Annotated in this window: 26 protein-coding genes and 1 pseudogene; 8 read left to right on the top strand and 19 right to left on the bottom strand. The window is 69.4% G+C overall.

The window, feature by feature from the left end; genetic code table 11:
* The first annotated feature begins 165 nt into the window (after positions 1–165).
* Positions 166–3,135: a hypothetical protein gene (locus AC07AB_RS38810; RefSeq protein ID WP_478577084.1), complete on the top strand. Its 2,970-nt coding sequence runs from the start codon at positions 166–168 to the stop codon at positions 3,133–3,135.
* Positions 3,136–3,177: 42 nt separating this feature from the next.
* On the opposite strand, the gene AC07AB_RS38805 is transcribed toward AC07AB_RS38810, so the two are convergent.
* Positions 3,178–3,345 carry a hypothetical protein gene (locus AC07AB_RS38805; protein WP_478577082.1) on the bottom strand — a complete coding sequence of 56 codons (168 nt, stop codon included), beginning with the start codon at positions 3,343–3,345 and terminating at the stop codon, positions 3,178–3,180.
* A 257-nt stretch (positions 3,346–3,602) separates the two neighbouring features.
* Between AC07AB_RS38805 and AC07AB_RS38800 the strand changes: the two genes are divergently transcribed.
* The gene (locus AC07AB_RS38800) at positions 3,603–3,815 is read left to right on the top strand and encodes a hypothetical protein (RefSeq protein WP_478577081.1); all 213 of its coding nucleotides are present in this window, start codon (positions 3,603–3,605) and stop codon (positions 3,813–3,815) included.
* A 783-nt stretch (positions 3,816–4,598) separates the two neighbouring features.
* Here the strand turns inward: AC07AB_RS38800 and AC07AB_RS38795 are convergent.
* Together AC07AB_RS38795 and AC07AB_RS38790 are read right to left on the bottom strand one after the other, a co-directional pair.
* Positions 4,599–5,888, bottom strand: a complete 1,290-nt coding sequence (locus AC07AB_RS38795; protein ID WP_478577078.1) for a hypothetical protein — start codon at positions 5,886–5,888, stop codon at positions 4,599–4,601.
* Between the two features lie 39 nt (positions 5,889–5,927).
* Positions 5,928–6,791, bottom strand: a complete 864-nt coding sequence (locus tag AC07AB_RS38790) for a hypothetical protein (protein ID WP_478577076.1) — start codon at positions 6,789–6,791, stop codon at positions 5,928–5,930.
* A gap of 549 nt (positions 6,792–7,340) precedes the next feature.
* Here AC07AB_RS38790 and AC07AB_RS38785 point away from each other — a divergent pair.
* Positions 7,341–8,414 (top strand): hypothetical protein, encoded by a 1,074-nt coding sequence (locus AC07AB_RS38785; protein WP_478577073.1) that lies wholly within the window; start codon positions 7,341–7,343, stop codon positions 8,412–8,414.
* A 201-nt stretch (positions 8,415–8,615) separates the two neighbouring features.
* Here AC07AB_RS38785 and AC07AB_RS38780 read toward each other — a convergent pair whose 3' ends face one another.
* Entirely contained in the window at positions 8,616–9,176 is a 561-nt protein-coding gene (locus AC07AB_RS38780) for a DEAD/DEAH box helicase family protein (protein ID WP_478577071.1), read from the bottom strand.
* A gap of 657 nt (positions 9,177–9,833) precedes the next feature.
* Between AC07AB_RS38780 and AC07AB_RS38775 the strand changes: the two genes are divergently transcribed.
* From AC07AB_RS38775 to AC07AB_RS38760, 4 genes are read left to right on the top strand one after another with little or no spacing between them, the layout of a single operon-like run.
* Entirely contained in the window at positions 9,834–11,471 is a 1,638-nt protein-coding gene (locus tag AC07AB_RS38775) for a hypothetical protein (protein ID WP_478577068.1), read from the top strand.
* Complete coding sequence (locus AC07AB_RS38770; RefSeq protein WP_478577066.1) at positions 11,468–12,214, top strand: hypothetical protein; 747 nt, start codon at positions 11,468–11,470, stop codon at positions 12,212–12,214. The genes AC07AB_RS38775 and AC07AB_RS38770 overlap by 4 nt, the downstream gene beginning before the upstream one ends.
* A gap of 3 nt (positions 12,215–12,217) precedes the next feature.
* Positions 12,218–16,795 (top strand): hypothetical protein, encoded by a 4,578-nt coding sequence (locus tag AC07AB_RS38765; RefSeq protein ID WP_478577064.1) that lies wholly within the window; start codon positions 12,218–12,220, stop codon positions 16,793–16,795.
* Positions 16,792–17,934, top strand: a complete 1,143-nt coding sequence (locus AC07AB_RS38760; protein ID WP_478577062.1) for a hypothetical protein — start codon at positions 16,792–16,794, stop codon at positions 17,932–17,934. Before AC07AB_RS38765 ends, AC07AB_RS38760 begins: the two co-directional genes overlap by 4 nt.
* 41 nt (positions 17,935–17,975) lie before the next feature.
* Here AC07AB_RS38760 and AC07AB_RS38755 read toward each other — a convergent pair whose 3' ends face one another.
* From AC07AB_RS38755 to AC07AB_RS38695, 13 genes and pseudogenes are all read right to left on the bottom strand, one after another.
* Positions 17,976–18,551 carry a transcriptional regulator gene (locus AC07AB_RS38755; protein WP_478577061.1) on the bottom strand — a complete coding sequence of 192 codons (576 nt, stop codon included), beginning with the start codon at positions 18,549–18,551 and terminating at the stop codon, positions 17,976–17,978.
* Entirely contained in the window at positions 18,551–20,131 is a 1,581-nt protein-coding gene (locus tag AC07AB_RS38750) for a helix-turn-helix domain-containing protein (protein ID WP_478577058.1), read from the bottom strand. The genes AC07AB_RS38755 and AC07AB_RS38750 overlap by 1 nt, the downstream gene beginning before the upstream one ends.
* 14 nt (positions 20,132–20,145) lie before the next feature.
* Positions 20,146–20,478: a hypothetical protein gene (locus AC07AB_RS38745; protein WP_478577056.1), complete on the bottom strand. Its 333-nt coding sequence runs from the start codon at positions 20,476–20,478 to the stop codon at positions 20,146–20,148.
* 807 nt (positions 20,479–21,285) lie between these two features.
* Positions 21,286–23,130 carry an asparagine synthase (glutamine-hydrolyzing) gene (gene asnB, locus AC07AB_RS38740; RefSeq protein WP_478577053.1) on the bottom strand — a complete coding sequence of 615 codons (1,845 nt, stop codon included), beginning with the start codon at positions 23,128–23,130 and terminating at the stop codon, positions 21,286–21,288.
* Positions 23,131–23,280: 150 nt separating this feature from the next.
* Positions 23,281–24,504 carry an ATP-binding cassette domain-containing protein gene (locus AC07AB_RS38735; protein WP_478577051.1) on the bottom strand — a complete coding sequence of 408 codons (1,224 nt, stop codon included), beginning with the start codon at positions 24,502–24,504 and terminating at the stop codon, positions 23,281–23,283.
* 64 nt (positions 24,505–24,568) lie between these two features.
* Positions 24,569–25,036: pseudogene (locus AC07AB_RS38730) on the bottom strand (MptD family putative ECF transporter S component); the annotation flags it as partial.
* A gap of 106 nt (positions 25,037–25,142) precedes the next feature.
* On the bottom strand, positions 25,143–25,943 hold the full coding sequence (locus AC07AB_RS38725) for a thioesterase II family protein (RefSeq protein WP_478577050.1): 801 nt from the start codon (positions 25,941–25,943) through the stop codon (positions 25,143–25,145).
* A 6-nt stretch (positions 25,944–25,949) separates the two neighbouring features.
* Positions 25,950–27,665 (bottom strand): ABC transporter ATP-binding protein, encoded by a 1,716-nt coding sequence (locus AC07AB_RS38720; protein WP_478577047.1) that lies wholly within the window; start codon positions 27,663–27,665, stop codon positions 25,950–25,952.
* Positions 27,662–29,422 carry an ABC transporter ATP-binding protein gene (locus AC07AB_RS38715; RefSeq protein WP_478577044.1) on the bottom strand — a complete coding sequence of 587 codons (1,761 nt, stop codon included), beginning with the start codon at positions 29,420–29,422 and terminating at the stop codon, positions 27,662–27,664. Before AC07AB_RS38715 ends, AC07AB_RS38720 begins: the two co-directional genes overlap by 4 nt.
* 112 nt (positions 29,423–29,534) lie before the next feature.
* Positions 29,535–30,698: a Gfo/Idh/MocA family oxidoreductase gene (locus tag AC07AB_RS38710; RefSeq protein WP_478577043.1), complete on the bottom strand. Its 1,164-nt coding sequence runs from the start codon at positions 30,696–30,698 to the stop codon at positions 29,535–29,537.
* Positions 30,695–34,768: a non-ribosomal peptide synthetase gene (locus tag AC07AB_RS38705; RefSeq protein WP_478577041.1), complete on the bottom strand. Its 4,074-nt coding sequence runs from the start codon at positions 34,766–34,768 to the stop codon at positions 30,695–30,697. Before AC07AB_RS38705 ends, AC07AB_RS38710 begins: the two co-directional genes overlap by 4 nt.
* The gene (locus AC07AB_RS38700) at positions 34,765–39,414 is read right to left on the bottom strand and encodes a non-ribosomal peptide synthetase (RefSeq protein ID WP_478577039.1); all 4,650 of its coding nucleotides are present in this window, start codon (positions 39,412–39,414) and stop codon (positions 34,765–34,767) included. Before AC07AB_RS38700 ends, AC07AB_RS38705 begins: the two co-directional genes overlap by 4 nt.
* A 73-nt stretch (positions 39,415–39,487) precedes the next feature.
* Complete coding sequence (locus AC07AB_RS38695) at positions 39,488–41,269, bottom strand: non-ribosomal peptide synthetase (protein WP_478577037.1); 1,782 nt, start codon at positions 41,267–41,269, stop codon at positions 39,488–39,490.
* A 335-nt stretch (positions 41,270–41,604) separates the two neighbouring features.
* Between AC07AB_RS38695 and AC07AB_RS38690 the strand changes: the two genes are divergently transcribed.
* Positions 41,605–42,318, top strand: a complete 714-nt coding sequence (locus AC07AB_RS38690) for a tryptophan 2,3-dioxygenase family protein (RefSeq protein WP_478577034.1) — start codon at positions 41,605–41,607, stop codon at positions 42,316–42,318.
* Here the strand turns inward: AC07AB_RS38690 and AC07AB_RS38685 are convergent.
* Entirely contained in the window at positions 42,315–42,815 is a 501-nt protein-coding gene (locus tag AC07AB_RS38685) for a helix-turn-helix domain-containing protein (protein ID WP_478577031.1), read from the bottom strand. The genes AC07AB_RS38690 and AC07AB_RS38685 overlap by 4 nt on opposite strands.
* Positions 42,816–42,866: 51 nt before the next feature.
* Entirely contained in the window at positions 42,867–43,085 is a 219-nt protein-coding gene (locus tag AC07AB_RS38680) for an MbtH family protein (protein WP_478577029.1), read from the bottom strand.
* Positions 43,086–43,648 lie beyond the last annotated feature (563 nt).

Here is a 43,648-nt window from a genome sequence, read left to right as displayed (position 1 = left end):
TCTCGGAGCTCCTCCATTCTTTTCCGCGGGAACCCCACACACCCCCCCCCACCCCCCCCCAAAAACCCCCCCCCCCCCCCCCCGCCCACTCCCCCCCCCCCCCCCCCCCCCCCCCCCGCCGTTGTGAAGGCCTGGCGCACCCACGACCAGGTGCCGGACAGGACTATGGACGAGCTTGCTGGTGCGTTGGACGCGCTGGAGAAAGAGGAGGCCAGTCCTGGTGTGCAGCGCATCCGCCAGATCGGGCACTTGGTGCAGGAGCTGACGCGCCAGGAGATGGGCCTGGCCGAGGTAGAGGCGGTGCGCAACTCCTGGACCCGGTTTTATCGGGACACCTCGGGTGTCCTGCACGGTTCGGGCGCCACACCGGAGAACTCCCGGGAGCGGTTCGAGGGAGTGGTGGCCTCCTTCGAGCAGCTCTTTCTGGGGCTGCCGGAGCGTGCCGAGCGGCTGCGGCAGCTGGCGCGCAGCGAGCAGCCGTCGCGGGCGGATGCTGCTGAGGTCGCGTCCATGTCGGATCCGCGCGCCGGCGAATACTTCTTCCGTGCGGCGGTCAGCCGGTGCTGGCTCGACCTGCTGCCGCTGGAGCGGCTCCTGCCGGAGACGTCCCGCTGGCCGGCTTTGCCGTATCTTCAGCGTCTGCTGGACGCCGACGCCTCGCCTGTATGTGCGTGGGTGCAGCAGCATCTTGGTGCGATCGACGCGCGCGGTGGTGGTGCGACGGGTATGGCGGTGGGCTTGGTGGCCCGGGCGGGCATGCTGGCGGGCACGCTGCTGCAGCAGATCGCGCAGACGCACCAGGACCGGCATGTGCTGTTGCGCATCAGTTTCTGGGCCCATGACGTTCCGGTGCCCGACCGCAGCAGGCAGTGGGTCGTGGTCGTCGAGGCGGTGCTGCGCACGAAGTCCTTCGGTGCGGACGAGTCCTGGGAGGCGGCACGGTTGGCGCACGCGTTGGCGGAGACGGCCCACCCGGCGGGCCGTCTGCGCCCGGCCGGTGACCGTTTGGGGACGGTCGTCCGGTCGGCGCTGGCATCGGTGCTTGCAGCCCCTTTGGCGGAGGCTGATGCGTGGCAGATCAGTCTGGTCAATGATCTGCGGGAGGTTTCCCTCGCTGATCCCCCGCACGACGTGCTGTTCGCTCTGGCTCGTGCAGTGCTTGATCTGGCCCGCCAGGATGCACGTGTGGGTGTCCCGCTGTCCGAGCGGTGGCGGGTGCTGGACAACAAGCTCCCAGCGGGCGCCGCGTCCGACCGGCTGCGCGCGGTCGTTCTCCTGGAGAGCTACGACGACGACCGGAACGATACGGCGTCGTCCGCTGCCTGGTGGGAGCAGGCTCTGCCTCTGGCGGGCCGGCTGGCGGCTGCCGGGTCCCCGCGCGCGGATGTCGCGGACTTCCTCGCCCTGCTCGAGGATTCCTGCCCCGACGAGCGCCGGGCCGTTCTGCACGAGGTGCTGGTCCAGGGTCTGGGAGAGGCGCCTTCCCCGGCGAGAGTTGCCCGCTGGAGGGCGGCTTACGAGAAGGCGTCCGAGCGGCTGCCACCTTCCTGGGGCACCGTCTGGGAGTTGTCTTCGGTCCTGTCTCCACAGGTGCTGCAGTCGTGGCGGCCGCTGCTGGACACTCTCATCTCGGTGACGGGGCGGGCCGCCCCCGCTCGTCCCGCTCCTCTCCTGCAGATCATGACGTCGAGGGGCGAGAGCCACGGCGGCCTGTCCGTGGATGTCTTCGCTGCTCGGGCGGCACAGGACGGGCCCGCCGCCGCGGTCGGCCGGCTCGTCGCCGCGCCCGTCCCGCGCACCGATGTCGACGCCGAGGGGGCTCGCGCCGGTCTGCTCAGTGACCTGGTGTCCCAGGATCCGCCGCTGTGGGCGCGCGAACCGGAGGCTGTGATCGCGGCTGCGGCCGGTGCCCCGGCCGTGCTGGCTGCCTATCTCAACTCCCTGCACCGGGCCGCCCGGGAAGAGAAGCTCGCCGACGGTGAGCTCGCACGCATCGCTCTGGCGGCCTTCGCCGCCCGCCCGGCAGACGAACAACAGGGCCCGGGCACGGAGCAGTTGCGGCGGGTGATCTGCAACGTGCTGCACCGGGCGTGGGAGAGCGATCTACTGCTGGACTGCGCATCTGAAGAGCAAACCGGCGCGGTCGTATGGATGACGGGACTGGTCACCGCGTGGACACAACCTCGGACCGACACTCAGCAGCCGCTGCTTGCGGCCATCGACCAGCCGGGCGGGGCCCTGCTGTCGCTGGTCGCCCGGGCGGTCAAACAGGCTCATCGCACCGGCCGGCCCCTGGCAGACCCGGTCCGCACACTGCTGAACCGGCTGCTGGAGGACGAGCCGGACGACCAGGCCCTGGCATTGATCGGCTTCTGCCTCGGCCAACTGGCACAAGTAGACGCGGCATGGGCCGAGGAACACGCCGAAGCGCTGTTCGCCCTTGATGCCACGTGGCGGCCGGCCATGACCTGGCTGCGGAACGGACACCCGCACACCGGCGTCCTGGCACGCCTGGACCGTGCAGCCCTGTTGCGGACGGCGGCTGCCCCGGACGGCATCCCCGCCATCGACAAGATCATCCTGTCGTTCCTCGACGGCTCCGACACCCTGGGCCCGGCACCCGCGCTCCTGACGGACCTCGGCGCGCAGGACGGCGGCCCCCGAGCCGTGTCCGAGCTGTTGTCCCGGCTCGCCGGAGCATTGCGCCACTGCGAAGAAGCAAGCCCGTGGCCAGAGCGCGCCGCAGCGCTGTGGCGCAGCGCCCTCACGGCGCAGCTGACACCCGCGGCCCTCACCGGTGCGGGACGGTTCGCGTACGCCGACCGTCTCGACGACGACACCTGGCTGGAGCTGGCCGCGCGCACCGTGGCTGTACAGCCGGAGCTCGAGATGCCCTACCGGATTGCCGAACGCGCGGGCCGCCACCCCGATTCCGCTGATGCACTGCGTATCGTCGCAGCACTGCTCGGCACGCCCGCGGACCAGTTCCGACGGCGGGAGGTGGAGGGGCATGCGGCGCAGCTCTTCGCTCGGAGTACGGCGGAAGGCACAGCCGAACATGAACAACTGCGGATCGCTCTGATCAATGCCGGCGCGATCGAAGCTGCCTACAAGGAGACCCCGACCGGTCCATGACGGCCCGCGGCGCGGGCGGCCTGCGTCTGCGACCCGTTCGGATCAGACGTGTGTGTCGCGCGGCGGGTGCGGGGCCGGGAGCTCCCACCTTTTGGCGTTGTACTGGGCTGCGTTGTGGGGGCTGCGGCCGGACGGGATGAGGGTGCGCACCGTCGTGCAGTCCGGGGTGAGGGTCAAGGTGACCTTCTGCCCGGTGACGGTGGTGATCACGGCCGACTGTCACGGTGCCCTTGGTGGGGGCGCACAGCAGCTTGTCGACGACCTTCCGCAGGGCCTGGAAGCGCTCTTGTACGGAAACGGAGCGGAAGAACAGCGAGTTGAGGGCATCGGAGTGGAAGACCGTGCCGGGGCGGCGCGCGACACGTCGGATGCTTTCCTGCGCGGATAGGGCGACGGGCCTCTGGCGTGGGCAGGGGGCGGCCGTCCCAGTCGTAGACGCGGCCGGCGGGCAGCACAGGCCAGGTGATGTGAGCTGGCAGCCCGGCCTGGCGGCGGGCCCGGGCCGCCGCCTCCTGCGCAGCCATCCGCTGCAGGTGAGCCTCTTGACGCTGCCGCTGATCGGCCTGACGGGCCTTCTTCAAGGCCTGCTGCTCCTGCTCTCGTTGAAGACGCAGCGTGCGGCTCTGGCGCAGGTCCTCGGTGGGCACGTGCTCGCGACCGAACCAGGGCAGGTCCGGTGAATCCGATCACGACCTTGTCGGCGGCATCGACGAGGAAGGTGTATGCATCGTCGCCGTCGGCCTTGGGGCTGCGGGCGCGCACCGCCGTGGTGCCGACTTCACGGGAGATGCGGCCGACCTGCAGGAAGCGGGTCAGCAAGAGGCGGATCTCTTTGTCCGCCGTGTCCTCGGAGAGGATGTAGGCGGACATGTAGCGGCGCCGGGCGGCCTGGGTGATCCGCACGGTCCGGGCCAACTCGGTTGCTGTTTCAGGGGAGAAGACCTCGCCGGCCTCCCAATGGACGCGTTGCATGAGCCGAGGGTAGCGAGTCTCGGGCGTCACCAGTCCGGACGGAAATGTCCATGCTTCGATCGTGTCGGCGTCCCTGCTGCGGCACCGGGGCGGCAGTCAGCCGCTGGGCATGCGGCGAGACACCAATTGCTGGAGGGAGGCAAATTCGCACGACCGCCGTGCTACACGCGCCTGCCGAGGGCCGCTTGCGTTCATTCCCGCTGGCCGTCGATGGCGCAGCTTCAGGATGGACCTGTCTTTCAGAGAACATCCACACTGCACAGTGTCCTTCACGTGGCTCACGTTGACCGCAGTCCCACTGTTTTCATCGGTCACTGTTCCTTGTGCGGTGGCCGCTCACGCGCCCGAGGTGTCGTGCCGGTGAGCCGTCATTGCTTACTACTCGGCATCCCGTCCTGCCATCTTGGCCGGGGCCGCATCCAGGCGGCTCTTCAATCTCTTTCAGAGGATGAGGGGCGGCAGCAGGGACTGCACGATGGTGTGGGGCGTGGTCATGCCCGCTTGGGCTCGTACGGGCTCCAGCCGTGCAGATAGGGGCGTAGGTTCTCAGCGGTGGCCTCCGGTGGTTCTGGGAGGCCCGGGCTTTGGAGAGTTGGATCGATTTGGTCGGCGTAGGCGCGGGCCCAGTCGATCCAGGCGATGGTTGCGTGCGCCGTGTCCGCGTCGGTGTTCTGTGGGTGTTCGAGGGCGTCGCAGTAGGCGCGGACGGCCGTGGCTTCCTGCCACGCCTGGACCTGGCCGCGCAGGATCTTTGTGCGGTGGTCTTCTGTCAGGTCGGTGCGTGCCTGCCGCATGGCGGACAGCCAGCGTTGCCGTGTCTCCTCCTCCTTGCGCTGGCGGGCCAGGCGGCGTTCGGATTCGGTGTGCGCGCGGTGGGTGATCTCGCGGAACAGGTTCGGGAGTCTGTCTTCCAGGCGCCAGCGTTTGCGGTCTCCCCAGTGCGAGCGGCGGCCCGGGTGCGCGTAGGTGTGCTCGAGGCTGAGGTCGAGTTGATGAGAAGGGTGCACGGTTCGCTCGGTCACGCGCTGCCAGGAGTATTTCAGTCCGCTGGGGTCGGGAGCCTCGTGGGAGCCTTCGTGGAAGAAGAGCGGGAAGGTGCTGTCGGCGATGGTGATCACGAGGCTGGCCCGGGAGTCCGATGCGGGCATGCTGAGCGTGTAGCCGTTGTCTTCTGCGGCATGGCACAGGGCGTGCAGGATGCGGCGGGCGCGCGGCTGGCAGTCGGGGCAGACCGGGGTGGGGGCCTGGGCGGCCGCGGGGTGCAGGTGGGGCGATGGCAGGGTGTCGGGGACCGGGATGGCGTCCGGGGGTGTTGAGGGTGGGGGCGGGGGCCCGGGGTGCAGGGTGATGACCAGGTCGCCTTTGTCTCGGCCGGTGTGTCGCAGGTGGTGGTCTTCGGGGACCAGGTGGTCGGCGCGGGCGGTGTGCAGGATGCGGCGCCAGCGAGCACGATCCTTGGGGCCGGGGGCTTTGATGTGCACGGTGCCGTCGCCCTGCTGGAGCTTGGTGATCAGTTCGGCGGCTTCAGTCTTCGTTGACGATGCCGGGGCTGTCGTGCCCGGAGCGCGGGCGCAGTCGAGTTGAGCGAGGTACTGGCGGCCGGCGTCGGTGGGGGCCGCGCTCCAGCGGCCGCCGGCCCGTGGCGTGGTGACCAGTCCGCGGCTGCGGAGCGCGTAGACCGTGGTGGCGAGGTGGGAGTCGCCGGAGGTGACCGGTGCCTCGCCGACGCAGACGCGGCGCAGCACGGCGAGTTGGCGCGCGTTCAGCTTGGTGGCGGCCACGAATCCGTTCCTGTCGGTGATGCCGGTGAAGCGGTTGGATCAGTCGCTGTGTTGAGCTTGGCGTAGCGCGTCGAGCGGGATGCCCAGGTCGCGTTCGAAGCGGTCTGCGGCTTTGGTCTGTCCGCTCTGGCGCAGGCAGTCGATGGCCTGCTCCATGAGTTTGCCGATGCGGAGCACTTCGTCGCGCAGTGCCTTCAGTTCCTCGAAGGCCTCGACGGCGTCGGCGCCGCACCACCGGCGCAGCAGGTCGCGGCCAGGTTTGAAAGTACGGTCGGTCTCAGCGCAGATCTCGGGGTTGATGTGGGTGCCCGGGTTCTTGCCGCGGCCGGGGTAGTAGTGACCGTGGATGGCCTCGTAGCGGGCCTGGCGTTCTTGTTTGTCCAGGATGGGGACGAGGTGGTCGACCCGTACTGCGGCCAGGCGGGAGGCCACTTGCACGGTGGTGGGCCAGGGCGCGACCAGGGCACCGTCGTCGTCGGTGAAGGCCCGCGGGTCGCTATGAAAGAAATCGACGGGGACGCCGAGGAGCGCGGCCAGCGCGGGCACATCATCGACGTAAAGCAGGCCCCGTTCCCGGGAGTTGAAGCCGAACGACATCACCTCGCCCGCCAAGTGCTCGTCGAACAGGAGGGTGACGGCCTGCAGGGCGGGGTCATCGTCGTCCGGGCTGTCCTTGATCAGCTCGTTCCACCGCTCCTCGCGCGCCAGCCAGGCATCCTTGTCCTGCCACAGCACGCGCAGCCGGGCAGAGGGCACCCATTCCTCGCGCCCTTCGGCCTCCTCGTCGACGAACCGCACCCTGATGCGCAGCGGGCGCTGCGTGCCGACCTTCACGACCTCGACCTCGTCGACCCGGCCGTGATGCGGCGCCACCCGGTACGCCCACCGCTCCCCCGCCTCCATATGACACCCCTAGTTGCCCGTTGCCCGTATCGTGCTTGTCTCCCTGCGCGAAGACGGCAGACCGCGACGAAACGGCTGCCTCCGAAGTCCCACTGTCGGGCCGCTCCTCTTCGCTGGAACCGTCACCAAGGTGCCACCTTGGCACGGCTGCCGTCTGCCGCTCCCCGCGAGCCGCACCACTGGGCAAGGACGTTCTTACCCGCTCCCTCATCGACGACATCCTCACAGCCTGGTCACTGCCCACCACACCGTGAACTGCCCCACCCACGGCAACAGATACACCCCCATCGCCCCAACCAGCAGATGAAACAGAGCCTCAACAGCAGCCTCGTACATACCTGGACAGCGACCTCGGCCAAGATCTTGTGCATCCCACACAGGCCATCGCATCAGGAACTAGGCTGCCGGGCTGGACCTTGTGTTGCCGAAAGCAGCAGTTGGGCCGCGCAGTCGGCAGGTTCCTCGGGTGCCGGCCGGCAGGGACAGATGCGCTCATGACGGAGCGTCGCCGCGTCCACGGTGCCCGACCGCTTGTGTGAGGAGTTCTGCGTGACATGGGCCTTGGCCGCAGCAATCGGAGTCACCGTGTGGACGGTGTCACTGTACCTGCTGATCATGACGTCCACGTCCCAAAGCCGCGGGCGGCGTTCACGGCTCGAGAAGCTGCTCTGGTCACGGGCCGAACAGGGGGCCAGAACCAGTCTGCCCATTCTGCAACGCAGGGTGGAGAGCAGTTCCGAGGCCACATTGCCCCAAGACCACACCACCTGGGTGTTCCTGCAGCGCGAAGACGTATTGCACCGGGCCTCCCACCGTGCTTTCGCCATCAAGATCGTCGTCCACCTCGTGTGCACCGGAGTGGCCAGCAGTGTGCTGTTCCCCGCCACGCTCTCGCTGGTCAGCTCACCCTGGGGAGGCATTCTGGCCGCGAGTGCCGTTCTTGCCCCGATAGCGATTTCCGGTATGGCCATCTGGCTCGTCGTCACTCTGGGAATGGCCCGTTGGACTACGGAGCTTGTAACGGCAACCGGCCGACGTGCCTACGAAACACTGATCGAGCCCCTGCCTGACTTCAGCAGGGGCACCGCTCCACAGTTTCCGGCACCGGACGAGGAGACGCCGTACCACGCCGCGCACACTCCCTCAGTCAGAGCGCTGGAGAGCTTCGCCCGGGCTCTGGAGGCTTACGCTTTGAACCGCGCGCTGCCTGACGGCCGCACCCCCATGCCGCAGGTCGTGGCCCACTTCTGTGCCGCCGCCGTGCTGGTCCGCGAGGTAGCTGCAGGTGTTGAGCTCGACCGCGTGAACGGCTGGCGCCGTGCTGTACACGAGGTCGAGCGGCTCCTCATGACACTCGCCTCCGGCCGCCTGGCCCAGCTCGCCGATCCGCTCCCCCACACTCAGGACATCCTGCAGGAGCACCAGAAGCGGACCGCTTGGATGCGGCAGGCGCCACGCCTGCTGGCCTACACCGTCTGCCTTGGCGGCATCGTGTACGCGGCAGCGTCCTCGGCCGTTGGTGTAGCCGTCGCCTCAGCCATCGTCACGGCCGCCCTGACTGCCTGGGACCGGCTCTTGTGGGCCCCTGGACACGGTTCCGGACCCGGCAGCCGTCCACAGTGAACGTGAACGTCCGGCCGCCGTCCATGACTTGGTCTGGGCTGGGGCATCGGTTCTGCCAGCGCAGACCCCGCACTCGCCGTAACGGTCTGCACGAGAATGACATGGGCGTTCGTCACTCGTGTCAGTACCGGATCGGCACCAGATGTCAGCGCCGATCACCAGGTCACCAGACTTGCGCCACTGACACCCAAATGACGATGTTCAACTGACACTTTCCTGCTGCAGACCACAGCTCCCTGCAGTGCGGTGCGCCTCATCCACGATCAGCAGATCGAAGATCGGTGCCGGAGCGCGGGTGTGCTGGGTCTGCTCGACCTTCGGAAGCGAGTCGAGCGTGACGAAGACGGTGGTGTGCTTGTGCTGGGCCAGCCAAGTTGCCAGAAATTCTGGGTTGTTGGTGCTGTGGACCGCCGCGCCTGCTAGGACGGGGTGCTTGGTCGCTTTCAGGGACGAGACCGCCATCATCGGCTCCAGTCGCCCGTCCCTGCGTGCGGCCTGAGCCCACTGCGCGATCAGGTCCAGACTCGGCACCGCAACGAGCAGATGACGGGTGTGCAGGGTCTCGGCGGTGCGCAGAGCGGTTAGGGTCTTGCCCGTACCGCACGCCGATACCACATGCCCGCGCGTGTGTGGACGTTTGAGGTGACGTGCGGCGATATCGACGGCCTGCTGTTGGTCTGGGCGTAGCGTGAGCCGGTCGGGGCAGGCTCGGTATGGCGTAGCGGTTGATGTCACAGCCGTGGGTTCAGGACTGGACGACATGGGGTGGATCCTCGACTCGCGACGGGGGCAGCCGGCAGGGGCCATCCTGCCGTACGTGAGCGAGCTATGGCAGGAAGGCTAAGCGAACAGGGCTTCTACCAGGATCGCTTGGAGTGCTTCCTGCCGCGCCGCGGTCGCGAGTTCGGCTGCGGTGAAAGCGCCGGTGAGGCCGGTGCAGGACCGCGCAGGGTGAGGTCTGGAACATCTTCCACATCGCCTCGGGCAGGACAACGGCTGGTTCCGGCGTGGATGGTCTTCGGCTCTTCGCGGGTGGGGGGGCTTCGAAGTGGAGTCCGCTGAAGGTGCGGTCCCCGGTGCGGAAGACTGCCGTCCAGTACTGGTGGGCCTCGGGTATGGCCGCCTGCCAGGTGGGCCAGTCGAAGCCTCTTCGGCTGGTGTAAGTCCCGGCTGGATCGCGTCCGGCTCACCGAGCAGCCCCGTACGCTCCTGAACGCGCTCGCCACACGCTGGTGCGGAGTGCGGTGGGGCAGGGGCTGGGGTGAGCACGTTGCAGTAGTCGCGTTGCCGTATTGACCGTCCGACCTGGTTTTTCCGATGCCAGAGGGGTCGTTTTCATCCGTTTGGCTGCGGTCCGAATGGATGGTCAATTGGTCTCTTTTCATATGTTTTGTCAGTGGCGGCTGCTGCACTGACGGCATGACAAAACACAAGGCGTTCCTCGACGGCTCGAACCGTACGGAGGACCACGACTTCGACCCGATGGTCCAGGCCCTGCTGGACCGGGAGGAACGGCGGCTGCTCGCCTCGGCACCGCCAGTCCCCGACGGAATCGACGAATGGCACGCGCTGGTGGCCGAGGCTGGCTTCGTCCGGCGCAGCTCGGTGCTGGCCCGCGGAGCACCGTTGCACCAGATCGATCAGCGGCAGGCGTGGCAACGGTTCCCCCGTGATCTCTACGACCCCCGCACGCTCGCCCTGGCCGCGCTGGAAGCGGTGGTGAGCCGTCAGGAGATGGAGGCGGAAGCAACCACCGAGGAGGTGGTGGAGTTCCTTGCCTCCCTGGCGGTGTCAGCGGCGCCCGCGCGGGATGCCTCGGAGCACCTGGCGGTGGCCCGGTTCGTCCTGCGGGAGCTGCTGAATGACGCGCAGGACGGGGAGGAGTTCGACGTCTCGTACAGCGACTCTCGCGAGGGGCACAGCCGGGTGACCTTGTCGCTGCGGATGCTGGAGGAGGGTTTTGGTCGACGTGGCCAGGCCGTGCTTCGGGCCACGACTCCGGCCATCAACCTGCTGCTGTCCGGGCTGGACCACGATCTGGAGGACGTCCAGGCGGCGAAGGACATGATGCTGCGTCGCCAGGTGGATACCGGCCGGTGGAGCCGGGCGGAAGAGAGCGCGGCGGAGAGCCTGAAGCTGTCCCTGATGTACTGCGAGCGGGTGCGAGCGGTGCTGGAGGAGACCGAACGCGATGTGCGGGCGGTGGACTGGGGTCAGGACGTGCCCAAGCTGCTGCAAGCGTCCCGCGCACACCTCGGCGAGCGGCATCGTGTGGAGCGCGAACTGATGGAGTACATGCGCGGGGTCCGCAACGACGTGGAGGACACGGAGGTGCGGCGTACCTGCGAACGGATCCTGCAGTTGCTGGGCCGGGCCCATCTGCGCCACACGCAGCTGCTGGAGAAGATCATCGACGCCCGTCCGGCGTTCTTGCGCTCGCAGGCCGAGCAGCGCTTTCGGCCTGCTCCACGCCTGGCGCTCGTGGGCATGAAGAAAGACGTACTGGAACCGGTGCTCCGCCTCGATGTCGAGGACGCCGAGGCGGTCGTGAGCCTCTTCGCCGACGCGGCGGGCGGGCCGGTGATCACGCACCGGCCGCGGCTTCGGGACTGGTGGGCATCGTTGCTGGCCCCGGCGCGCGAGGTACAGCAGACGTGCCCCGACGAGGACATCGAGCTGATCGCCGACGATGCCGGTGAACTCGACATGTACAGCGAGGAGGACGTCGCCATCGCCCGCACCGTGCTCATGGAAGCCCTGCGTGCGCCGGTACGGCTGTCCTTGCTGCTGGAGCAGACGCTGGCGCACCGGGTGGAGGCTGCCGACCTGCTGGCCGTCTGTGTCCTGCGGGCCTTCGCCCCGGACCCGGAGGAGGACGAGGAGGAGCCGATGGCGGAGGAGTTGGCGGACCTGCTGGGAGAACTCCTGGTGGTCCTCGACGACGGAGCCGTCTTCGATCTCGGCATCCTCGCCGGCAGCGATCTGCTGCTCGTGCCCGCCCAGTCGTTGATCCCCGATCCCACGTGCGCCGAGGACGACTTGGAGGTCCTGGCATGACCACTACTGCGTACGTCTACTCCCCGGCTGACCTGGCCGACGCCTCCGCGTTGGTGCGGTTCGGCTGCCAGCCGCGCCTGCGGCCTTTGGGCATTCCCCAGTACCGGGATCTGCTGCAGCGCTATCGCCTGGACGGGCCGTTCCGTGACGCGGTGGACGCGGCTGTGGACGGCCTGGACATGGATCTGATCGAAGCTCACCAGGTCGAAGGGCTGATTCTGCATCCCCGGGAGGGTTCGTGGCTGTCCTACCGTCTCAAAGACCACCCCAAGCTGGGAGTCAAGGACCGCCTCGTCCTCGGGCTCGTCCACGTGGCCATCGCGGCTCGCGCCTACCCCACTCCGGCGGACTTGGAGGAGGGGAGCGTCAAACGGATCTCGCTCACTGAGGTCGACGACTTCCTGCGTCGGCTCACGGACCGGCTCCGTGAAGCAGCCGTGGACGCGGAGGGTCTGGCCGTGCCGCACGAAGAGCTCCAGGCCGCCTGGCGGGTGTACGCGAAACTCCCACCTTCTCAGCTGACGCCGACGCGGCAGCTGTCACAGTCCAGCACCCAGCGCGTGATCAAGGAGGCGCTGGACTGGCTGGTGGACCAAGGGATGGCTCAGCGTGCCGACGCGCTCGGGCCTGGGCACTACCGGCTCGCCCACCGCTTCCGCGTGCAGGTGCGAGAAGCAGCCGCCACGGCGGCCTTCACCGTGCTGTGCGACCTGCGCCGCGCCCACCTTGCCGAGGAGGACTGACTCATGCTCCAACTCCGACGTTTCCGCCTGGAGAACATCGGCCACCGTGCGGCGGGGTTCAAATCGCTCGTCCTGGACATGACCGGTGGACCGAGCTCCATCGACGGCAGGCTCGTGCAGCCGGTGGACGTGATCCTGTGGCTGCGCAACGGCGGCGGTAAGTCGAGTCTGCTTTCGCTGTTCTTCAGCCTGCTACTGCCGGCCAAGAAGGACTTCATCGGGGCGCTCAAGGCCAAGTCGCTCGCCGAGTACGTCCCTGACGGGCAGGTCTCCCATGTGATCGCCGAGTGGGGGGACTCCGAACGGCCCGCGGCCGGCGCGGTGCTGCTCGCCGGAGGGGTCTATCAGTGGCGCGACCGTCAGCGCCCGGCGGACGTGAGCAGCAGCTGGGAACGGCTGGAGCGCCGCTGGTACCTGCTGCGGCCACAGCCCGGCGGTCTGGAACTGGAGTCGTTGCCAGTACGTGCCGAGGGCGGCCAGCTCACCATGAGCGCGTATGTAAAGGCGCTGGAGACGGCGTACAAGCTGGAACGGCGGTTGCAGCTGATCGTCGCGGACGAGCAGTACACGTGGGAAGAGCAGTTGGAAAGCCACGGTCTGGACCCTCAGGCCCTCAAGATCCAGAAGGCCATGAATCAGGAAGAGGGCGGCATCACCGAGCTGTTCAAGTTCCGCACCGTCGAGGAGTTCGTCGATTTCCTCATCGACATGATCGTCGATGCGTCCGCGCCCACGGCGGCGCGTGCGGCGCTGTCCAAACACGCCGACAAACTCGCTGCCCGGCCCGCGCGTGAACTGGAGGAACGCTTCCTTGCCGAGGCGGTCCTGCGGCTGCGCCCCGTACAGAAGGCCACAGCTGAGGTCGCCGTCGCTGAGCAGACGCTCTGCCAGCAGGTCCGGCTCGCCCGTCGCGCCGGCGAACACATCCAGGTCCAGGCCGAGCACCAGGAACGGGAGTCGGCCTCCTTGCGGCAGCGCGCCGAAGCCGCCGAACGTGAGGCGCAGGAGGCCGACGACCGGGTCGGGGGCCGACGGCGGCACGTGGCCGCAGTACGGGAGGCGGCCGAACGACTGCGGGTGAGCGACTGCGAAGGGGAGCATGCCAGGCGACTTGAGGCAGTCGGTGCCGCGGGGCGGGAGCACACGGCCTGGCAGGTGGTCCCCTTGCTCATGGAGCTGGCGGACCGGGAGGACGAGCGGCGGCAGGTCAACCGGCTGCTGGCGCGTGTCCGCAGTGAGCAGGCCCCGCTGCGTGAGGCTGTGGAGCAGGCCGGTGCCGCGCTGTACGCCAAGCTCGAAGACGGCCTGACCCGGCTTGCGGGCGAGGCAGACCAGGCCCGTGCCGAGCGCGAGACGGCCACCGCACAAGCCCAGACGCGCGAACGGGAGTACGAGGAGGCGGTAGCCGCAGCCGGCCATGCCGAGAGCCGTGCCGCATCCGCCAAGGCGCACTGCGAGGAAGGGAAGGAGGAGCTTGCGGCCGCCCGCCGAGTGGGCGTGCTCGGCGAGCGGGAGGAGCCGCACGAGGCCCTGGAGCGTCTCGTCCACGAGGAGGAGGCGGCCCGGGAACAGGTGGAGCAGGCGCGGCGTCGGCTGGAGGCGGCCCGCGAGCGCACCAGCGATACCGCGGCGGAGCGGGTGTCGTGCACCGGCCGGCTCAGTGCCGCGCGGCAGCGGCACGACCAGGTGTGGGACCAGTGGAACAGGCTGACCCAAGAACGCCGAGAGCTGGTCGGCGAGCCGCGTCTGAGGGAACTGGCGGGCATCGGGGATGCGGCAGGTGAGCTGGACCTGGACGAGGTCGGCGCTGACCTCGTCGCGATGCTCACCGATCAGGTAACGCACGCGGACGCGGAACTGGCCGCCGAGCGTGCCCGGGCGTTCGAGGATGAGCGGCTGCGCGCCGCGCTGGACCAGGACGGGTTCTGTCCGCCGCCGCACGAAGTCGAGCAGGCCGTCGCCGCCTTGCGGGAGCGCGGTGCCAACGCTGTAGCGGGGGTGCAGTTCCTGCGCGAGACCGTGCCCGCCCACCAGCATGACGAGGTCATCGCGGCCATCCCCCATCTGATCGGCGGAGTGGTCATCTGCGGACCGGTGCCCGGTGATGATGTGGCGGCTCTGGCCCGGCAGGCCAATATCGCGCTGTCCACGGTGATCGCCGTTGGGACCGACGACCAGGCCCGCGCCCTGCTGTCCCAGGCCCCGGGCGGCATCGCGGTCCTGCCGCTGCGCCCTTCGGTCCTGGATGCCGATGCCGGCGAGGAGGAACTGCACCGCGTCAGTGCGCGTCTGAAGACCCTGCAAGAACGTCTTGCGGCCATCACCGTACGGCGCGAGGCCGATCACGCCCTCATCGTGCGGCTACGGGGCCATCTGGAAGCATTCGGCACGCGGGCGCGCGCTGCGCTGGCAGAGCTCCTCGGCCGGCTCGACGACGAGGTGAACACGCTCACGGAGCGCACGAGCACTCTGGCCCAGCAGGCAGCAGACGCCGAGGACTCCGGCTGCCAGGCGGAGCGCCGACTCGCTCAGCACACGAGCGCCCTGATGGCGCTCGCACAGGTACTCCCCCGGATCCGGGCCCTAGTGGAGACGGCCCGCATGGTGGAGCGTTGGGCGGCAGAGGGGCAGCAGGCCCGGGCCGAGGCCCGTGAACGCCGTTCTGGGGCCCGGGAGTTGAAGAGGCGATGGCATGGCGCCCAGGAGCGCAAGCGGGCTGCGGAAGCAGCGCTTGGGCAGTGCCGGGAGCGCGCGGAGCGCTGGGCCGGTTGGGTGGAGGAGATCGGGCAGGAACTGTCCGCCGAGGTCATCGACGCCGCACGTCCGGCTGCAGTACCGGAGGCAGGCGTGCAGGCTCTGCGGGAGCGTTGGGGGCAGGCCCGTCGGGACTGGCGAGGTGGCGTCAGCGACACCGCCCTGCAGCAGCGGCTCGCCACCGCCGAGACGGCCATCGACGGACTCAACCAGAAACTGGTCCAGGCCGGCTCCATGACACGCACGCGGGCGGCAGAACTCGCTCAGCAAGCCGACGCGGCGGATACCGAACGCCTCACCGCCCGCATCGCCACCGCCGCCGAGGTCCTCAAGCAGGCCGAGCGGGAAGAGACCGAAGCCGGCCTGCTGCACCGGCAAGCCACGCAAGCCCACGAAGCAGCGGCCGCCGCGCTGGAGGACCTCGTCCCGGGTGCACAACGGCTCGCCTTCCCCAGTACCCAAGCGGCCCAGGAGAAGCTGCGGTCAGAGGAACAGCTTCTGGAACGGGACCGCAGCCTGGCCCAGGTGCGGCGGCTGGACGCCGAGAAGATCCACCGCAGCGCCGACCTGGCAGGCAGTCACTCCGCGCAGCTTCGGCAATCGGCCGGTGCTCTGAGTGCAGCTGCCGACCACCAGCCCCCCGGTGAGAGCGCCGACGGCGACGCGGAACTGACCACTGACGCGCTCCTGCTCGAACAGCACGGCCTGTCCGCCGTGACCGCTCAGACCCTGCAGCCGCAGGACGCCGAGCGAATCAGGGACACCCTCCTGCGCGAGGTCACCCAGGCCGCCCGGGCCCTCGACAAAGCAAAGAACACCCTCCGCAAGCACGTACAGCAGGTGGAACGGCTCGCCCTCCAGCCGGAGTACACGCCGGTCGTCGACGGACGACTGCGGGAACGCCTGCAACAGGACCTCACCACACCGGCACGGCTGGCCGCGCTCCTGGAAGACATCGAAGAGCGCGAGCGGCAGGTCAACGCGCTGCTGGCCGAGTCCGCCGAGGACCAGGCCCGGGTCGTCGACGCCTGCGCAAGCACCGTCGAAGCAGTCCTGGACACCGTGGAGGAAGTCGCCCGCCACTCCCGCCTCCCCAAGAATTTGGGCAACTGGTCGGGCCAGCGGTTCCTCTCGCTGGAACTGCGCCAGCGCGCCCGCGGGGACGAACTGGCCCGCAGGCTGTCCGCCGAGGTCGACCGGCTCATCGCCTCGCTGCCGGCCACCGCCGCCGGACGGGCCAGCGCCCTGCCCGACGCGATGCCCCTGGCCAAACGGCTGGTCCTGGCAGCGCTCGGCGGCCGCGGCAACATCATCGCGAAAATCATCAAGCCGACGCAGAACCTGGACACCGTCGAACGCGAATCCGTCACCGTGATCCAGAAGTTCAGCGGCGGCGAACTCCTGACCGTCTCCGTACTGCTGTACTGCACACTCGCCCGGATGCGCGCCGCCCAACGCGACCGCCGCATCACCGGCGGCGTGGGCACGCTGGTCCTGGACAACCCCTTCGCCAAGGCCAACTACGGGCCCTTCCTCGACCTGCAGCGCCGCGTCGCCGGGGCCCACGGCATCCAGCTCGTCTACACCACCGGCTCCAACGACCTCCCGGCCCTGGGCCGCTTCCCCCTTATCATCCGGATGCGCAACGGCGTGGACCTACGCACGAAGCGACGCTACGTCCAGATCCTCGAGCGGTACGGAGACGCCGTAGCGGCCGGTGTCGCCCGCGCTCAGGACGACCGCATCGCCTCCGCCCATCTCCTGCGCCGCAGCGCCCTGCCCCCTGAAGCCGGTCCGCACACCGAGACCTCCGAGGAGGCCGGGTGAGCGCCGCCGATCGCATGGCCGCATGCCTCGCCCGGCAGGCCCGCCAGCGCGTCAGCTTCGACGCACTGGCGGCCGCGGTCGACGAGGGCGACTCCAGCCTGGCCACCTCGCCACGGCGCCGCCGCATCCTGGCTGACGCCGCCCAGGCCCTGAAGGATCGCGGCCTGGCCACGCTGCCCAAGGGCAGCAACGGATGGGACTGCAGCGCCCACCCGCCCCTGCCCCGCTGGGTCAAGCGCACCCAGGCCACCCGTCCGCCCCGCCGCCAGCCCGCACCACGGGCGTACGTCGAGCAGCTGGCCTTCGCCACCACCATGAAGTTGACGGCTGCCGATCACGCACTGCTCGGCCCCATCAACACCCTGCTACGGGACCAGCCGGATGCCGAGATCGTCCCGCTTGCCGACCGCTCCTACCAGTTGTTCGGCGACGAGAAACGCCTCAAGGACATCGAACGCCACCACCTCGTGAACAAAGGGCTCCTGGACCTCACCACACACCTGCGGGCACAGCCCACCCCCGCCCCGCTGGCCATGTACGAACTCGGGCCCGCGCCCTGGCTGCTCATCGTGGAAAACACCGCCGCGTTCACCAGCCTGCGCGACATCCTCAGCACCTGGCCCGACCGCAGCCAGGTCGGCTGGCTCGGCTTCGGCGCCGGCGACCAACTGACCTCCTCCATCCCCACCGCCCTGACCTCCTTCCGCGAACGCGACCACCCCATCGACGACCTGCTGATGTACGCGGACCTCGACATCGACGGACTGCACTGCGCCCAGCAGACCAGCCTCCGGGCACAAGCCGCCGGCCTTCCCCCACTGCTGCCTGCAGCCGGCCTCTACCAGGCCCTCCTCACCCGTCCGCCACGCTCCCGCCCACCCGCCACCGCCGACGAGGCACGCACGGCAGCGGCCTGGCTCCCGCCCCACCTCGCCGCGCCCGCCGCACAACTACTCATCGACGGCCTGGTCCTGCGCCATGAAGCCCTCCCCAAGCCTCACCTCCGTGCCCTGCTCACCCTGGATGCACTCCTGCTGCCCCAGCTCCGCGACGGCGCGCCGGCCAGAACCGCACCGCCCACCCCAGCCAGCTGCCGAGCCGCTTCCACCCGTGCCGACGCTCCCCGCTGTGCGCCATGACGGCGGGTGCCGGAGTCCAGCGCCTCCCGAGCGACGGGCGCCTATGCGGCGAAGCCGACGTTGGTGACGTACTCGTACTGGCCCCACTGACTGCCCAGGTCAGGCAGGACATCAGTAGTCCACGCGTTGTCGAGACCCTGGTAGTCGCCAGCCGCCCAGGAGCCGACGATCTTGTCCCAGCGGCGCACATTCATCGTCCGGTACTCCACCACCCGCTGAAGCGGCTGCGGCACCTGGGACTGATTAACGGGGTGGATCTCCACCCGGGTGCCGCGTCCGTCGCGGTTGAGGCGGGCCAGGAGATAGCGGGCGACATTGCGGCGGCGCACCGCGCGGTAGGCGGTGTCGATGCGTTCGAGGTTGGCCTTCGACGGGCGGCGCTTGCCCGCCAGCCACGCCTTCAGCGTCCGGTCGGTGACCGTCAGCCCGGCGTCCTTGGCGGCGTTCCAGCTCTTGTCGGACTTCGTCAGGTAGTGCAGGCGTGCCATCAGACCGCGTGTGGCGGTCACGGGAGTGGCGATGCCGCCGGCGAGTTCGTCGAGCTTGCGCGCGACGGCGTCGCTGCCCTTGATGCCCCGGGCACCGAACTTCCCGAAGTCGAGATTCTTCTCCGGCATTACTCCTGCTCCTCCCCCATGGCAACGTCGGTGTCGGTGCCGGATGTGGCGGTGTACGCGTCCTTGATCTTGACCTCGGTAACACCGCGTCCTTCAGGGAAGACACGGTGCCAGTCACCGATGACGTGGAGTTCATCCGTACCCATGACACGTACGACGGCCAGGCCTCCGTCGTGGGCTTTGAATGCCTTCATCCAGAGGTTGGCGAATGCTTGGGAGCGGATGATGTGCATCCAGTCCGGACGGTAAAGCTCCCGGTTGTAGTTCGACTCCCCCATCGTGGAGACGAACTTGGAGTACATCGCCTTCACGTACTCCAGCGTCACCGTGTCCCCGGCGGCGATCGCGGTGTCGCGGGCGTCCTTCAGGGCGATGCGGAACTTCTCCAGGAGGTTCTCGGTGGCGCCGGAGGTGTAGGACTCGTGGATCTCCGGCGGCGCACACAGCCCGTACTTGGGGCCGGACAGCCACAGCAGGAGGCGAAGTGTCGGTTCGGTGACCCATAGCGGGCCGGGCTCGTCGCGCTGGCCGATCGGGTTCGGCAGCACGTCCTCGTGCTCCCAGGCGGGCGGGGTGATCAGGTGGACTCCGGCGCGGCGGCGGTCGTGGGCGAGGCCGGTGGAGTGCTCGAGCTGTCCGAGCGGTAGGTGGGTCTTGAGGGCGCTCAGGTAGGCGCCGTTGATGTCGAGCGCCGTCACCTCATGCCGACCGGGCGGCAGATCAGGGCGGGACCACTTGGGACGGGCCTCCCAGATCTGGTCGGCACCGCGGGAGGTCTGCTTCTTGAGGATGTCGGGAATCCAGGGGTGAGCGATCACGTCGTAACGCGCCCCCTTGCGGGTCTCGTCCAGCAGCCACATTGCGTCACCGATCGCCCGCTTCCGCAGCGTAGCGGTGGCTGCTTCGACGTCGCCCTGGTGCTCAGCGAGCGCGCCCTGAACAGCGCTGTGGACCAAGTCGACCGGACCAGACGGCTCCTTAGAGGCCCGCCGGGCTGGCCCCTCGGACCGCTCAGCGCCACGACCCACTAGACGTGACGAGCGTGCGGGACGCGACGGCGTCTCCGCGGTTGGCGTCTCCGGTACGGCAGCAGACGCGCACGACGGAGTTTCGGCGGTGGTGCTGGACTGGCAGTCGGCCGCATTCAGGTGCTGCACGAACCCTGCCACCCGCTGCTTGGCCGGGCGGCCACACAGCACACACGGCTCCGGTGCGGCGAGCATCTCCACCTCATCCCCGTCGCCAGGCTCCGGCACACGCCGGCAGGCGTCGGTTGCCGCCGTGGGCTCCGGCACCGGGGGCTGCTCAGCAGATGGCGCCGCCTCGGTCCCGGTCCCAGTGGTGAGCTTGGCACTCAAGCCGTCCAACAGATAGGCGTACTTGGTGCGGACCTCGCCGACCGGCTCCCGGCCGCCCTCCCAACCGGTGACCGTGGACGGGCTCACCCCCAGCGTACGGGCCACCTGCGCCTTGGAGAGCCTGGCCTGCTCCCTCAGATCGCGGCGCACTTCGGGAACAGGGAGCTCGGCCTGCGGACCGACCGAGGCGAGCAGCGAGTCAATCGCGTCGAAGTCACTCACCAGGCCGCCCCCTTTCAGATGTAGGTGACAGGGTTGCGGGACAGGTGCGGGCTGGGGGTGGGACGGCCGACGCGCGGATCGCCGCGCAGGAGGTCGCCTTCGAGGGCGTAGCGGTCTCCGCACTTGGAGATCCCGGTGATCTTCGCGACCGCGAGAACCATGCCCTCAGCATTGATGATCTGCACTTCCTCTTGAGACAGGGCCCGGTCGGCATTGAACTTCCACACGCCCCGGCCGGCCTCCCACGCCTCGTCCTCACTCATACCCGGACGCCATCCCAGAGTGGTCCGCTCCAGCCAGTCGCCCGCATCCGCAGCTCGCTCAGCACCGATCTGAATCTGCAGCACCCGCCCACCTTCCAGGAAACTCTTTAACTTGTTGCAAAGTTATCACCTGGGCGATTAACTTCGCAACAAGTTTGATAGTACTCAACCCACCTGGCACCAGGCCGACTTCCCCCGGACCACCCGACGCGACGGACAACTTCCCACAGCCAAGACACATGGCAGGAAGCACGCGCAGCACCTGGCCTCGCCGAGGCGGCCACGGACAGCCCGGCACACATGTCAGCGAGTGAAGACACACCACGGCGCAAAGCGACCGAGCAGCACGGCAGACCACACCCCGTCCCGCCGCTGACCTGGGGGTTCACAGAACTGCGGCCAGAGCCCTGGATGGGGGCTGTCGTACGTGGGCGCCGCGATGGGGGGCGGGTCGCCCCATACGCGGATGATCCGTGCTGGGTGCGGTAGGAGCACCAGCCCGCCACCATGGCTGCCCAGTTGAGGGTTGGGGGCCTAGGAGAAAAAGGCTCCGGGATCAGCACGCTGTGGCACTCCACGGTGCCCGCAGATCAGCGCGCGCTGATCGCACGTCTCATCGACGGCGCTGAGGAGCATCTGACAGGTGCACGAGGTGCACGCCGGTCCTACCGCCGATGCTGCCCGGTATCTGCTGCAGAACCTCACCCGCAGCGCTGCCTTCCTCGATCAGGCCTTGCACCAGACCATCTCGGCGGCGGTGAAGGCCGGGGTCCCTGTTGAGGACGTGTCTGGGTGGACAGGTCTGCCGGTGAGCGCTGTGGAACGGGTGGGGCACCGTCGTGGGATGCGAGCCGCGTCGGGAGAGGAGGCTCCGCGGGCGGCTCGGCGCGGTCAGTCCAGGATCAGCTCCGGCGCGTGCAGCTCCAGCCAGGTGTGCAGGTCAAGCACGCGCTCCAGGCCCGCCCGGACCGCGATCGACATGCGCGCCGGGTCCTCGGCCACCACCTGCTGAGCCCAAGCCCGGTCGACCAGAGCGAATACCTGCGCATCCGGTTCCGCCCCGATCTCCTTGACCTGCTGCTGCAGGTTCGCCGCGTAGTTGGGGTTCTGCGGCGACGGGTAGGGGCTCTTGACCCGCTCCACCACCGACTGCGGGAGCACATGGGCTGCGGCCTGCCGCAACAGGCTCTTCTCGCGGCCGTCGAACGTCTTCATCGACCAGGGCGTGTTGTAGACGTACTCGACGAGCTCGTGGTTGCAGAAGGGCACCCGCACTTCGAGCCCGACCGCCATCGACAGCCGGTCCTTGCGGTCGAGGAGCGTGCGGACGAAGCGCGTCAGATGCAGATGGCACGTGGTGCGCATGAGCCGCTCCTGCTCGGACTCCCCGTCTAGGTACTCGACCTCGGCGAGGGCCGCCGCGTACTGGTCGGCGGTGTAGGTCTCCACATCGAGCAGCTTGCGCAGCCCCGGCTCGATGTGATCCGTCCGTGCCGTGAGGCTCAGCGGGGGGATGACCGTCATCCAGGGGAACGTGCCGGCGCGCAGGGCCGCTTCGCTGTGGAACCAGGGGTACCCACCGAACACCTCGTCGGCGGACTCCCCCGACAGGGCTACGGTCGACTGTTCCCTGGTCGCCTTGAACAGCAGATACAGCGAGTTGTCGAGGTCGCCGAACCCATTCGGTATGTCGCGGGCGCCGACGGCAGCGCGGCGCACCGCGGGGTCCGAGAGGTCCGCGGGGTTGAGCACCACGTCGCGGTGCGCGGAGCGCACGTGCGCGGCGACGTCCCGCACGAACGGTGAGTCGGGGGTCTCGCGCATCTCGTCGGGGACGAAGTTCTTCTCCTGGCCGGCGAAGTCCACGGAGATCGTACAGACTTGCTCGCCCCGCAGGCCGAGACGCTCGGCCGCGAGACCGCTGATCGCGCTGGAGTCGAGGCCGCCCGAGAGCAGCACCGACTGCGGCACGTCCGAGATCAGCTGCCGGTCGACGATGCCCGTGAGCATCTCCCGTACGCGGGCCACGGTGTCGTCCTGGCTGTCGGTGTGTTCGGTCGCGCGCAGGTGCCAGTAGGTGCGCTCCCGCAGCCCGCGCCGGTCCACGGTGATCAGCGTACCCGGCACCATCTCCCGCATGCCCTTCCACAGGGCCCAGCCCGGGGCCTTGGTCTGCGCGAACAGCTCCCGCAGCCCGTCGGTGTCAACTGCCCTGCGCACCATCGGGTTTGCCAGGATCGCCTTCGGCTCGGAGCCGAAGAGCACCCCGTCCGGCGTCGGGTAGTAGTAGAGCGGCTTGATCCCCATACGGTCGCGCACGAGCAGCAGCTTTTGGTCGCGCTCGTCCCAGATCGCGAAGGCGTACATGCCGTCGAGGTGGTCGACGAGGCTCTCGCCCCACTCCAGGTAGCAGCGGAGCACCACTTCGGTGTCGCTGTCCGTGCGGAACGTGTGCCCGCGCGCCTTCAGGCGCTCACGCAGTTCCTGGAAGTTGTACGCCTCACCGGAGTACACCAGGGCGATCTCGCCGGCCGGTGTGCTCGCGCTCATCGGCTGCGCCCCGCCGGGCAGGTCGATGACGGCCAGGCGCCGGTGCCCGAGACCGGCGTGCGTCCGCGCGTACACGCCGCGGTCGTCCGGGCCCCGGCAGGCCATCGTTTCGGTCATCGCGTCGAGCGCGTCACCGCGGCGCGTCAGGTCCCTGTCGAAGGACACCCATCCTGCTATCCCGCACATCTCACGACCCCATTTCCGGTGCGTTTCCAAACTTTTCAAGAGCAGCTGAATACGCGCAATATTCGTTTCATCTCTGTGCCCGTGAATTTTGCACGGGCACAGCATTCAGCTCTTGCTCGGGCAGAGCACTCAGCCTTTGCACAGCAGCGTTCAACTGACCGGGCGCAGGCCCAGCTCATGGTCGGCGGCCAGCGTGAGCAGGTCCGCGTCGTGGCTGATGAGGACGACCACCGCGCCGCCCTCGGCGACCTCGCGCATGGTGCGCGTCATCGACTGCAGGTGGCGGCGGTCCACGCCGGAACTCGGCTCGTCGAAGATGACGACGCGGCGCCCGCTGAGCCGGGCCGCGGCGACGACCAGGCGCTGCTGCTGGCCGCCGGAGAGCGACAGGGGATGCCGGTCCCCCAGGCCGTCCAGACCCAGGTCATCGAGGACGCCGGCGGCGCGCCCGGCGTGTTCCGGTACGGCGCCCAGGCGCAGTTCGGCCGTGACGCTGTCGGTGAACAGCTGCCGCTGCACGTCCTGCATGACGATCGAGGTCTCGCGCTGCCGGCGCGCGCGGGACAGCGGGCGGCCGTCGAGGAGCACGTGGCCGGCGTGCCGCTGCAGACCGGCGAGGATGCGTGCCAGGGTGGTCTTGCCCACGCCGTTGGGACCGGTGACCGCGGTGATGGCACCGGCGGGCAGATACGCCTCCGCGAGGTCGAGGACGGGGCGGCCGCGGAAGCCGCAGCGAATGTCCCGCAAATGGACCCCGTCGGCCGTTGCTGTTTGGGTCTGCGGGTTTTCTCCCGGTGCCACGCTCGGGCCGTGCGCGACAATCCGCGGCACTCGGGTCCTTTCGGGTTCGTGGAAGCTGCGCAGCCCCTCGCGGCGCAGAATGTCGTCGGTAAGGCCCGGGAATTCCTCACTCGTCCACTCTCTGCCCACGCGGCCGTCGTGGAGGACCACGATGCGGTCGGCGACGGTGCGCAGATAGTGCAGGCGGTGTTCGGCGATGACGAGGGTCGCGCCCAAGTCCTTGAGCTGACGCAGGATCTGGGTGAGGTCCGCGAGGCCCTGCGGCGACAGGTTGGAGGTGGGTTCGTCGAGCAGCAGCAGCGGCGGCTCATGGGTGATGGCCGCGGCGCAGGCCACGCGCTGCTGCTGACCGCCCGACAACTCCAGGAGCGTGCCAGTGAGTTCGGCCAGACCGAAGTCCGCGACGACCTCATCGACCCGGTCCCGGATCCGCTGCGGCGGCGTACCGAAGTTCTCCAGGGCGAAGGCCAGTTCGGTTTCGACGGCGTCGGTGAAGAACTGGCGGCGCGGGTGCTGAAGGACCGTGCCCGTCAGCCGCCCGACCTGCGCGAGATCGGTGACCGGCTCGCCCACCACGCGGACCTCGCCCTCGCGCGTCCCGTCGTGGAAGTGCGGGATGAGGCCCGATCAGCACGGCCGGCGAGAGCAGCGAGTCCAGCTCGGCGCGGTAGTCCGCCCCCATCTCCTGCATGTACGGGCTGGATAGAAAGTCCGCACGAGCGTACAGCATCGGCATGAGCAGCCCGGCGAACCAGGTGCTGAACACGGCATACGCGACGACGCTCAGCTTCCGTGACCGGTACCGCCCGGCCAGCAGCACCACCTCGGCGATGAGCGCGGCCGCGATGCCGATGAGCATGGTGACGGGCGGGGACCCTATGAGGAGCATGAACCCGGTGACGATGACGGCGAATACGGTGACCATGCCGCCGTGCCGGACTCTGGTGAGGAACAGCATGAACGGTACGCCCGCCGTGACGATGCTGATCGCGCTCGACAGTAGCGTCATCACCGGGTTGATGAATTCGAGCAGGTTGAAGACGCCCACGGTCACGATGTAAAGCGCGCCGAAGACTCCGATGTTGATGACGTCCTTCGGACTCATCCGCACATCGACGCGCGGCTCGACGGTTTCGACGGTTTCGACGGTTTCGACGGTCACGTTGTCACTACCCCTTGGGCGACTGCTGGAATGTGTGCGTACGGGTTGGTCAGGGGGACGACGGCCACGGCACCGGCGATGCGTCGGAGGCCGTGCGCGCGTGCACCGTGAGGAGCTCGACGACCGGGGCGCGGTGCTCGTCGAGATAGAAGTGGCCGCCCTCGAAGACGCGTTGTTCGTACGAGCCGTCGGTGACCTCGCGCCACCCCTCGGCCTCCCAGGCATGGACCTCGGGATCCCGGTCGCCGTACAGGACCGTGACCGGAGTGCGCAGGCGAGCGCCGGATGCCGGCTGGTAGGTCTCGCTCAGCCGGTAGTCGCCCCTGATGATGGGCAGGAAGGCCTGGACGAGCGTGGCATTGTCGAGGATGTCGCGGTGCGTAGCCTCGGTACCGCGCAGCTCCTCGACGAGCTCGTCATCGCTGCCGAGGTGGACCCGCCCGTGCCGGGTCAGCTCCGGGGCGGGGTGCCCCGACACGACGAGGCCGGCCGGGGGTTGACCCGCCGCCGTGAGGTGCCGGGCCACCTCGTAGGCGACAATCGCGCCCATGCTGTGTCCGAACAGCAGAGTGGGAATCGGCGGCCCGTAGGCCGTCAGGCCAGCCGCCGACTCGGCGGCCAGGCCCTGGATGTCGGCCGCCACCGGTTCGCCGTAGCGATCCTCGCGCCCCGGGTACTGAACGGCGAGGAACTCAACGTCCCAGGGGGCAGCATCGGCCCAGGGCCGGTAGAAGCTCGCGCTTCCGCCGCCGTGCGGGAAGAACAGCACCCGGGCGCGGGCGTACGGCCGTGGGGCGAGGCTGCGCACGGCAGCGGCGGGCCGGGGCTGGGCCAGGGGATCGACAGTCATCTCGCCTCACTCTCCCGCTACCGGCGCCATGGAGATGCTCCAGAAGTCGGCGTAGCGGCCGCCGCGGTGCAGCAGTTCGTCGTGGCTGCCCTGCTCCGCGATCCGGCCGTCGTCCAGGAAGACGACGTGGTCGGCGCGACGCACAGTCCGCATCCGGTGCGCGACCATCACCACGGTCCGGCCCGTCATCAGGCGCTCGATGCCCTCCTGGACGGCCGCCTCGTTGATCGGATCGAGTGCGGAGGTCACCTCGTCGAGGAGCACGATCGGCGCGTCCTTCAACAGGGCGCGCGCGATCGAGACGCGCTGGCGTTCACCGCCGGACAGCAGTGCGCCGCCTTCGCCGACGTTGGTCTCCCAGCCGCCGGGCAGCCGCTCGATCACCTCGTCGAGGCGTGCCGCGGCCGCTGCCGCCCGCACCTCGGCATCGGTGGCCTCGGGGCGTCCGAGGCGTACGTTCTCCTCGATCGTGCCGTCGAAGAGGTAGACCTTCTGGAAGACGATGGCGATCTGCGCCATGAGCACTTCCGGGTCGATGGCGCGTACGTCGACGCCGCCCACGCGCACCGCGCCCGCGTCCACGTCATGGAACCGGCCAAGCAGTTGAAGCAGGGTGCTCTTGCCCGCGCCCGACGGTCCGACGACGGCGATCCGCCAGCCCTCGGGAATGGAAAGGGACACGCCGTCGACCACCGTGTGGTCGCCGTGCCGGAAGGTGGTGTTGTCGAACTCCAGGTCGCGGCTGGTCGGTTGGACCGGGTCGGGGGCCACCGGCAGCGGCTCGGTACGCAGCACCGTGTCGAGCTTCGCGAGCACGGAACGCGCACCGCGCAGCTTGCCACCGATATCCGTCAGGGAGAGCAGCGGATCGGCGCAGCGTGCGGCGAGCACCAGGATCGTCAGGGTCTCCGCCACCCCGATGTTGTTACCGAGCGCCAGATAGGCCCCCAGGGCCAGCAGGCCGGTGAACATCGCCTGCACGGTGAGCCCCAGGCCGACCGCGCCGGGCAGCGCCGACAGTGTGGAGCGTCGGGAGGCGTTCTGCACTTCCTGCAGCGAGTCGTCGAGCAGCTCGAAGCGCTCGGCGGTCCGGCCGCCGGCCCGCAGCACGGGCTGGGCCTGGAGGTACTCGATGACCCGTCCCGTGGCCTCCTCGTCGCGCCGGTCGCGCTCCTCGTCGTTCGCGGCCGTGGAGCGTCCCGTCCAGATCTGGATCCCCGCCACGACCGGGACGGCGACCAGCGCGGCAAGGCCCATCTGCCAGTTGAAGACGAGCATCACGGCGACGATGGTCAGCGGCGTCACGCTGGCCGAGACGAACGGCGCTAGCAGATGGGCGATCACGGACATGGCCTGCAGCACACCCTTGCTGGCCATGACGGACACCTCGCCGAGGCGTCCCGAGTTGTACCAGCCGAGCGGCAGCCGGCCCAGATGGTCGCCGAGGCGGTGGTACATGCCGCGCAACAGGGCGGTGCCGACGTGGAATCCGGACAGGTCGCTGACGTAGCGCAGCACGGCGTACAGCGCGATCGCCACCCCGAACGCGATCACCCAGGGCCAGGCGTCGCCGGGTGTGTTCCCGAACAGCTCCCGCAGCACGGGAACGAGGAGTGCGTAGGACAGGCCCTCGGCCACCGCGGTCGCCGTCATCAGCGTCACGGTGCGTCGCAGCGGCGGGGCGTACTCGCTGCCGAGGACACGAAGGAGCATGCGGATCATCGGGGCTCGTCTCCTTGCAGTACGCCACCGTCGGAAGCGAGGTCGTCGCCGACCGCCGCCTGGTGGGATTGCCAGAACGCGGCGAACTTGCCGCCTGCCGCGAGGAGTTCGGACCGTGTGCCGCGCTCCACGATCTGCCCGTCCGCGAGCATGACGACGGTGCCGGCGTCGGCGATCGTCTCCAGGCGGTGGGCGATCACCAGGACCGTACGGTCGCCCTGCAGCGTCGCCAGGGCCTGGCGCACGGCCTGCTCGGTCTGCGGGTCGGCGAACGCGGTCGCCTCGTCGAGGACCAGGACAGGTGCGTCGGCGAGCAGGGCACGCGCGATCGCGATCCGCTGTGCCTCGCCGCCCGAGAGGCCGGCGTCCTCACCGATCACCGAGTCGTATCCGCGGGGCAGTTCGAGGATGCGCTCGTGGATGTTGGCCAGCTTTGCGGCGCGCACCACGTCCTCGAGGTCGGCGTGCGGGACGGCGAGGGCGATGTTGTCCGCGACGGACGCGCGCAGCAGCCGTACGTCCTGGAAGACGAAGGAGACCATCCGGTACAGGTCCCGGCCGGCGAGCTCGCGCAGGTCGACGCCGCCGAGGGTGACTGAGCCCTGGGTCGGGTCGAAGAACCGCGGCAGCAGTTGGACCAGGGTGGACTTGCCGCTGCCCGACGATCCGACGACGGCGGTGACCGTGCCCGGCTCGAGCGCCAGGTCGATGCCGCGCAGCACCTCGTGGTCCTCTTCGTAGGCGAAGCGGACGTCGCGCAGCTCCACCCGGTGCCCCTGCGGTTGTGCCGGGTGGGGCGGCTGTGGCAGTGGCTCCACCTCGAGGACGTCCCGGATCCGGCCGACCGCGCGCCCGGCCGCCTGCATCTCGTCGAAACCGTGGCCGAGGGCCGCGACCGGTGCGGTCAGCCCGAGGCCGAGGAGCAGGAAGGGCAGCAGATCGGCCGGGGCCAGACTGCCATCCGTGATCAGGGCGGTGCCGCCGATCAGCACGACAAGGAGCACGAAGGGCGGCGACAGGACGAGCTGCATCCCTGCGGCGATCCGGGAGATACCGTGGACCCACCGGTTGAAAATGGTGACGAAGTGGTCCGCGGCGCTGATGAACTTGCGGTGGGCGCGCCCGGATCCGCCGAACGCCTTGACCACCGAGATGCCCTCCACGAACTCCACGACGGAGTTGGAGATCAGGCCCATGGCTGTGTCGAACTCCTCCTGCTCGCGCAGCCGCTTCGGCGTCATCATCAGGGGAACCAGCGCGATGGCGAGGACCACCGGGATCAGGGCGATCAGCGTGAGCCGCCAGTCGATGGTGAAGAGGTAGATCAGCGACGCCAGCGGTACCACGAACGCGGAGACGAGCTCACCGGGTGTGTGGGCGATGAACGGGTGCACGGCGCTGACGTCCTCGCCCACCACCTTCGCCAGTTCGCCGGTCCTGCGGCGCGAGAACCACCCGATCGGTACGCGCCCCAGCTGGGCGGCGAGTTGACGGCGGAACGTCAGTTGCACCTTGCCGTCGAGGACATGCCCGATACCGGAGGACGCGGCCGTGAACAGTAGCCGGACGAACAGGCCGGCCGCACCCGCGATCACGACGTTCCAGACGTGGTCCTGGTCGATCGCGCCGGGCGCCAGCATCGTGCGCGCAAGCTCGACGACCGCGAGCAGCGGGGCGAGGCCCGCGAGAGCACCGATCACCTGCAGGATCACGACGGCCGCGAAACTCCACACATGCGGGCGCAGGATCGTCCGCATGGTCGGCTTCGCTGCGGGATCGGCCCCCGATAACGGCTTGGACCGCTCCCTCGATTCAGCAGAGTCGATCGCGTTCATCGGTCTCCCATCAATTTAGAAACGCGTTCCGATATTAATGTACCGCCCTGGGGCCCGGCGGGCTACCGGCCGGAAACGGCCCGCCGATCGGCCTGCGGATCGGCCTCGGATCCGCTTGCAGATCGGCTGTTGACAACGGCGGCCCGGGCTCGGGCCGCACCACCTCGGGATAGCCCAGAGCCTCCGTCAGCTCCTTCCAGGCGCGGGCCACGGCGAGCGGCAACTGACTGCCGTGCAAGGGGTCCGCGCCGGCGTCGATGCGCTCGCACAACTCGTCCAGGGCGGCAAGCACCCCGTGCCCCCACACCTCGTCCACGGCAGTCAGCCAGGTCGGCGTCGCGGCGGGGCCGACGTAGTCGCCGGTGACACCGAGCCCGGCCGGCCAGCGCTCCTGGGCATCCGCTCCGCTCGGGAAGATCTGTCCCATCGTGTCCGGCGGGGCATTGAGCACCGGACTCCAGATCACCGGACCATGGGTATTGGCCAGCATCAGGTTGCCCGCGTCGGTGCCAACGGTGATCCGGTGCAGCAGCAGGCTGCTGCTGTCATCCCCCGCCCGCATCCGGTTCTCCACCCGCAGCGTCAGCGGTACGCCCGCGACCTGCCCGTCCACGCTGACCAGCGGGCGGCCGGCGCCACCGGTGACCGGGGACAGCGACCAGGGCCGCAGCCCGTCGAAGATCCCGGCCAGGATGTCGAGCAGGTCGAAGGAGACCTGCACCGCGCACATCGCGTCGACGAACACCGGCCGACGCTGCTCCACCAGGCGGCGCGCGGCCGTGATGAACCGCCGGACCGGCTCCGCATACGGATAGAACGTGTTCACGCGGTACTGGGCCCCGGCGCGGCGCGCCACGCGCAGACAGTCCGCCAACTCATCCGGGTGCAGCGGATGTTCCTGCAGTACGTGGATGCCACGCGCGAGCAGGTCCTTGGCCAGCTCGACGCCCGGACCGCCGCTAACCGCGGTCGACACCACGACGCAGGCCGCGTCGACGTCGTCGGGAACTTCCCCGACCCCGGCGTACAGCGGGACGCCGTACTCCTTGGCGAGCGCCACGGAGCGGTCGCTGCCGCGGGCCACGATGCCCGCAAGGTGGTAGCGCTCGGGCGCGCGGGCGAGCGCCGACAGATAGATCCGCCCGAAGCGCGTGCCACACACGACGACCCGCTTCGGCCACGGCGTCCCGCCCGTCATCGCCCGACCCCCTGTAGCTGTGCGATCTTCCCCGACAACCCGACTACGTACGGTGGTTGGAGACAGGTGTCGTGGTCGCCGGGAATGTCGAGCACCGTCACGTCGCCCAGACACACCTCGCGCCAGAAGCCCGCCGGGTCGTCTCCCGGCTGCGCGCCGTCGGCCGGGCGCAGCAACGTGAGGTCCCCGGCGTACGGCTGCGGCTCGCAGTGCGCCACCGCCTCGGCGATGCGCGCGAACGTGTCAACCGCCATGAGGTCGTCGTGCACCGTACAGGGGGTGCGGTGGCCCGAGATCAGGGTTAGTTGACGTACCGCCACCTGTGCCTCGTCCAGGGCCCGGGCCAGCTCCAGGGCGACCGGGCCGCCGAGGCAGTAGCCGACGATCTCCACCTCGCCGTGTCCGGCGGCCCGCACCGCGCGGGCGTAGCCGGCGGCCAGGTCCTCGACCAGGTCCTGTCCGGCGAGGCCGGGCGCGGGGCCTTGCCCGAGGCCGTCCCCCGGCAGGGCGAGCCCGAACAGCTCGGCTCCCTCGGCGAGTTCGGCGATCAGTGCCTGGTGTGCGGCAAGGACGTGCGTACCGTCGTGCACAAGCAACCGCACCGGCCCCTGCCCCGAGCCGCCCAGCGGAACCAGCGCCGGGCCCCGTTCCGTCGCGCTCGCCTCCGACTCGTCCGGCGACGCGGCGCCGGACCGCAGCCACGCGGCGAGCGCGGTGACCGTCGGCGTGTGCAGCAGAGCGCGCAGCAGTACGTCGAAGGTGACTTGCGCGGCCTCCGGGACTCGGTCGCGCACCTGCCCGACAAACCGCGCCGCGAGCAGCGAATTGCCACCGGCGTCGAAGAACCCCTGCTCGCGGCCCGGCAGTTCACCGCCGAGCACCTCGGCCCACAGCTCGGCGATCTGCTGCTCCACACCTGGATGCGGCGGTTCGGCGCTCGGGGCAGGCCGCACGCCGGGCGCCGGAGCCGACGCGAGCAGCCGCTTGCGGTCGAGCTTTCCGTTGGTGGTCAGCGGCAGGGACTCGACGAGCTGCACCCGCGCCGGAACCATGTGCGCGGGCAGTCGCTCGGCCACCCAGCCGGCAAGCTGCGCGGAGTCGACGGAGGCACCGGGTTCGCTGGGGATCACGAAGGCGATCAACGCCCGTTCGAAGGCGTCGCTGCCCACCGCGAGGACCACACAGCTGCCCACCGCGGGATGCTCGCCGAGTACCGCCTCGACCTCGCCGAGTTCGATCCGGTGACCGCGGATCTTGACCTGCTGGTCCGCACGCCCTGCGAACTCGATCTCGCCGTTGGGCAGATAGAGGCCGAGGTCACCGGTGCGATAGAGCCGCTCCCCCGTCCGCGGGTGCCTGAAGAACCGCTCCGCGGTCCGCTCGGCGTCGTTGAGATAGCCCGTCGCCAGACCGGTGCCCGCGATGTACAGCTCACCGGCGACCAGGTCCGGGCGGTCGCGCAGCGCACCGTCGAATACATGGAAGCGCTGGTTCGCCAGCGGAATGCCGTACGGAATGCTGCGCCAGTGCGGTTCGACGGTCCTGATGCGGTGGTAGATCGACCAGATCGCCGCCTCCGTCGCGCCGCCCAGGCTGACCAGCTCGGCACCGGGCAGATGCCGTTCGGCGTGCCCGGGCAGCGCCAGCGGGATCCAGTCGCCGGACAGCAACGCCAGGCGCAGGCAGGAGAGTTCGGTGGGCTCGACGTCCAGGTAGTGCATGAGCATCTGCAGCTGCGCGGGGACCGAGTTCCACAGCGTCACGCCGTGCTCGGCAACCACAGCGGCCCAGTGCGCGGGATTACCCCGGTGCGCGGGGTCCGGCAGCACCAGCGTAGCGCCGACGGCCGTCGGGCCGAACAGGTCGTAGACCGACAGGTCGAAGCTGAGCGCCGCGAGGCCGAGGACCCGGTCGCGATCGCTGACGCCGAAGCGCCGGTTGATGTCGTGCACCGTGTTGGCGGCGGCGTGGTGAGTGATCATCACGCCCTTCGGCACCCCGGTCGAGCCCGAGGTGTGCATGACGTAAGCGAGTTCATCGGGCGCCACCGGGGAACCCTCGGGGACCTCGGCCGCCGGCACCTCGCGCACCCCGGTCACGTCCACGGCGTGCACGCCGGACGGCGGCGCGGCGGCCGTGGCGCCCGCGACGACCGCGAACCGGCAGCCGCTGCCGGTGAGAATGCGGTCCCGGCGGGCCGTCGGCTGGCCGAGGTCGACCGGCACATACACGCCACCCGCGAGCAGCACGCCGAGCACCCCTACGGCCTGCTCCCGGCTCTTGTCGATCAGGACGCCGACGAACTCGCCGGGGCGGCAGCCCGCGGCCCGCAGCTGCTCGGCCACACCGGCGGCTCGCCCGAGCCACTCCCTGTAGGTGAGCGATCCGGCGGCGTCGACGACCGCGACCCGCTCGGGATGGGTGCGCGCGAAGTTCACGAGCGGCTCGTGCAGCAGGCCGTCCGGCACCGGTGCCGCAGTCCCGTTCACCGTGGCGCGCACGCTGCGCTGCCGGTCCGGCAGCGGCTGCGGTTCGACCGCCTGCCACGCCGCGTCGTCCGCGGCGAGGCGACCGAGGAGCTGCTCGAACGCGACGAACATGGCATCCGCCATGCCGTCGGGAAAGATCCCGTCCCGTACGTCCCAGTTGATGTCCAGGCTGCCGAACGGGTCGCCCACCTGGCAGTCGATCCACACCTGCGGGGTCTGGCTGATGCCGTACACCGGACGCGGGTTGCGGCCCGCGGCCGACACCGCGGCGCCGCCCCCGACGCCGATGCTGCCGGTGAACACCACGGGCAACACCGCCGCCTCGCGCCCGCGGCGCCGGGCGAGCTCGCGCAGCACCTCCACACCGCTGCACAGCCGGTGGTCGAGGTCGTCGAACATGCGCTCACCGAGAGCCCTGGCCCGCTCGGCGAAGCTCGTGCTGCCGCCGCCCTCGACGGCCAGGAGGCTCAGCGAGGTGAAGTCACCGAACAGCTGGTCGACTTGGGGATGCAGCGGCATCCGGTTGAGCACGGGAAGTCCGATGCAGAAGCGTTCACCGCTGCTCCAGCGGCCGATAGTCTCCACGTACGCGGCCACCACCGCGGTGGCCGGGGTGATGCCGTGCCCGACGGCGCGCTGCTTCAGCGCCTGCCACACCCGCTGGTCCAGGGACGCCGTCAGGCGGCTGAACCGCGGCGGCGCTGTCGCCGGGTCGAGGTCGTCGCGCAGCGGCAGCGCCGGCGCGCCGGGCAGCTCGTCGACGCGGTCCCACCAGTACGTACGGTCGCGCGAGTACTGCTCCGTGTCGCGCAGCCGGCGCTCGGCGAGCACGTAGTCCCGGAACGTGGCGTCCAGCGGCGGGAGTTCGCACTCCGGCTCCTGGTAGCGGCGGTCAAGCTCGGAGAGGACCTGCTGCATGCTGAGCCAGTCGAGGGCCATGAAGTCGACCGACACGTGCAGCACGCTGCGCTGTGGGGCCTGGGTCAGGCGCAGTTCGTACATGGGGCGTTCGCCCGCGGGGTGCACCTTGTGGGACAGCTCGTCGCGTACGGTGCCGATCGTCTTGTCCACCGTGTCGTCCGCCGCGGAGCGAAGGTCGGCGACCGCGATGCCGGTGTCCCGCAGCGCGGGCAGCACCCGCTGGGTGCCGTCCTCACCGATCACGGTGCGCAGGGTGTCGTGGCGCTCCACCAGGCCGTCCCACGCCTGCTGCAGCCGTCCTGCGTCGAGGTCGGCCGGATAGTCGAACTCCAGGTAGATGTGGCAGGAGACCCCGCCGTAGTCGAAGCCCGCGTTGCGGCCGAACAGGTAGGCCGACTGGATGTCCGTGAGCGGGAAGGGCTGTTCGCGCTCCTCGGGCCGGTCCTGCCACACCGTGGTCCGGTCGGGGGAACGCCCCGGCTGCGGGCCCTCGTCGGCGTCGGCCACGAGGGACAGCAGCTCCGCCTTGCAGCGGCGCAGCTCCGCGAGCCGCCGATCGTCCATGACGCCGCGGGGGGCGCGGAAGCGCAGTTGCTCGCCCTCACGCCACAGCCGGATACCGGCGCTTCGGAACTCGTCGAGCAGTTCGTTGGCGTTCACACCACACCTTCTTCGCAGTCGTCGCCGTCGTCCCAGCCGTTGTCTGGGCCGCCGTCCTGCCGTGCACCGGCATCGGTCACGAGCTGGTCGATCAGCACACCCAGGCCGGCGACGGTCGGTGTGCGCATCACCTCGCGCATGGGCAGTTCGACGCCCCGGGCGTCGCGTACCTCGCCGACGAAGCGGGTCGCGAGCAGGCTGTCGCCGCCGAGCCGGAAGAAGTTCTCGTCCCGGCCCACCACGTCGAGTCCGAGGAGCTTCGTCCACTGTTCGGCGACGAAGAGCTCGGTGCCGCCCTGCGGCGGATCGCCCACGTCCCGGGGCCGGTCGACGGAGTGTTCAAGGGCCGTACGGATCTGCCCGCGGTCGATCTTTCCGTTGGCGCTCAGCGGCAGCGCGGGCAGCACGGCGAACCGGCCGGGCACCATGTGCTCGGGCAGTCGGCCGACCGCCCAGCGGCGCAGTTCGTCCGCGTCGACGCCGGTAGCCGCCTCGGGCCGGTCCGCGCGGAGCAGGATCTCGCCGGTGGCCTCGGTGCGTACCACCGTCACCTCGCTCAGGCCGGCCGCAACGCAGGCCCGGGCCCAGCGCTCGCTGTCGTAGAGCCACCCGGAGTGCGGCCCGGCCTGCTCGAAGCGGCCCGCGCGCGCCTCCAGCGGCAGTGCGGTCACCAGCGCGAGCGGGCTCGGGCGGCCGCGTTCGAGCAGATAGAGGCGGCCGCCCGGGGCGAGCAGCAGGGCCACGGTGGCCAGGGCCGTCTCCGGGTCAGGGAGGCGGTGCAGGGCGTTGTTGGCCACGACGGCGTCGAAGGCGTGCACGTGCTGGGCGGCGATCGCGGCCGGGCCCTGCACCGCCGTGTGCGGGTTGTGCCCGCGGTCCTGCAGTAGCGTCTGAGCCTTGGCCAGTGTCGGCCTGGTGGCGCCGAGCAGCGTGAACTCTGCGGTATCCGCTGGGAGTTGTTCCAGCAGCCGTGCGGTGCCGCGGCCACCGGCCACGTCCCACTCCGCGACGGCCTGTGCGGTGTCACCGCCGCGGGCCCGCAGGTCGTGCGCGACGGAGGCGAGGCACGCCGCCGTCCCGGGCATCAGGTCGCCCAGGGCCTCCGGCGCGAGGACCGGGTCGTCGAGCAGAGCGGTGGCGTCGGCGTCGCCGGACACGATGGCCGCGAAGAGCGGGCCTGCCCATTCCAGGGCGGTGGCGACCGTCTCGAAGGGTGTCCCGCCGGTGGCGGTGCGCACCTGCTTGATCCAGGTCTCGTCGGTCACCTCGGCCCACCGGGGACCGGGCTCGTACGTCGCGTCAGGGCGGCGTACGAGGACGGAGCGCTCGGTCAGGTAGTCGAGCCAGATGTCGACAACGGGCCGCTGCTCGGCGCACACCACCGTGGACGCCGTCGACGCCGTGGACGCCGCCGCGCCGCCCTGCCCGACCAGCGGCTCGACGACACCGCCGAGTACCGCCTCCACCAGCCGGTGCTCGTGCAGTTGCGGATCGTCCGCTGCCTCACCGGTGGTCGGGGGCGACAGGAAGACGTTGCGCTGCGCATCGCCGTCGGCTGCCTCAGCCGCCTCCGGTGCGGGCCGCTCCGCCGCCGGTGTGTGCTCGACCACCGCGGCAAGCAACTCGCTGTGTCCCTCGGTGAAGGGCACGGCCACGGCCTGCGCGACCGTGGGGTGTGCCTGCAGGCAGGTCTCGATCTCGCCCAGTTCCACCCGGAATCCGTTGATCTTCACCTGGTGGTCCAGGCGCCCGAGGAACTCCAGGAGGCCGTCGGGCCGGTACCGGCCGACGTCGCCAGTGCGGTACCAGCGCTCCCCGTCCCGCTCGGGGAAGCGCGCCGCGGTCAGCTCGGGGTCGCCGCGATAGCCGAGGGCGACACCCGTACCGCCGATCCACAGTTCCCCGGCCACCCAGTCGGGGCAGTCCCGGCCACGCCCGTCGACCACCCGGTACTTCTGGTTCCGCAGCGGCTTTCCGTACGGGACGGAGGGCCAGCCGTGCGGGACCTCGGCGACCTCGTACGCGTTCGACCAGATGGCGGCCTCGGTGGCACCGCCGAGTGCAATCAGGCGGCATCGGCCGGCGGCAGCGCGGGCAAGTCGCCCGGGCAGGTCGAGGCCGATCCAGTCGCCGGAGAGCAGGGCCAGGCGCAGCGCTGCGGGGAAGGTCTCGTCGCCGTTCGCAGTCAGGGCCATGTCGAGCAGGGCCGGCACCGTGTTCCAGACGGTCACCGAGTGCCGTCGGCACAGCGCAAGCCACTCGGCGGCATCGCGCCGGCCGGACTCCGACACCAGGACGGCGGCGCCGCCCTCCGCGAGGAACCCGAAGATGTCCCACACCGAGAGGTCGAAGTCGAGCGCGGACACCGCGAGGACCCGGTCACCGGACCCGATGCCGAACCGTTCGTTGATGTCCTCGACGGTGTTGACAGCGGCGCGGTGGCTGACCTCGACCCCCTTGGGCAGGCCCGTCGAGCCCGAGGTGAAGATGACGTAGCCGACGTCGTCGGGGTCGGCGGCCACCGGCGCGGTCAGCGGGCGGGCCCGCAGCGCCGTGTCGATGGGCAGTACGTCGATGCCGGGGCTGTCGGCGGCGAGCTCCGGCTGCCCGCTGCCGTCGAGCAGTACGCGGGCGCCGCTGAGTTCCAGGATGCGGGCGCGCCGCTCGGCCGGCTGGTCGACGCCGATCGGCACGTAGGCGGCACCCGCGGCCAGTACCCCGAGCACGGCCGCGATCTGCTGCGGGCCCTTCGGCGCGGTCACGGCGACGTACGAGCCGCAGCCGACACCGCGTTCGGCCAGGGCACCGGCGATGCTCAGCGCCTGCCGGGCCAGCTCGTCGTGGGCCAGTGTGCCGTTCTCGCCCCACAACAGGGCGGGTTCCTGGGCCCGTTGAGCGGCACGGTCGAAGAACACGGTGTGCAGCAGGTTGCCGGTGACCGTGCGGGTCTGCGTGTTGACCTCCGTGCGCCGCAGCTGCTGCGCGGCTGGCAGGGGTATCTGCGGCAGCGTGGTGTCCCAGGCACCGGCCAGCAGGCCCCGGACCAGGTCCTCGTAGGCCGCCATCATCGCGTCGAGCACACCGTCCGGGAAGAGCTCCTCGACGGCGTCCCACACCAGGAGCACGCCGCCGTCACGGGTGCGGTAGACCTGGTGGTCGAGCCAGATCTGCGAGGTCTGGGAGATCATCCACGTCGCCTCGCCGAAGCGATCCGCGAACGCGTCCGGCACGAGCGGCGCGGACAGGTCGCAGGCGAAGACGACCGGCGCCGTGCGGGGGGTGTCGACATCGGCACGGATGAAGTCACGCAGTACGTCGACGCCGGAGTAGGCGGCGTTGCCGATGTCCTCGTGCATCTGCTTCTGCACGGCGCGTGCGCACTCGGCGAAGCTGCCGCCGGTGAGGTCGACTTCGAGCAGCACCAGGCCGGTGAAGTCGGCCACGATGCGGTGGATCTGGGGGTGTGCGTCGACGTTGCGGTCGAACATCGGCAGGTTGAGCAGAAAGTGCTCGTCCCCGCTCCAGCGTCCGAGGATCAGGGCGAACGCGGTGGCAAGCACCACCGACGGCGTCACCCCCGCCGCGCGCGCCCGGCGCTCCATGACCTGCCACTCCTGTGCGGTGAGCCCGCGGGAGCGGCGCACGAACCTGGGCACGTCGACCGCCTCGGGGTCGACCGCGAGCGGCAGCTTCGGCCCGCCGGGCAGCGAGGGCAGCCGCTGCTGCCAGTAGGCGCGCGCCCGCTCGCGCTCCGGGCCGCGTACCGCTTCCTGGTCCGCGAGGTACCGGCTGAAGGAGTACGTCAGGGTGTCGAGGCCCTCGGGGTGGTCCGGGTCGTCGTACAGGGCGGCCAGGTCGGCGAGGAGTACGCGGATGCTGGCCAGGTCGGAGGCGAGGAGGTCGACGTTGAAGTGGAGCCGTTCCACGCCGTGCGGGAACCGGGTCACCTGGACGTCGATGACCTCTCCGCGCGTGACCTCGAGGCGCCGGTGCGAGAGCCTCCGGCGCAGGGCGAGCGCGGCCGCCTGTGCCTCGTCGGACGTGCGCTCGCGCAGGTCGTGAACCGTGACGCCCGGCCACGCGGACCGGGTCGTGATGCGCTGCGTCGCGTCGTCGCCGAACGTCGCCCGGAGCATGGGGTGCCGCTCGATCAGGGCGCGTACGGCCCGCTCCAGACGGCCTGGCGCCACGTCCCGCGCGTCGAATTCCAGGTAGGCATGACAGCTGACGCCGCCGAGCGGCTGGTCGTCGGTGCGGCCGAACAGATACGCCTGCTGCACCGGGGTGAGCGGGAAGGGCTGTTCTTCCGGTGCGTCGCCAGTTGGTACACCGCCGGGCGCGGGCGGCTGCGGAGCCTGTGCCGCGGCCGCCGCGCCGGGGGTGAGGAGTTCGAACCAGGCCGAAAGGCGCGGGTCGTCGGACAGCTGGGTGAAGCTGAGCTCGCCGGCGACCCCGCCGAGCCGATTGGCGAGGCGCATCAACTCCAGTGATTGCAGCCCGAGTTCGAAAAGGTTGCTGTCATCGTCCGACGCGGTCAGCTCGATGCCGAGGAGGTCGGAGACCATACGGCGCAGGGCGCCCCGGTCCATTGCAGGCAGGGCGGCGACGAGCGTCCCCGCTCCTCCTTCAACGTGCTCCGCTGACATTTCCAAACCCCCTGGTTGCGTGACGAGAGTGATCGCATATTCATGAGAAGCCGGGATGCGTGCCGCCGCCGCGTCAGGTCCGCAGGGCCTCCTCCACGACCTGCGCGAGTTCGGCCAGGTTCCGGGCCGTCAACATCGCGCGCATCGGCACGCTCACCCCGAGGTCCTTGCGGAACCGGCCGGCCAGTTTCGCGGCGAGCACCGAGTGGCCGCCCAAGTCGAAAAAGTTGTCCTGCGGCGTCACTTCGTGGACATTCAATGTCTCGCTCACCAGAGCGCACACGATCTGCTCGGACGAGTCCGGCTCGCGCGCGTCGGACACGGCGAGCCGGGCAGGGGCAGACGAGGCGGCCGCGGTGGTGGACGCCCGCTCGGCGAGCGCTTTGCGGTCGACCTTCCCGTTCAGCGTCGTCGGGAACTCCTCAACCACGACGACGTGCGACGGAATCATGTGCTCGGGAAGCATGCGGCGCGCATGGTGGCGCACCTGCGCCTCAGAGACGGCGTGCCGTGCCGACGGCTTGACGTAGGCAACGATGTACTCGGTGGCCACGTCCCCGCCCGCCACGGCGGCGACAGCCATCTCCACCGCCGGGTGGTTCTCCAACCGGGTCTCGATCTCGCCGAGTTCGACACGGAAACCGCGGACCTTCACCTGGTGGTCGACCCGGCCGGTGAAGAAGAGCTCACCGTCCGGCTCGTGCCTTCCACGGTCCCCCGACCGGTACATCCGGCTGCCGGGAGGGCCGTACGGGTCGGCGACGAAGCGTGCGGCCGTCAGGCCAGGGCGGTTGAGGTAGCCGCGGGCCACCCCGCTTCCCGCCAGGTACAGTTCGCCCTCCCGGCCGTCACGCAGATCGCGCAGCTCTTCGTCGAGCACATAGACCGCGCCGCCGTCCCACGGACGCCCGATGGAGACCTCCTCCTGGACGCGCTCGACCGGTCCGCCGATCGTCGCGCCCACAGTCATCTCGGTGGGACCGTAGGCGTTGAACAGGCGCCGGCCCTTGGACCACTCCTCGGCCAGAGACCTGGTGCAGACATCACCGGTGGACGTGATCGTGCCGCCGGGCAGCAGGTCCTCGCTGTCGGTGGCACCCAGCGCCACCGGTGGCAGGACCGCGTGCTTGACGTCGCGCTTCAGGATCGTCTCGCGGAGCGACTCCCCCGGCATCAGGTCGTCCTGCGTGGCCATCACGAGGGTCGCGCCGTGCAGCAGCGCCAGCGCGAAGTCCCAGAACCAGGCGTCGAAACTGAAGGACGCCCATTGCAGCACCCGGTCGGCGAAGCCGACCGCGTACGCCGCGGCCTGGGTCGAGACCAGATCCGCAACGCCCTCCTGGCTGACCGCGACGCCCTTGGGGACGCCGGTGGAGCCGGAGGTGTAGATGACGTACATCAGATGGGCGGGTGTCAGCGGTGCGAGCCGCTCGTCCGCGGCGATGTCGTCACCGCTCTCCTGTGCGCACGCCTGCTCGACGTCCGGGTCGTCGAGCACCAGTTCCGGCACGCCCAGGTGCAGCGCGGTGACATCCTCCGTACGCAACAGGAGGACCGGCCGCGCGTCCACGACCATGTGGGCCAGCCGCTCGGCCGGATAGTTCGGGTCGAGCGGCAGATAGGCGCCGCCCGCCTTCAGCACGGCGAGCACAGCGACGATCAAACGGGGCGACCGTGGTGTCGCGACCGCGACCAGGGAGTCCGGGCCCACGCCGGCTGCGATCAGTCGCCTGGCGAGGCGATTCGCGCTCGCGTTCAACTCGGCATAACCGACGATGGTGTCCTCGAAAACGACCGCCGGAGCCTCACCCGACTTGGCAACCGTGGACTCGAACAGATTCGAAATGGTATCCAACTCCGCTCATCCTCCTACACAGTTCGAGTACGAACCAAACGAATATGATTCGCGGTCTCGGCGACCCGGCACATTCTTGCCAGGCCTTCTATACGTCTTCTCTGCCGATCTGTAGGTCTTGCGCACCGGTCTATACGTCCTCTGTATGTGTAGCCGATTGGGCATCGAAGATGTCACGCGGCTCCATTGGCCACCGAAGCCGTGAAAGAACTCTTTCTCTGAATGCGCAGAGGTCACCTGATCACCCCATGATGGGTCAGTGCCTGGCGACCCTGCGCCACTGTCCGGACGTGCGCACCGCACGCTTGAGTTCGTCACGGAGAGAGGGAATCAAAGTGACCGAGGAACTGAACTATCGGAACTACCTGGAGCTGGACACTTTGCTGTCCCTCCAGAAGCCCCGCACTGCAGGGGCGGTGGCCATGAAGTCCACTGTGCTTTCGGAGCAGTTCTTCATCATCGCGCACCAGGCGAGCGAACTGTGGCTCAGGCAGATCATCGCCGACATGGAGGCCGTCGTTGATGCCTTCACGACGACCGAAGACACGTCCCATGCGGAAGGGATCGTCGATCTGCTGCAGCGTACGGCGGAACTCATCCGCCTGCTGCACTGTCAATTGACGGCGCTCGACCGGCTTCCCCTATCCGATTTCGCCGCGTTCCGGCCGCTGCTCGGAACCGCGAGCGGCGCGCAGTCGCAGCAGTTCCACCGGCTTGCCCACCTCATCGGCAACGCCGAGCACGACGGGCCCTTGTACGAATCGTTCACCACATGGGTGGCCAGGTCTGAGCAGACCGTCGCCGGCCTGGCGCTCATGGGCGTCGAGGCGAACATCTACTACCGGATCATCGAAGCACTGCTCGACATCGGCAACGGCTTCTGGCGCTGGCAAGTGGGTCACATCAGTCTGGTCACAAAGATCATGGGCAGCCAGCCCGGGACCGGCGGCACGTCAGGGGCCGACCACCTGCTCAGCCGCTGCACGCTTCCGTTCTCGCAGCTGCGCGAGCTGCGCAGTCAAGCGCACGTCGGGCTCAGCGTCGCCTAGGCGGGCTCAAGGACGAAACCGCGTCCCCAGACATTGCGCACGGCGAGCCCGACGAGCTGAAGGCGCCGACGCAACCGCATCACATGCAGGTCGAGCGCATTGCTGGAGGAGCTGGCCCCGGAGCGTTCGAGGATGTCCCGCAATTCGGCCCGAGCGATGACCTGTCCGTATCGGGCCACCAGCGGCGCCAGCATCTCGCACTGCGTCAAGGAGATCGAGACGGACGCGTCCTTGAAGTAGAGGATTCCCGCCGGATCCAGCACAGGCTTCGACTTGAGAACAGCCCGATCCGCCAGCTGGCTGACTCGGGCTTGGAGGTCTTTCCGGACAATGGGAGGCCGCACCCAGTCCTCGTGGAGACTCAGCTGCTCCGGCGGCGGCGCACCGTGCTCGACGACCAGAAGACAAAGATGCCCGCGGACCCTGCATTGCTCTCGTATCTCACTCTCGGCCGGCCAGCGAACAAACTTGACCCGATTCTTCGCATAAACCTTCACAGGGATTCTCCAAGCAAGGGTGTTCTGTTGGATTTGAGAAGTGAGACACACTCAGCCCTGGCACGCGGCCATCGCGTCCCGCAGGCTCTTGGGCCGCATGTCCGTCCAGGTCTGCTCGACGAATTCGACCGTATCCTTCCGAGGCGCCGGCCCGAACACAACTCGCCAGCCATCGGGCACGGTTATGCCGTCCGGCCACAGCGAGTACTGCTCTTCGTCATTGCATAGCGCCAAGTAGTCACGACTGTTGTCCTCGAACGGATTGGGCATGCCTAAAATCCCCTCGGTCGGATGGATTCCTTCCAGGAATCGAGGCGACACAGAACCATCGCACCGAAACGGCATTCGCCATGCCGGTTCCGCCGCAGCTCCATGATCCACATCTCAGGAAGTCGTGAGAACTTTAGCAGTCTGATAAATCACCGCGACAGAGTCACTTCGCATTCGCCCCTGTGCGTTTTTCACATGAGGAATGGAGAAATCAACACCGCCGGGCGCAGCGCGGTTGCATGCATAGGACCGCACCAGCCAACGATCTCACCGGTGAAGGCTTCAATGGGAAAACCATACGCGCAAGAAAACTCGCCCCTCGCTGGCGGACACACGCCAAGGCTCCCGCCCGTCCACTGCTGGTGACGTCGGATCACCAGCACGAACGGACGGGAGCCCACTACTTCCTGACTAAGCGTCAGGGAAGACGCATGCCCCTTTCAGGTCGAGGATGTGCTCCAGGTAGTCCTAGCCTCGAAGTTTCATGACGGTCTGCGGACGGAGTCGGTGGACCGTTTTCGTGCCGTGGATGAGGCTGTGCAGGCCGAGGGCCCGAGTGTCGT

This window comes from Streptomyces sp. NPDC044033, assembly GCF_056434425.1.
The sequence above is the reverse complement of the archived record's forward strand: the minus strand, read 5'-3'. Positions and strand labels throughout refer to the sequence as shown.

What these genes read in the sequence shown, in the direction of transcription:
- AC07AB_RS38700 (WP_478577039.1), bottom strand. Translation starts at nt 39,414, where the DNA reads ATGTCAGCGGAGCACGTTGAAGGAGGAGCGGGGACGCTCGTCGCCGCC.
- AC07AB_RS38725 (WP_478577050.1), bottom strand. Translation starts at nt 25,943, where the DNA reads ATGACTGTCGATCCCCTGGCCCAGCCCCGGCCCGCCGCTGCCGTGCGC.
- AC07AB_RS38770 (WP_478577066.1), top strand. Translation starts at nt 11,468, where the DNA reads ATGACCACTACTGCGTACGTCTACTCCCCGGCTGACCTGGCCGACGCC.
- AC07AB_RS38780 (WP_478577071.1), bottom strand. Translation starts at nt 9,176, where the DNA reads ATGTCGTCCAGTCCTGAACCCACGGCTGTGACATCAACCGCTACGCCA.
- AC07AB_RS38810 (WP_478577084.1), top strand. Translation starts at nt 166, where the DNA reads ATGGACGAGCTTGCTGGTGCGTTGGACGCGCTGGAGAAAGAGGAGGCC.
- AC07AB_RS38790 (WP_478577076.1), bottom strand. Translation starts at nt 6,791, where the DNA reads ATGGAGGCGGGGGAGCGGTGGGCGTACCGGGTGGCGCCGCATCACGGC.
- AC07AB_RS38680 (WP_478577029.1), bottom strand. Translation starts at nt 43,085, where the DNA reads ATGCCCAATCCGTTCGAGGACAACAGTCGTGACTACTTGGCGCTATGC.
- asnB (WP_478577053.1), bottom strand. Translation starts at nt 23,130, where the DNA reads ATGTGCGGGATAGCAGGATGGGTGTCCTTCGACAGGGACCTGACGCGC.
- AC07AB_RS38765 (WP_478577064.1), top strand. Translation starts at nt 12,218, where the DNA reads ATGCTCCAACTCCGACGTTTCCGCCTGGAGAACATCGGCCACCGTGCG.
- AC07AB_RS38715 (WP_478577044.1), bottom strand. Translation starts at nt 29,422, where the DNA reads ATGCGGACGATCCTGCGCCCGCATGTGTGGAGTTTCGCGGCCGTCGTG.
- AC07AB_RS38710 (WP_478577043.1), bottom strand. Translation starts at nt 30,698, where the DNA reads ATGACGGGCGGGACGCCGTGGCCGAAGCGGGTCGTCGTGTGTGGCACG.
- AC07AB_RS38775 (WP_478577068.1), top strand. Translation starts at nt 9,834, where the DNA reads ATGACAAAACACAAGGCGTTCCTCGACGGCTCGAACCGTACGGAGGAC.
- AC07AB_RS38755 (WP_478577061.1), bottom strand. Translation starts at nt 18,551, where the DNA reads ATGCCGGAGAAGAATCTCGACTTCGGGAAGTTCGGTGCCCGGGGCATC.
- AC07AB_RS38720 (WP_478577047.1), bottom strand. Translation starts at nt 27,665, where the DNA reads ATGATCCGCATGCTCCTTCGTGTCCTCGGCAGCGAGTACGCCCCGCCG.